This window comes from Halobaculum roseum (assembly GCF_019880245.1).
GTDB lineage: Archaea > Halobacteriota > Halobacteria > Halobacteriales > Haloferacaceae > Halobaculum > Halobaculum roseum.
This window is the reverse complement of sequence record NZ_CP082286.1, coordinates 2,673,710-2,727,997: the sequence shown is the minus strand read 5'-3', so window position 1 is coordinate 2,727,997 and position 54,288 is coordinate 2,673,710. Positions and strand designations below refer to the sequence as shown.

59 protein-coding genes and 1 tRNA gene (2 of these 60 only partly in view) are annotated in these 54,288 nt (G+C 70.6%); 29 read left to right on the top strand and 31 right to left on the bottom strand.

All coding sequences use genetic code 11. The annotated features are described in order from the left end of the window. Positions 1–314 carry the 5' end (the start) of an isocitrate dehydrogenase (NADP(+)) gene (gene icd, locus K6T36_RS13905; protein WP_222921798.1) on the bottom strand. 949 nt of this gene lie to the left of the window's left edge, so only the first 314 of its 1,263 coding nucleotides appear in the window; the start codon lies at positions 312–314; its stop codon lies off the left edge, out of view. Between the two features lie 237 nt (positions 315–551). On the opposite strand from icd, the gene K6T36_RS13900 reads away from it, so the two are divergent. The 3 genes from K6T36_RS13900 to K6T36_RS13890 all read left to right on the top strand — a co-directional run bounded on the left by K6T36_RS13900 (position 552) and on the right by K6T36_RS13890 (position 4,521). Further along, a complete protein-coding gene (locus K6T36_RS13900) occupies positions 552–2,612 on the top strand; it encodes an aldo/keto reductase (RefSeq protein ID WP_222921797.1) in 2,061 nt (686 codons plus the stop codon). Further along, positions 2,609–3,517, top strand: coding sequence for a CDP-alcohol phosphatidyltransferase family protein (locus K6T36_RS13895; protein ID WP_222921796.1), 909 nt, complete (start codon positions 2,609–2,611; stop codon positions 3,515–3,517). The genes K6T36_RS13900 and K6T36_RS13895 overlap by 4 nt, the downstream gene beginning before the upstream one ends. Before the next feature lie 89 nt (positions 3,518–3,606). Next, positions 3,607–4,521, top strand: coding sequence for an isoaspartyl peptidase/L-asparaginase (locus K6T36_RS13890; protein WP_222921795.1), 915 nt, complete (start codon positions 3,607–3,609; stop codon positions 4,519–4,521). Positions 4,522–4,574: 53 nt separating this feature from the next. On the opposite strand, the gene K6T36_RS13885 is transcribed toward K6T36_RS13890, so the two are convergent. Both K6T36_RS13885 and K6T36_RS13880 read right to left on the bottom strand, forming a co-directional pair. Then, positions 4,575–5,165, bottom strand: a complete 591-nt coding sequence (locus K6T36_RS13885; RefSeq protein ID WP_222921794.1) for a GNAT family N-acetyltransferase — start codon at positions 5,163–5,165, stop codon at positions 4,575–4,577. 67 nt (positions 5,166–5,232) lie between these two features. Then, positions 5,233–6,099 (bottom strand): DUF63 family protein, encoded by an 867-nt coding sequence (locus K6T36_RS13880; RefSeq protein WP_222921793.1) that lies wholly within the window; start codon positions 6,097–6,099, stop codon positions 5,233–5,235. 158 nt (positions 6,100–6,257) lie between these two features. Here K6T36_RS13880 and K6T36_RS13875 point away from each other — a divergent pair, with 158 nt between their 5' ends. After that, positions 6,258–6,431 carry a hypothetical protein gene (locus K6T36_RS13875; protein WP_222921792.1) on the top strand — a complete coding sequence of 58 codons (174 nt, stop codon included), beginning with the start codon at positions 6,258–6,260 and terminating at the stop codon, positions 6,429–6,431. 168 nt (positions 6,432–6,599) lie between these two features. Continuing rightward, positions 6,600–7,238 carry a deoxyribose-phosphate aldolase gene (gene deoC / locus K6T36_RS13870; protein ID WP_225935232.1) on the top strand — a complete coding sequence of 213 codons (639 nt, stop codon included), beginning with the start codon at positions 6,600–6,602 and terminating at the stop codon, positions 7,236–7,238. A 46-nt stretch (positions 7,239–7,284) separates the two neighbouring features. Here deoC and K6T36_RS13865 read toward each other — a convergent pair whose 3' ends face one another. Continuing rightward, the gene (locus tag K6T36_RS13865) at positions 7,285–8,472 is read right to left on the bottom strand and encodes an outer membrane protein assembly factor BamB family protein (RefSeq protein WP_222921790.1); all 1,188 of its coding nucleotides are present in this window, start codon (positions 8,470–8,472) and stop codon (positions 7,285–7,287) included. A 121-nt stretch (positions 8,473–8,593) separates the two neighbouring features. On the opposite strand from K6T36_RS13865, the gene K6T36_RS13860 reads away from it, so the two are divergent. The 3 genes from K6T36_RS13860 (at position 8,594) to K6T36_RS13850 (ending at position 11,069) form a co-directional block, all read left to right on the top strand. Continuing rightward, the gene (locus K6T36_RS13860) at positions 8,594–9,844 is read left to right on the top strand and encodes a tRNA (N(6)-L-threonylcarbamoyladenosine(37)-C(2))-methylthiotransferase (protein WP_222921789.1); all 1,251 of its coding nucleotides are present in this window, start codon (positions 8,594–8,596) and stop codon (positions 9,842–9,844) included. Between the two features lie 77 nt (positions 9,845–9,921). After that, positions 9,922–10,497 (top strand): S26 family signal peptidase, encoded by a 576-nt coding sequence (locus K6T36_RS13855; RefSeq protein ID WP_225935135.1) that lies wholly within the window; start codon positions 9,922–9,924, stop codon positions 10,495–10,497. A 110-nt stretch (positions 10,498–10,607) separates the two neighbouring features. Beyond that, positions 10,608–11,069 carry a hypothetical protein gene (locus tag K6T36_RS13850; RefSeq protein WP_222921788.1) on the top strand — a complete coding sequence of 154 codons (462 nt, stop codon included), beginning with the start codon at positions 10,608–10,610 and terminating at the stop codon, positions 11,067–11,069. Here K6T36_RS13850 and K6T36_RS13845 read toward each other — a convergent pair. The 8 genes from K6T36_RS13845 to K6T36_RS13810 form a co-directional block, all read right to left on the bottom strand. Then, positions 11,063–12,028 (bottom strand): cation diffusion facilitator family transporter, encoded by a 966-nt coding sequence (locus tag K6T36_RS13845; protein ID WP_222607166.1) that lies wholly within the window; start codon positions 12,026–12,028, stop codon positions 11,063–11,065. The genes K6T36_RS13850 and K6T36_RS13845 overlap by 7 nt on opposite strands. Positions 12,029–12,128: 100 nt before the next feature. Continuing rightward, complete coding sequence (locus K6T36_RS13840; protein WP_222607165.1) at positions 12,129–12,392, bottom strand: DUF7314 family protein; 264 nt, start codon at positions 12,390–12,392, stop codon at positions 12,129–12,131. Positions 12,393–12,396: 4 nt separating this feature from the next. After that, positions 12,397–12,861 carry a DUF7315 family membrane protein gene (locus tag K6T36_RS13835; protein ID WP_225935134.1) on the bottom strand — a complete coding sequence of 155 codons (465 nt, stop codon included), beginning with the start codon at positions 12,859–12,861 and terminating at the stop codon, positions 12,397–12,399. 192 nt (positions 12,862–13,053) lie between these two features. Further along, positions 13,054–13,827, bottom strand: coding sequence for a cytochrome b family protein (locus tag K6T36_RS13830; RefSeq protein WP_222921787.1), 774 nt, complete (start codon positions 13,825–13,827; stop codon positions 13,054–13,056). 4 nt (positions 13,828–13,831) lie between these two features. Continuing rightward, a complete protein-coding gene (locus tag K6T36_RS13825; RefSeq protein WP_222607163.1) occupies positions 13,832–14,638 on the bottom strand; it encodes a cytochrome b in 807 nt (268 codons plus the stop codon). Between the two features lie 4 nt (positions 14,639–14,642). After that, a complete protein-coding gene (locus tag K6T36_RS13820) occupies positions 14,643–15,029 on the bottom strand; it encodes a DUF7318 family protein (protein WP_222921786.1) in 387 nt (128 codons plus the stop codon). A gap of 6 nt (positions 15,030–15,035) precedes the next feature. Further along, positions 15,036–15,659: a plastocyanin/azurin family copper-binding protein gene (locus K6T36_RS13815; RefSeq protein WP_222921785.1), complete on the bottom strand. Its 624-nt coding sequence runs from the start codon at positions 15,657–15,659 to the stop codon at positions 15,036–15,038. Between the two features lie 77 nt (positions 15,660–15,736). Then, positions 15,737–16,699 (bottom strand): DUF7319 domain-containing protein, encoded by a 963-nt coding sequence (locus K6T36_RS13810; RefSeq protein WP_222921784.1) that lies wholly within the window; start codon positions 16,697–16,699, stop codon positions 15,737–15,739. A gap of 334 nt (positions 16,700–17,033) precedes the next feature. Here K6T36_RS13810 and K6T36_RS13805 point away from each other — a divergent pair, with 334 nt between their 5' ends. Together K6T36_RS13805 and K6T36_RS13800 are read left to right on the top strand one after the other, a co-directional pair. Then, the gene (locus K6T36_RS13805; protein ID WP_222921783.1) at positions 17,034–17,918 is read left to right on the top strand and encodes a cupredoxin domain-containing protein; all 885 of its coding nucleotides are present in this window, start codon (positions 17,034–17,036) and stop codon (positions 17,916–17,918) included. A gap of 77 nt (positions 17,919–17,995) precedes the next feature. Then, positions 17,996–18,481: a DUF7321 family protein gene (locus K6T36_RS13800; RefSeq protein WP_222923466.1), complete on the top strand. Its 486-nt coding sequence runs from the start codon at positions 17,996–17,998 to the stop codon at positions 18,479–18,481. Between the two features lie 34 nt (positions 18,482–18,515). Here K6T36_RS13800 and K6T36_RS13795 read toward each other — a convergent pair whose 3' ends face one another. Together K6T36_RS13795 and nth are read right to left on the bottom strand one after the other, a co-directional pair. Continuing rightward, entirely contained in the window at positions 18,516–18,734 is a 219-nt protein-coding gene (locus tag K6T36_RS13795; protein WP_222921782.1) for a hypothetical protein, read from the bottom strand. Positions 18,735–18,798: 64 nt separating this feature from the next. Beyond that, positions 18,799–19,482 (bottom strand): endonuclease III, encoded by a 684-nt coding sequence (gene nth / locus K6T36_RS13790; RefSeq protein ID WP_222921781.1) that lies wholly within the window; start codon positions 19,480–19,482, stop codon positions 18,799–18,801. Positions 19,483–19,636: 154 nt separating this feature from the next. On the opposite strand from nth, the gene K6T36_RS19085 reads away from it, so the two are divergent. After that, complete coding sequence (locus K6T36_RS19085) at positions 19,637–19,765, top strand: hypothetical protein (protein ID WP_264083993.1); 129 nt, start codon at positions 19,637–19,639, stop codon at positions 19,763–19,765. Between the two features lie 158 nt (positions 19,766–19,923). On the opposite strand, the gene K6T36_RS13785 is transcribed toward K6T36_RS19085, so the two are convergent. The 6 genes from K6T36_RS13785 to K6T36_RS13760 all read right to left on the bottom strand — a co-directional run bounded on the left by K6T36_RS13785 (position 19,924) and on the right by K6T36_RS13760 (position 22,164). After that, positions 19,924–20,226 (bottom strand): hypothetical protein, encoded by a 303-nt coding sequence (locus K6T36_RS13785; protein WP_222921780.1) that lies wholly within the window; start codon positions 20,224–20,226, stop codon positions 19,924–19,926. A 210-nt stretch (positions 20,227–20,436) separates the two neighbouring features. Continuing rightward, a tRNA-Gln gene (locus K6T36_RS13780) sits at positions 20,437–20,510 on the bottom strand. Then, positions 20,482–20,913 (bottom strand): group I intron-associated PD-(D/E)XK endonuclease, encoded by a 432-nt coding sequence (locus K6T36_RS13775; RefSeq protein WP_225935133.1) that lies wholly within the window; start codon positions 20,911–20,913, stop codon positions 20,482–20,484. The genes K6T36_RS13780 and K6T36_RS13775 overlap by 29 nt, the downstream gene beginning before the upstream one ends. A gap of 88 nt (positions 20,914–21,001) precedes the next feature. Further along, positions 21,002–21,151 (bottom strand): FmdB family zinc ribbon protein, encoded by a 150-nt coding sequence (locus tag K6T36_RS13770; protein WP_222921778.1) that lies wholly within the window; start codon positions 21,149–21,151, stop codon positions 21,002–21,004. An 87-nt stretch (positions 21,152–21,238) separates the two neighbouring features. Continuing rightward, positions 21,239–21,676: a metal-dependent transcriptional regulator gene (locus tag K6T36_RS13765; RefSeq protein WP_222607153.1), complete on the bottom strand. Its 438-nt coding sequence runs from the start codon at positions 21,674–21,676 to the stop codon at positions 21,239–21,241. Between the two features lie 2 nt (positions 21,677–21,678). Next, complete coding sequence (locus K6T36_RS13760) at positions 21,679–22,164, bottom strand: ferritin-like domain-containing protein (protein WP_222607152.1); 486 nt, start codon at positions 22,162–22,164, stop codon at positions 21,679–21,681. A gap of 236 nt (positions 22,165–22,400) precedes the next feature. Here K6T36_RS13760 and K6T36_RS13755 point away from each other — a divergent pair, with 236 nt between their 5' ends. Beyond that, positions 22,401–23,687, top strand: a complete 1,287-nt coding sequence (locus K6T36_RS13755) for an MFS transporter (protein WP_222921777.1) — start codon at positions 22,401–22,403, stop codon at positions 23,685–23,687. Between the two features lie 101 nt (positions 23,688–23,788). Here K6T36_RS13755 and sufD read toward each other — a convergent pair whose 3' ends face one another. The 4 genes from sufD to K6T36_RS13735 all read right to left on the bottom strand — a co-directional run bounded on the left by sufD (position 23,789) and on the right by K6T36_RS13735 (position 30,336). Further along, positions 23,789–24,997, bottom strand: coding sequence for a Fe-S cluster assembly protein SufD (gene sufD, locus K6T36_RS13750; RefSeq protein WP_222921776.1), 1,209 nt, complete (start codon positions 24,995–24,997; stop codon positions 23,789–23,791). A 37-nt stretch (positions 24,998–25,034) separates the two neighbouring features. Then, the gene (gene sufB, locus K6T36_RS13745) at positions 25,035–26,465 is read right to left on the bottom strand and encodes a Fe-S cluster assembly protein SufB (protein WP_222921775.1); all 1,431 of its coding nucleotides are present in this window, start codon (positions 26,463–26,465) and stop codon (positions 25,035–25,037) included. A 56-nt stretch (positions 26,466–26,521) separates the two neighbouring features. Continuing rightward, positions 26,522–27,439, bottom strand: a complete 918-nt coding sequence (locus tag K6T36_RS13740) for an ABC transporter ATP-binding protein (protein ID WP_222921774.1) — start codon at positions 27,437–27,439, stop codon at positions 26,522–26,524. Between the two features lie 137 nt (positions 27,440–27,576). After that, positions 27,577–30,336, bottom strand: a complete 2,760-nt coding sequence (locus K6T36_RS13735; protein WP_222921773.1) for a DNA-directed DNA polymerase — start codon at positions 30,334–30,336, stop codon at positions 27,577–27,579. A gap of 240 nt (positions 30,337–30,576) precedes the next feature. Between K6T36_RS13735 and K6T36_RS13730 the strand changes: the two genes are divergently transcribed. From K6T36_RS13730 to K6T36_RS13720, 3 genes are all read left to right on the top strand, one after another. Beyond that, positions 30,577–30,747 (top strand): DUF7331 family protein, encoded by a 171-nt coding sequence (locus K6T36_RS13730; protein WP_222921772.1) that lies wholly within the window; start codon positions 30,577–30,579, stop codon positions 30,745–30,747. An 81-nt stretch (positions 30,748–30,828) separates the two neighbouring features. Continuing rightward, on the top strand, positions 30,829–31,323 hold the full coding sequence (locus K6T36_RS13725) for a DUF7322 domain-containing protein (RefSeq protein WP_222921771.1): 495 nt from the start codon (positions 30,829–30,831) through the stop codon (positions 31,321–31,323). A gap of 47 nt (positions 31,324–31,370) precedes the next feature. Beyond that, positions 31,371–31,790 (top strand): DUF7346 family protein, encoded by a 420-nt coding sequence (locus K6T36_RS13720; protein ID WP_222921770.1) that lies wholly within the window; start codon positions 31,371–31,373, stop codon positions 31,788–31,790. Positions 31,791–31,826: 36 nt separating this feature from the next. Here the strand turns inward: K6T36_RS13720 and rad50 are convergent, their stop codons facing one another. The 3 genes from rad50 to K6T36_RS13705 are packed head-to-tail and all read right to left on the bottom strand — an operon-like array spanning position 31,827 to position 36,204. Continuing rightward, entirely contained in the window at positions 31,827–34,535 is a 2,709-nt protein-coding gene (gene rad50 / locus K6T36_RS13715; protein WP_222921769.1) for a DNA double-strand break repair ATPase Rad50, read from the bottom strand. Then, positions 34,532–35,773, bottom strand: a complete 1,242-nt coding sequence (gene mre11 / locus K6T36_RS13710) for a DNA double-strand break repair protein Mre11 (RefSeq protein ID WP_222921768.1) — start codon at positions 35,771–35,773, stop codon at positions 34,532–34,534. The genes rad50 and mre11 overlap by 4 nt, the downstream gene beginning before the upstream one ends. After that, positions 35,773–36,204, bottom strand: coding sequence for a DUF7966 family protein (locus tag K6T36_RS13705; protein WP_222921767.1), 432 nt, complete (start codon positions 36,202–36,204; stop codon positions 35,773–35,775). Before K6T36_RS13705 ends, mre11 begins: the two co-directional genes overlap by 1 nt. Before the next feature lie 76 nt (positions 36,205–36,280). On the opposite strand from K6T36_RS13705, the gene K6T36_RS13700 reads away from it, so the two are divergent. Further along, a complete protein-coding gene (locus K6T36_RS13700) occupies positions 36,281–36,856 on the top strand; it encodes a DUF84 family protein (RefSeq protein ID WP_222921766.1) in 576 nt (191 codons plus the stop codon). Between the two features lie 30 nt (positions 36,857–36,886). Here the strand turns inward: K6T36_RS13700 and K6T36_RS13695 are convergent, their stop codons facing one another. Next, a complete protein-coding gene (locus K6T36_RS13695) occupies positions 36,887–38,818 on the bottom strand; it encodes a flippase-like domain-containing protein (RefSeq protein ID WP_222921765.1) in 1,932 nt (643 codons plus the stop codon). Between the two features lie 194 nt (positions 38,819–39,012). Between K6T36_RS13695 and K6T36_RS13690 the strand changes: the two genes are divergently transcribed. The 6 genes from K6T36_RS13690 to K6T36_RS13665 all read left to right on the top strand — a co-directional run bounded on the left by K6T36_RS13690 (position 39,013) and on the right by K6T36_RS13665 (position 44,176). Beyond that, entirely contained in the window at positions 39,013–39,291 is a 279-nt protein-coding gene (locus K6T36_RS13690; RefSeq protein ID WP_222607138.1) for a DUF7123 family protein, read from the top strand. An 87-nt stretch (positions 39,292–39,378) separates the two neighbouring features. Next, entirely contained in the window at positions 39,379–41,136 is a 1,758-nt protein-coding gene (gene pyk, locus K6T36_RS13685) for a pyruvate kinase (protein WP_222921764.1), read from the top strand. A gap of 107 nt (positions 41,137–41,243) precedes the next feature. Beyond that, positions 41,244–41,480, top strand: coding sequence for a DUF7312 domain-containing protein (locus K6T36_RS13680; protein ID WP_222921763.1), 237 nt, complete (start codon positions 41,244–41,246; stop codon positions 41,478–41,480). 24 nt (positions 41,481–41,504) lie between these two features. Then, positions 41,505–42,149, top strand: coding sequence for an NfeD family protein (locus K6T36_RS13675; protein ID WP_222921762.1), 645 nt, complete (start codon positions 41,505–41,507; stop codon positions 42,147–42,149). Between the two features lie 68 nt (positions 42,150–42,217). Continuing rightward, positions 42,218–43,399, top strand: coding sequence for an SPFH domain-containing protein (locus tag K6T36_RS13670; RefSeq protein ID WP_222607134.1), 1,182 nt, complete (start codon positions 42,218–42,220; stop codon positions 43,397–43,399). A 159-nt stretch (positions 43,400–43,558) separates the two neighbouring features. After that, positions 43,559–44,176 carry a winged helix-turn-helix transcriptional regulator gene (locus K6T36_RS13665; RefSeq protein WP_222921761.1) on the top strand — a complete coding sequence of 206 codons (618 nt, stop codon included), beginning with the start codon at positions 43,559–43,561 and terminating at the stop codon, positions 44,174–44,176. A gap of 22 nt (positions 44,177–44,198) precedes the next feature. Here the strand turns inward: K6T36_RS13665 and K6T36_RS13660 are convergent, their stop codons facing one another. Together K6T36_RS13660 and K6T36_RS13655 are read right to left on the bottom strand one after the other, a co-directional pair. Further along, complete coding sequence (locus K6T36_RS13660; RefSeq protein WP_222921760.1) at positions 44,199–44,762, bottom strand: cysteine hydrolase family protein; 564 nt, start codon at positions 44,760–44,762, stop codon at positions 44,199–44,201. Continuing rightward, complete coding sequence (locus tag K6T36_RS13655) at positions 44,762–45,601, bottom strand: YqcI/YcgG family protein (RefSeq protein ID WP_222921759.1); 840 nt, start codon at positions 45,599–45,601, stop codon at positions 44,762–44,764. The genes K6T36_RS13660 and K6T36_RS13655 overlap by 1 nt, the downstream gene beginning before the upstream one ends. Before the next feature lie 258 nt (positions 45,602–45,859). Here K6T36_RS13655 and dnaG point away from each other — a divergent pair, with 258 nt between their 5' ends. Further along, positions 45,860–47,326, top strand: a complete 1,467-nt coding sequence (dnaG, locus tag K6T36_RS13650; RefSeq protein WP_222921758.1) for a DNA primase DnaG — start codon at positions 45,860–45,862, stop codon at positions 47,324–47,326. 34 nt (positions 47,327–47,360) lie between these two features. On the opposite strand, the gene gpmI is transcribed toward dnaG, so the two are convergent. Continuing rightward, positions 47,361–48,914 carry a 2,3-bisphosphoglycerate-independent phosphoglycerate mutase gene (gene gpmI / locus K6T36_RS13645; protein WP_222921757.1) on the bottom strand — a complete coding sequence of 518 codons (1,554 nt, stop codon included), beginning with the start codon at positions 48,912–48,914 and terminating at the stop codon, positions 47,361–47,363. 729 nt (positions 48,915–49,643) lie between these two features. Here gpmI and K6T36_RS13640 point away from each other — a divergent pair. The 6 genes from K6T36_RS13640 to K6T36_RS13615 all read left to right on the top strand — a co-directional run. Next, positions 49,644–50,807 carry a DUF373 family protein gene (locus K6T36_RS13640; protein WP_222921756.1) on the top strand — a complete coding sequence of 388 codons (1,164 nt, stop codon included), beginning with the start codon at positions 49,644–49,646 and terminating at the stop codon, positions 50,805–50,807. A 122-nt stretch (positions 50,808–50,929) separates the two neighbouring features. Next, entirely contained in the window at positions 50,930–52,306 is a 1,377-nt protein-coding gene (locus K6T36_RS13635) for a geranylgeranyl reductase family protein (RefSeq protein ID WP_222921755.1), read from the top strand. Between the two features lie 206 nt (positions 52,307–52,512). Further along, positions 52,513–52,794 (top strand): 50S ribosomal protein L44e, encoded by a 282-nt coding sequence (locus K6T36_RS13630; RefSeq protein ID WP_073306840.1) that lies wholly within the window; start codon positions 52,513–52,515, stop codon positions 52,792–52,794. Positions 52,795–52,796: 2 nt separating this feature from the next. Beyond that, complete coding sequence (locus K6T36_RS13625) at positions 52,797–52,970, top strand: 30S ribosomal protein S27e (protein ID WP_222607126.1); 174 nt, start codon at positions 52,797–52,799, stop codon at positions 52,968–52,970. Positions 52,971–53,148: 178 nt separating this feature from the next. After that, positions 53,149–53,787: a hypothetical protein gene (locus tag K6T36_RS13620; protein WP_222921754.1), complete on the top strand. Its 639-nt coding sequence runs from the start codon at positions 53,149–53,151 to the stop codon at positions 53,785–53,787. Between the two features lie 317 nt (positions 53,788–54,104). Then, a protein-coding gene (locus K6T36_RS13615) for a translation initiation factor IF-2 subunit alpha (RefSeq protein WP_222921753.1) crosses the window boundary here: on the top strand, positions 54,105–54,288 show its 5' portion. It continues 617 nt past the right edge of the window; the window shows 184 of its 801 coding nt (coding positions 1–184); the start codon lies at positions 54,105–54,107; its stop codon lies beyond the right edge, outside the window.

The following is a 54,288-nucleotide window of genomic DNA, read 5'->3' as shown; positions in this document are numbered from 1 at the left end:
GGCGTCGTCAGCGGTCCCTTGATGCCGACGCGGAACTCGCGGAACGCCTCGACGGTCTCGTCGGGGAGGTTCTCGTCGTATTTCTCGCGGGCGGACTCGCCGGCGTATACGCGCATCCACGCGATGGAGCGGCCGGTGGCCTCGGCCGCGGCGTCGAGCACCTTCTGGGCCGCGGGGCCCACGTCGGTGCCGATGCCGTCGCCGTGGATGATCGGGATGATCGGGTTCTCGGGAACGTCGAGTTCGCCCGTCTCCTCGTCGGCGAGGGTGATGACCTCGCCCTCCTCGGGGCGTTCGGCGATGTCGTAGCTCATAGGCTACCAGCGGCTTCCGACGGCGAGCGAAAAAGCCTGCCGTTCTCCGTCTCCCGGGACCGAACGGCGGGAACGAGCCGCACACTGACGGTCGGCCGCGACCTGTGAAACCGCGGCCGGGAAAATCGTCAGCCGGGCGACCATCGGCCGGGCGGACCGCCGACCAGGTTTTCCTCCCCTCGTCCGCCCCGGGGTCGCGCCCTCCAGTTATTTGGTCGATCGGTCCGTGGATCGGGTGTGGATTGTCTGTTCGTCGGCGCCGGCGCGGTCGCCCGCCAGTACGCGGTCGGGCTCGACGCCTCGCCGCTGTCGCTCGCGGCCGTCTGCGACCTCGACCGGGAACGGGCGGAGTCGTTCGCCGCCGATGTCGCCGACGAGCGCCCGTTCGGCGCCGACGGGGACGCGGGCGGGGGCGACGCCGACACCCCCGCCGTCTACGCCGACCTCGACGCGATGCTCGTCGCGGAGTCGGCCCCCCTCGTCGTCAACCTCACGAGCCACGCCGCCCACGCGGCGGTGACTCGGACGTGTCTGGAGGCCGACCGCCACGTTTTCTCCGAGAAGCCGCTCGCGCTCGACCCGGCGGAGGCGGGCGGCCTCCTGGCGCTCGCCCGGGACCGCGATCTCGCGCTCGGCTGCGCGCCGATCGCCCCCGACTGCGACGCCCAGCGCCACGCCCGGACGCTCCTGTCGGACGGCCGCCTCGGCGACGTGGGGCTCGTCTACGCGACGGCCCACGTCGGCCGGGTGACCGAGTGGCACGATCGACCCGACTCCTTCCTGTCGGTCGGCCCGCTGTACGACGGCGCGGTGTACCCGCTGTCGGTGCTGGTCGACTGGTTCGGCCCCGTCACGCGGGTTCGCTCGGCCGATGCCGTCGACGCGTGGCCCGAGCGGGAGCCCCGCCGACCGGAGGCGCCCGCGCACGTCGAGGCGACCGTCGAGTTCGCCGACGGGCCGGTCGTCTCCCTGCGAGCGAGCCTGTACGCCGACCACCGCAGCCGGGAGTTCTACTCGCTGGAATGCCACGGCGACGACGGTACCCTCTACCTCGCGGACGCCGGCGCGATGGCCGCCGACTGTGACGCGGTGCGCGTCCGCGGCGGCGACCGCGAGTCCGTCCCCGCGCCGCATCCGCGCCCGCGACGCGAGCGCTCGCACCTCGACGGCCCCGAACGCCTCGCCCGGGCGGTCGGTCGCGGCGACCGCCCGCGGGCGTCCGCGCGGCGCGCGGCACACGTCGTCGCCGTCTGCGCCGCGATCGAGGCTGAGGCGACCGACCCGGACGGGACCGGGCGGGCGGTCGGCGCCGTCCGCGGCGACGGCGGCGACGCCGGCGCCGCCGGCGAGCTTGCGGCCGCCGTCGGCGCCCGGTCAGCTCCGGCGGTCCGGCCGCCGGCGTGGGGGCGCGACGCCGGGTCCGCGCTTCGTCTCCCGCCGGTCGGGTTCGGCTGCTCGCGCTATCGGGGCGACGAGTACGTCGACCGGATCGACTCGATCGCGACGGCGCTGGATGCGGGCTACCGCCTGCTCGACTCGGCGGAGCTGTACGGCAACGAGTCGCGGATCGGCGACCTCCTCGCGTCGCCCGGGACTCCCGACCGCGAGGGGCTGTTCCTGCTCGGGAAGGCGTGGAACACGAACCACGGCCGCCTCCGGGAGGCCTGCGAGGGGTCGCTGGCTGAGTTGGGGATCGACTCCTTCGACTGCTACGCGCTCCACTGGCCCGACGCGTGGGCGTACACCGAACCCCTCCGCGAGCTGGCCGAGCGCCCGGTCGAGGAGCGGGAGCGGCTCACGTTCCCGGAGGACGACGACGGCGAGCGCGCGACCGCCGACCGCGATCTGGCGGACACGTGGCGCGACCTCGCCGCGCTCCGCGAGGAGGGGCTGACGCGGACGATCGGTGTCTGCAACGTCGACCTCGACCGCCTGCGCGACCTCGTCGCCGAGACGGGCATCGAGCCGGCGCTGGTGCAGGTGGAGCGTCACCCGTACACCCCGCGGAGCGAGTTGGTCGAGTGGTGTCACGACCGGGGGATCCGGGTGATCGCACACTCCCCGCTGTCGGCGCCGGGGCTGCTCGACGACCCGGTCGTGGGCGCGGTCGCCGAGGAGGCTGACGCGACGCCCGCCGGGGTCGTCCTCGCGTGGAACGTCGCCGCCGGCGTCGTCCCGATCCCGGCCAGCAACGACCCCGAGCACGTCGTCGACAACCTCGCGGCCGCGCGGATCGAGCTCTCGACGGAGCAGCGCCGACGGCTGGGCGGCCTCGCGGACCCGGAGTTCGAGCGATGAGCGACGCCGATGCCGACGCGGACCCCGTCGCGGTCGACCCGGCGTCGCCGGGTGCGAGCGCCCCGGTCTGGGTCGGGGTGGCGCTGCTGTCGGTCGGGGTCGGCGCCGGCGCGCTCGCCGCGGTCGCTGACCCGAACACGGGCGGCGCGTGGCTGGTCCCGGCGGCCGTCGTCGTCGCCTGGGAGTGCGTATTCCTGCTCCGGCGACGGGGGCTGAACCACCCGCCCGGCGAGCCCGCGGCCGTCGCCGGCGGCGTCGGCGTCGCCAACGCGGTGACGATGGCCCGGGGGCTGCTGTACGCCGGCGTCGCGGGGTTCCTCCTGACCGGGCCGCTCGCCGGCGCGCTCGCGTGGGCGCCGGCGCTGCTGTACGGGGCGGGGGCGGTTCTGGACGCCGTCGACGGGGCGCTCGCCCGGAGGCTCGGCCGTCGGACCGTGCTCGGCGAGAAGCTCGACATGGGGATCGACACCCTCGGGTTCCTCGTCGCGCCGCTGGTCGGCGTCGCGTGGGGGCGCCTGCCGGTTTGGTACCTCTCGCTGTCTGCCGCGCGTTACCTGTTCAAGCTGGGTCGCTGGCGGCGCCGCCGCCGGGGCCTCCCCGTGTTCGACCTGCCCGACAGCCGAGTCCGCAGGCCGCTCGCGGCGGTGCAGATGGCGTTCATCGCCGTCGCGCTCGCGCCGGTGTTCCCGCCGTCCCTGGTCGCCGGGGTCGCGGTCGCGGTGCTCGTCCCCTCGCTGGCGGTGTTCGCGCGCGACTACCTCGTCGTCGCGGGGCACCTCGACGGCGGGCGCGCCGAGGGCAACGGCGACGCCGAGGGCGACACCGACGCGGACGCGACGAGCGATGCGGAGGTACCGGGCGACGCGGACGCGACGGGCGACGCGACGGACCCGGCTGACGACTGACGCCAGGTGCGTCCGCGCTGGGCCGTCGTCCGCACCCCTCGCCGACCGGTTTCCGTGGATTGATGCGGGCCGCCGCCGCCGGAACTCCCATGCGAGTAATCTGCCACGGCGGCGCGGGCGGCGTCCCCGAGGAACCGGAGCCCAGGCAGGCGGTCCTCGACGAGGCCGCCGAGACCGGCGCGGCCGAGTCCGACGCGGTCGACGCCGTCGTCTCCGCCGTCGAGGTGCTGGAGGAGTCCCCCCGGTTCAACGCCGGCTACGGCGGCGCGGTCCAGTCGGACGGCGTCGTCCGCACGGACGCGGGGATCATGACCGACGAGCGCGAGGCCGGCGCCGTCGCGTCGATGCCGGGCGTGGCGAACGCCGCCGCGGTCGCGCGCGTCGTCATGGCGGAGACGCCACACGTGTTCGTATCGGGGGTACACGCGGTCGACCTCGCCGACGACTTCGGGGTCGAGGTCGAGCGCGACCTGTTGACCGACGACGGGCGTCAGTCCTACGAGGACGCCGATCCGCCGGACCACGACGCCGGACCGAAGGCGCACCTGGAGTGGCTGGACGAGAAGTTCGGGGGGAGCGCGTCGCGGAGCGACGCGGATCAGTCGAGCGGCCTCGGGCCGCGAGACCACGACACCGTCGGCGCCGTGGCGCACGACCCCGAGACGGACGCCTTCGCCGCCTGCACGTCCACCGGCGGGCGCAAATTCGCGCTCGCTGGACGCGTCGGCGACGTGCCCCAGATCGGCTCGGGGTTCTTCTGTGCGCCCGCCGGGGGCGCGAGCGCCACCGGCGCCGGCGAGGACATCGCGAAGGCGACGCTGACGCGCCGGGCGGTGCGACACCTGGAGAACGGCCTCGACGCGCAGGCGGCCGCGGATCGAGCGATCGAGGAGTTCGGCGAGTTGACCGGCTCGTCGGCGGGCGTCATCGTCCTCGACGAGGGCGGCGCGGGGTCGGCGTTCAACTCCGAGGGGATGCAAACGAGCGTCGCGACCTCGGAGTAACTGCGCGGTCCGTTCCGGCGCCCGTCGGGTCGCTGACTCCCGTATCGGCCGGCTCAGCCGTCCTCGATCCGTTTCCACAGCTCGACGACCGTGCCGGTCACCTCGCAGTCGTCGCCGCCGAACTCGTGGGTGACCGCCCGGACCCTGGTGTAGCCGTGCCGCTCGTAGAAGCCGACGGCGTTCAGCGACGCGTGCATGCCGAGCGCTCCGAGACCGCGGTCGCCGGCCGCCCGTTCGAGGTCGGCCAGCAGCGCCGTACCGACGCCCTCGCCCGCCCGGTCCGGGTGAACGTACACCGCCTCGACGGTCCCCGGCGGCCCCGCGCCGGGTCCGTCCGCGAGGTAGTCGCGTCGGGACGGGATCAGCGTCCCGAAACCCACCACGCGCCCCCCGTCGTCGGTGTCACGGCCGCTCGGTTCGCCGTCGCCCGCCCCGGCGTCGACCGCGCCGCTATCGACCGCGACCGTGTCGTACCGGGGGGCGTCGTTCCCGAGGTGGTCGTAGTCGGCGGGCGAGCGGTCGCCCGCCCACGCCTCCACCTGCTCGGCGTCGTACCCGCGGGTGCCGAGCCCGCGGATCGACGCCTCGTGTACCCGGCAGACCGCGGCCGCGTCGTCGCCGGTCGCCTCCCTGACGGTGACCACGGCGGGGGAACACGGTCGGACGGAAAGGAACTTTCGACGGTGTGCGAGCGCGTGTGCTCGTCCCGGCTCAGGCGACCTCGACCGCGAACAGCAGCGCGTTGTGCACGCCGGGTCCGAGCCCGACTGCCGTCACGAGCGCGAGCAGCGCGTACCCGTAGCGCGGCTCCTCGCGCACCGTCGGCGCGACAGCGAGGACGACGACCGCGGCGACGGCGAGCTTCACGAGCACGAACAGCCAGCCGGCGCCCAGCGCCTCCGCCGTGGGGAGCCCGGCCGCGAACTCCAGGATCAGCCGCGAGGCGGGCGTGCGCTCGCCGAACCCGAGCAGGTCGACCCCGACGGCGGTCGTCACGCCGTCGACGCCGTGGGCGGCGACCGCGAGCAGCCCCGCGCGGCCCGCGACCGCGGCGTCCTCGCGCAGGCGGTACAGCAGCGCCCCGACGGCGACCCCGAGGGCGGCGCCGCCGACCAGCCCGGCGGCGGGGAGCACGGGAGAGAGCGTGCCGTTCGCGACGCCGTGGGCGACGACGCCGCCGACCGCCGGGAGGAGCGCGACCGCGCCGGCGACCCCGAGCGCGCGGGCGTCGTCGGCGTCGATCCGGAGGGTCGCGAGCCAGACGGCCCCGGCGACGCCCGCGGTCGTGAGGTACGCGCTCGGCGTGCCGAACAGCGGCGCGAGCGCGGGCGGGAGCGCGCCGAGGCCGTACAGGACGTGGCCGGCGGCGCCGACGCACATCCACGGCACCAGCGCGAGCACGTGCCGGCCGCCGAAGTCGGGGTCGCGCCGCCGGACGCCGACGGCGACGCCCACGAGCGCGGCCGCGAGCGCGAGGAGGTACGGCAGCGGCGGCAGGCCGAAGCCGGCCGGGAGCACCTGCCACGGGGTCGCTTGCCCCGGAAGCGCGGCCGACCGCGCGAAGGCGAGGGAAGTCATGTTCGTGCGGGCGGCCCGCCGGATGAAAGCGTTGGGGGAATCGTCGCCGCCGCGGGCGACGAGCGGGCCGACACCGCCGGCTGGTCGCCTGCGAGCCCGCTCGACCCCACCCGCCCGCACCGACACCGTTAGGCGGCGCGCCCCCGTCCGGCGGACCCGTGCACCCGCTCGTTCGCGCCCTCCTCGCGCTCGGTGTGGCACCGATGCTCCTGGCGCTGTCGTTCGTCCTCGTACCGGACCCGACCGGGACGGCCCCGATCCTCGTCGGACTCGGGGGATCGCTCGTCGCCGTTCCGGTCGCGTACCTCGCGATCGGTCGCGCCGAGGCGTGAGCGGCGATACTCGGTAGCTTTTCCGGGCGTCCCGCCGGAGAGGCACGTATGACCGACGACGCGCACGATGCGACCGACGCCGATGACGCGCACGACGCCGACGACGCGCGCGATGCCGACCGCGCACACGACGCCGGGCGCCCGTCCGCGATCGACGACCCCGCGTCGCTGTCGCCGACGGCGTTCGCCGCGACGATCGACCACACGGTACTCGGCCCGGAGACGACGCTCGCCGACGTGGAAACGCTCCTCGACGAGGCGGCCGAGCACGGCTTGAACGCCTGCATTCCGCCGTGTTACGTCGCCGAGGCGGCGGAGTACGCTCCCGACGTGACGCTCGCGACCGTGATCGGCTTCCCCCACGGCCAGCACACGCCCGGGACGAAGCGCGCCGAGGCCGAGGACGCCTGGCGCGCGGGCGCCGACGAGCTCGATCTGGTGATCAACGTCGGCCGCCTGCGGGCGGGCGAGGACGACGCCGTCCGCGAGGAGATCGCCGAGGTCGTCGCCGCCGTCCCCGTCCCGGTGAAGGTGATCATCGAGACGGCGCTGCTGTCGGACGAGGAGAAGCGCCGGGCGTGTGCGGCCGCCCGCGACGCCGACGCCGCGATGGTGAAGACGTCCACCGGGTTCGCCGAGGGCGGCGCGACCGTCGCCGACGTGGAGCTGATGAGCGAGTACCTCCCCGTGAAGGCCAGCGGCGGCGTCGGCAGCTACGCGGAGGCGATCGCGATGCTGGAGGCGGGCGCCGTCCGTATCGGCGCCTCCTCGGGCGTCGCGATCGTCGAGGGACATCCGGACGCCTGAGCCCGAGCTACTGGGTCGCGTCCGACCGCCCCCGAGTCCCGTCGCCTCACTCCAACACGACGACGCCGGAGGACCCGTCGAGGTCGTCGGAGGCGACGACCAGCGCGCCGTCGGCGATCGCGAGGTTCCTGACCGACAGGCTGCGACGCCAGCGCTCCACGTCGACGCGGTAGGGGCCGACGCCGACGCCGCCGCCGAGCGCGTACGCCCGGAGCGCGCCGCCGACGCCGGCGTACAGCGTGTCGCCCGCGGCGACCGCCGGCGACACGGGAGCGATCCGGTCGACGGCGACGCGCCAGCGCCGGTCCCCGTCGCCGCCGTCGAACGCCGAGACGCCCTCCGAGCCCGCGCCCGCGACGAGCCCGCCGGCGTGCACGAGCGCGTCGGTCACCGTCGGCGCCGACGGCGCGTGCCACTCCGTGCGCCCGGCGGCCGCGCCCGTGGCGAGCCGGAGGACGCCGCCGCCGAAGGTCGCCGCGTACACCGACCCGGGCGCCGCCGTCAGCGCGCGGACCGTGCCGGGGAGCTTGCGCCGCCACAGCGGGACGCCGCGCGGCTCCTCGTCCTCGTTTTCGACGACGTGTAGCTCGTAGGTCTCGCCGCCGGTAGTCCCGACGTAGATCCGGTCCTCCCGGGCGGCCAGCGAGTAGACGCCGGTGAACGCCTCGAACGTCCAGCGTGGCTCCCCGGTGCGCGGCGCCAGCGCCGCGACCCGCCCGTCCGTGTCGCCGACGATCACCGCGTCGCCGTCCGGCGCGGGCAGCGGCGCGGCCGCGAAGTCCCCGGCCGTCTCGACGCGCCAACGCTCCTCGCCGGAGTCGACCTCCAGGGCGTACACCGCCGGCTCCTCCCGGCTGGAGACGTAGGCGACGCCGTCGGCGACGGAGACGCCGTACGGGCGGATCGAGGCCCGCCACCGCTCGTCGCCGTCGCGCAGCCGGAGCGCGTACAGGCCGTCCTCGGCCGGGACGAACGCCGTCCCGTCGGCGACGACGATCCTCCCGACCGCCGGTCCCGTCTCCGCGCGCCAGCGCTCGGTCGGCGGCGTGCGCGGCGCGACGGCGTCGGCCACGTAGCCGCTCGCTCGCGGGCCGTACCCCGGGAGCGGCCACTCCGTGTCCGACTCCCGCCCGGGCGAGAACGTCGTCGCGTTCGGTCCGTTCCCCGAGCAGCCCGCAAGCCCCGCGGCTCCGGCGGCGGCGATCCCGGAGAGCAGCCGGCGACGCGAGGGCATCGGTTCGACCGATCCTTCGACGGACGGCGTATATCCGTTTCCCATCCGCGGGACCGAACGCCGCGGGTCGCCCCGGACCGTACCCCTTAACCTCGCGCGCGGGCAGGATCGTGACAAGCGAATGGCGACGTACCACATCGAGACCTACGGCTGCACGTCCAACCGGGGTGAGAGCCGCGAGATCGAGCGCCGGCTCCGCGACGGCGGCCACCGCCCCGTGGACGGACCCGCCGAGGCGGACGTGGCCATCCTCAACACCTGCACGGTCGTCGAGAAGACCGAGCGCAACATGCTCCGGCGCGCCGAGGAGCTGTCCGAGGAAACGGCCGACCTCATCGTCACCGGCTGCATGGCGCTGGCGCAGGGCGAGCAGTTCGCCGAGGCCGACGTGGACGCGCAGGTGCTCCACTGGGAAGACGTGCCGACCGCGGTGATGAACGGCGAGTGCCCGACCCCGACCGAGGGCACCGCGCCCGTCCTCGACGGGGAGGTCGGCATCCTCCCGATCGCGCGGGGCTGCATGAGCAACTGCTCGTACTGCATCACGAAGTTCGCGACCGGCCGCATCGACTCCCCGCCGGTCGAGGAGAACGTCGAGAAGGCGCGCGCGCTCGTCCACGCGGGCGCCAGCGAGATCCGCGTCACCGGCCAGGACACCGGCGTCTACGGCTGGGACGAGGGCGAGCGGAAGCTCCCCGAGCTGCTCGACCGGGTCTGCGATATCGACGGCGAGTTCCGCGTGCGCGTGGGGATGGCCAACCCCGGCGGCATCCACGGCATCCGCGAGGAACTGGCGGACGTGTTCGCCGAGAACGAGAAGCTGTACGACTTCATCCACCTGCCGGTGCAGTCCGGCAGCGACGACGTGCTCGAGGACATGCGCCGCCAGCACCGCGTCGACGAGTTCCTCGAGATCGTCGAGACGTTCGACGAGCGCCTCGACGAGTGGACGCTCTCGACGGACTTCATCGTCGGCTTCCCCACGGAGACCGACCACGACCACGAGCAGTCGATGGCGCTGCTGCGGGAGGTCCGCCCCGAGAAGGTGAACGTCACGCGCTTCTCCAAGCGCCCCGGCACCGAGGCGGCCGACATGAAGGGGCTGGGCGGACAGACGAAGAAGGACCGCTCGAAGGAGATGAGCGCGGCCAAGCGGGAGATCGTCGGCGAGGCGTACGAGTCGATGGTCGGCAGCCGGCGCCGCGTCCTCGTCGTCGAGGAGGGCACCGGCGACTCCGTGAAGTGCCGCGACGGCGCCTACCGGCAGGTGATCGTCCAGGGGGCCGACGAGCGCGGCGTCGAACCCGGCGACTTCCTCGACGTGGAGATCACCGGCCAGAACACGATGTACGCCTTCGGCGACCCGGTCTGACCGGTACTGACGACGGACCGAGTTGGAACCCAGAGCCGGACCCGAAGGCTGATTCTCGCGCGACCGCAGGTTCCGCCGTGATCCGCGCGCTCCGACAGGCCGCCCGCGACGCCGCGAGCACGGCGCTCGGGGTGGCCCTCGTCGCGGCGCTGTTGTTCGCCGTCGTCGGCGTGTGGCCGCCGATGGTCGCCGTCGAGTCCGGCAGCATGGAGCCGCACATGGAGCGCGGCGACCTGATCGTCGTCTCCGAGCCCGCGCGCTTCGGCGGCGACGGCGTCGCCGGCGTCCGAACCGCCCACGAGGCGCCGGCCGAGCACCGGACCTTCGGCGCGCGCGGCGACGTGATCGTGTTCTCCTCGCCCGCGCTGCCGGGGACGCCGATCATCCACCGGGCGCACTTCCACGTCGAGGCGGGCGAGAACTGGTACGACGAGGCGAACCCGGAGTACCTCCCGCCGGGCGTCGACTCGTGTGCGGAGCTAACCGACTGTCCGGCGCCCCGATCGGGGTTCATCACCAAGGGCGACGCGAACGCGCGCTACGACCAGGTGAACGGGAACTCCCCCATCGTCACCCGCGACCGGATCCGGTCGGAGGCGCGCGTCAGGATCCCCATGCTCGGCCACATCCGGCTCACGCTCGCCGGGGAGTGACCGCGGGCGGCGGACGGGGCCCTCGGGGGGACCGGGGAACGCTCTCGCCTCGTCGTGAGCGCGCCATCGGGGCCGTCGGATTGATAGCGGACGGCAACGTATTGACACCAATGACCCGGCCTCGCGGCGGCGACCGCGCGGGCGACCTGAGCGCGACCCGCACCGAGCACACGCTCCGGGACACGCTCCACGAGCTTCCGGTCGACGCGCTCGTCCCCGCGGGGTGGCGGGTCGGCACCGAGGTGGTGCAGTTCGAGGACCGCCTCCCGGCCGACGGCGTCACGCTCGGCCACGCCGACTACCCCCGCGACCTCGTGATCACCGACGCCGGCGCCGCCGATGACGAGGCGCTGGCGGTCCACGAGCGCGACCGCGTCGCCGGCCGGCGGACCGTCGTCGCCGGCGTCCCGGCGACCGGCGACGGGCGGGCGGAGTTGGAGGCCGCGCTCCGTGCGGCGGGCCGCGCGGCCGCGCGCATCGAGACGGGCGCGTCGGGCGAGGCGACCGTCGACCGGGGGGACCCGTCGGTGTCGCTGTCGGGGGACGACGACCGCCGGGTGAACTTCTACTGATCGGCGGCGTCCGGGGGAGGAACGTCCGCCTCGGTCCCGTCGGCCTCCTCGGCGGCGATGCGCGCGTCGTCGGCCTCCTTCCACTCGCCCAGTTCCTTCGGGTCGACGTGGACGAACACGTCGTCGACGGCCGGGAGCGCGCGGATCGACTCGACCACCTCGGTCTCGATGTCGTGGGCCTCGAACAGCGACCGCTCGCCCTCCACCTCGATGTGAAGGCTCACGTCGACCTCGGGGCCGACGTAGTGGGCGACCACGTCGTGGGCGCCACGGACCTCGGGATGTGAGAGCGCCCGGTCGAGGATCTCCCCGCGGAGGTCCTCCGGCGGCGCCGCGCCCACGAGGTAGCCGACGTTGTCGCGGACGATCTCGTAGCCCGTGTAGAGAATACCGACGGAGACGGCCACGGCCGCCAGCGCGTCGAGGGCGGGGTAGCCGGCGGCGACCCCGAGCACGCCGACCAACGCCGCCGCCGCGGTGAGCGTGTCGTTGCGGTTGTCCAGCGCGGTCGCCACCAGCGCCGGCGAGTCCCGCCGGCGACCCACCCGCAGGCAGTATCGGTACAGGAGAAGCTTCACAGCGCCGGTGGCGACGAGCACCCCCACCGCCAGGGGACCGCCGGTGATCGTCCGCGGCGGCCCCGCCGACAGCAGCGCAGTGGCCCCGGAGTAGGCGACGCCGATCCCGGCGACGAACACCCCCGCGGCGACGAACAGCGAGACGAACGGCTCGATGCGCTCGTGGCCGTGCGGGTGCTCGAAGTCCGGCGGCTGCGTGGTGAGATACAGTCCGGCGACCACGACCGCGGAGTAGGCGACGTCCGCGACGGAGTTCACCGCCTCCGACCCGACGGCCAGGCTCCCGGTCGCCTGCCAGACGAGCGCCTTCGCGACCGCCAACGCCAGGTTGACGCCGAGAATGACCACGCCGACGCGGCGGACGGTCGCCCTGCGATCCATACGGGGAGTGGGACTGCGGGCGATGAAAAGCGCTCCGCCGTGGACCGGCGGGGACGGTGAGTCGAAACCGGCGGGGGAGCCGTCGGCGGCGACGGGCCCGTTACGCGCCCGACGCCGAGCCGCGGAACTGGTTGATCGCCGGGATCACCACCCAGAACGTCAGCGCGCCGATGATCGCCGTCCAGAAGAACACGTCGTTGAGGAAGATGCCGATCGCGTCGAAGACGGTGTTCGGCTCCGGCGGTGCCGCGATCAGCTGCCGGGGGCTCTCGAACGAGGGCGTCCGGTACCAGCCCGCGAGCACCATCCACGCGAGGCCCGCGCCGCAGAACAGCCCGAGGCCCTTGATGAACTCGTCTGCCATTGTCCTACACTTCGGCGTCGTCGTCTTGAGAGTTTCCGTTCCCGCCGGTCATCCCCGGCGCCCGAAACCGCGATCCCAACACGTACACGCCGGCGCCGAACGCGATGAGGCCCAGGCCCGCGAGCGAGAACAGCGCGGTCAGGAGCGTCTCCGAGGGACCGATCCCGACGGCGCCGAACACGCCCACCACGAGCTGCCGCGTCAGCGATACGTTCAGCGTCGCCGCATCGAGCATGACGAACCCGAGCACGACCGTCACCACCGCCGCCAGCGTCGAGTACGCCGTCACCCGCTTGTACAACGCGATCGGCACGACCACGTCGCGGGCGCGGCCCTCGCCGCTCGCGACCGGCGCGTCGGGCTCGGACGACGATCGGTCCGCGTTCGCGCCGTCGGCGCTCGCCGTCGTCCCCGGCGGACCGTCGTCGGACGCGGCCGCGGCATCCCCCTCGCGGGGCGTATCGCTCATGCCTCCCGGCAGGGGCTCGACGGTACTATGTCCTGCGGCATCGGTCGCCGCGGGCGACCGTGTGGAGCCGTTCCGGGTCGGCACCGGGGGCCACGCTCGCCGGAGGCTCGGGGACGATAGCGGCGAGAACGGCGGAAGCGGCGAGAAACGAGAACCGAACCGATGAGTCCGGACCGGCGCGGCCGGGGGCGCCTACTTCGGGGGGCGCAGCCGGTAGTACCGGCGGTTCAGGTCGTACATGTACCCCTCGCGCATCGTCTTCAACACCGCGTAGGTGATGACCCCGACGATCGGCGGGAGGAGGAACGTCAGGTCGAACAGCAGGTCGACGTTCATCGGCATGAGGTTCTTCACCGACAGCATCGACAGCGTGAACGCCAGCGTCACGCCGAACATGCCGACGGCCGCCCAGAACGGCTGCTCGACGGGGCGCCGGGCCGAGCCCTTGTTGATGAAGGGGACGATCGCGATGGCGCCGACGACGATGCCGTTCGCGAGGACGCCGTACGTCCGGTCGGCCATCAGCTTCTGGCCGCCGAGGATGGCGAGCTCGGGGTTGAGCGGGCCGAGCTTGAGCAGACCGAACGACCAGTAGAGGTACCAGTCGGGCAGGATGATCGCCGGCGTCGAGTTCGGGTTCGCGGGGCTGCCGATGTGGGGCGGCAGCGTCGCCGACAGGAAGATGATCATCCCGACGAAGAAGCTGGTGAGCGCGAGGTTTCGAACCGTCTCGTGGGGCCACGTCGGGAAGGCGAGCACGTCGCGCTCGACGTAGTCCGACTCCCTGCGGAGATCCTCGTCCTCGCTGCGCGCGCGCTCGAAGTACTCGTACGTCAGCCGGGAGAGCCCCTCGGTGCGCTCCTTGCGCTCGCGCCACGTCGGGGTCTCGTCGTCCGGCGCGACGATGCCGGTGCCGCCGCCGTCCGTCCGCGGTTCGTCGTCCGTGTTGGTGGGTTCGTCGCTCATTGTCTTAGTGCGGCTCCGCGATGCCCTGCACCCACACGATGCCGATGTGGATCGCGATGAGGGCGGTCACCACGAACGGGAGCAGGAACACGTGGATGATGTACATGCGCATCAGCGTCGCCTGGCTCAGCGAGAAGCCGCCGAACATCAGCTGGGCGACCCACTCGCCGATGAGCGGGATCGACAGCGCCATCTCGACGCCGATCTGGCCGGCCCAGAAGGCCAGCTGGTCCCACGGCAGGAGGTATCCGGTGTAGCCGAACACCATCGTCAGCGAGATGAGCACGATGCCGAGCAGCCAGTTCAGCTCGCGCGGCTCCTTGTACGCGCCGGTGAAGTAGACGCGCAGCATGTGCAGGAACACCGCTGCGGTCATCACCTGCGCCGACCACCGGTGGATGGAGCGCAACATGAAGCCGAACTGGAGGTCCCGCATGATGAACGCGATCTGGCTGTAGGCGATCGACGCCTCTCCCGGGCCCGCAGAGCCGACCGCGGGAACGTAGTAGAATCCCAGTAAGGCCCCGGAGATGGCCGCCACGACGTACGCGAGTGTACTGAAGAAGCCCAGCGTGTACAGCGCGTACCAGTACCAGAACTTGTTGTCCAGGTCGTACTGCTCCGTGTGCGACTTCGGCATCTGGAGGTTCGACCGGTAGTACAGCGACTCCAGCAGTTCGAGGTAATCGACGATGCGGAGGCGCTTGTCGACCCAGATGAGCGCGGTGAGGAACGTCGCCTCCACCGGCGTGAGGTCCTTGCTCTCGAGCCAGTTCTCGTGGTCGTACTCGTCTTTCTTTTCCAGACTCATCGTCTCACCGTTTGTAATAGGGGTAGACGGCGCGTTTCACCTGCTCCCAGGCGTCGGTTCCGAGGGTCTCGCCGTCGACGTCCTCCTCGCGGATGTAGAGGTCCTCCCACTTGCGACGCCGCTTCTTGACGATCACGACGTCGGGGAGGAACTCCTTGCGGTACAGCGCCAGGATGAACGCGAGGTCGATGAAGATCACCGCGAGAATGCCGCCGAGGAACATGTTCCCCGTGTCCGAGAGGCCCCAGCCGTTGACGAGGCCGTAGGTGAACATGAACACGAACACGACCTCGATGACCGTCAGCAGGACGATCGCGATGGCCGCGGCCGTGCTCTCGCGCGCCGGTTCGTAGCGGTGGATGTCGCCGTAGGTCGATCCGGTACTGGACATCTCAGGTCACCTCCCGGTCCCCGTGTGTGCGGACTCGCCGTACTTCACCAGGTAGAACGTGAAGATCACGCTCATGATGATGCCGAGGATGGTGGCCGCGCCGACCCAGTGGGCCTGGATTGCGACCCCGAGGTCGTGCAGTTCCTTCCGGCCGCCGCCCCCGGTCGACACCGTCGGCACGTCCTCGCCGACGGCGATCCCGCCGAGCATCCCGAGCGACCGGTGGGGGTCACAGTAGTACGTGTAGATCCCGCCGGACTCGAACGTCACTTCGAACGAGAACCCCTCGTCCTCCAGCGGTTCGTGGCCGGAGACGTCGCCGGGGTTGTCGTCGAACAGGACGTTGTGTCCGTCGGAGACCCAGTCGAACACCACGGTCGTTCCCGTGTCGATCCACAGCTCGGTCGGCAGGAACGCGAGGCCCCCGCCGCCGCCGACCTCGACGGTCACCTCGGACTCGCCGCGGGCGTCGAGGTACTCGCCGCCCTCGGCACCGTCGGTGTAGCCGCCGAAGTCGGGCTGTTGGCCGCCGCCCTCCTGGGCCGCGGCGGTGCCGGCCGTCGCGGTCGCGCCCGCCCCGATGGCGGCCGTCGCACCGCCGGCCTGTCGCATAAAGTCCCGCCTCTTCATGGGTGTTTCAGGGTCGGGGTTGGGCGCGCATAAACCCACCGACCTCCCGGCCGGCGTGTAGCCGGGACAACGGCCCGCTATCCGTCGGTTTCGTCTTCGGTCGTCCCGGTCGACGGGTCGGTACCGGCCCCGTCGGAGGACGCCTCGACGGACGCCCCGGCGTCGTTCCCCGGCGGGACGGTCGTATCGGGCGGATCCGGCTCCTCCCCGCGGGCGGCCGCGAGCGCCTCCTCGGCGACCTCCTCGAACGGGACGAACTCCGCGTCGTCGCCGGGATCGGTGATACCGGCCGCCCGGAGCCGGTCGCGGTACTCCTCGGCGCGGAACCGGTCCGACAGCCGGGCGTTCGCGACCAGCCCGAACAGCAACACCCCCACGAGGAGGAAGAACCCGCCCATGACGGGCGCGACGAGCGTCTCGACGCCCAGGAACAGCCACGCGACGAACAGCCCCAACCCGCCGAGGATCTGCATCGCCGCGACCACCTGGATCATCAGGTTCCCGAACTCGCCGGTGCCGGACTCGACTTCCTCGGGAGTCGGGAGCTCGTACTCCGCGGGCGGGTCTCGGACCTCGTAGGAGTCCATCGAGCACAGCGCCACGGTCGGCTTCACGTCCCTGAGGACGGTCCCTTCCCCCTCGACGCTCCCGTCCTCGTAGACGACGGCCCAGCCCTCGTCGGAGTAGGCGACGACGGACAGAGGGTCGTTCCGGCGTTCGAGCACCGCGAACACCTCCCGGGACGCGATCTGGCTTCGGAGGTCCCGCTCGACGCGGTCGAGCAGGTCCCGACCGGTGATCCACGCGTCGGGATCGAACGCCGCGTCCCACTCGGCCGCGGTCATCTCCGCCATGTCGGCCGGGCCGAAGTCGTCGAAGTCGTACTTCTCCTCGACTTCCGCGCGCAGCGCCTCGATGGAGTCGTCGGACGCGTCCCCGCCGGCCGCCCCACCGACGGCTGCCTCGTCGCCGGACGCCTCGTCGACCGACCCGGTGTCGACAGCGCGGGCACTCTCGGGCTCGTCCGCGGCGTCGGTCATCCCCTCCACCTCCGGGCCGTAGGCGCATAAGCGCCGCGACGTTCGACGGCGCGGGCCGGCCTCGACGACGACACCTTGGTCGACCGTACCCGAACGTGATCCGGGTATGTTCTCGTTTCGCGACAGCTCGAAACCGGAACCGGTCGCGTCCGCTCCGGGTGACGAACCAGCGCGCCGAGACGCCGGATCGACGAGCGATCGGGTTCGGGTGACCGTCGGTCGACAGGGTCGGCTTGCGGGACCGCACTCGGCGAGTAACGAACTCGTCGGCCGTCGATGAACTCCTATGGGTAACAGCAACGACCCAACGCACGGACAGTCGCGACGTGACGTGATGAAGGCGCTCGGCGTCGGAGCGGGCCTGTCGGTTGCCGGAGGGACCGCGGCCGCCCGGACCGGCGACACCGGGGTCCGAGCCCAAACTGACGACGAGGAACCGGGTACCGTCCCCGGCGGGTCAGGTACCGGTACGGTACACGAAGTCCGAACCGTGATCGGCGGGCCGCCGACGAATCCCGACCGTCCGGCGGACTTCTACTACGAGCCGACGGGGCTCCACGTGGATCCGGGGGACGTGATCAGGTTCGTCTTCGCGACCCCGGATCACAACGTCGTCGGGTACCATCCAGCGTACGGAATGCGCCGCCGCGTGCCGATCGGGGTCGAGGCGTTCTCCTCGCCGCTGCTGGGCTGGGCGCCGTCTTCCATCCCGGGCGACATGGTCGATCCGCCCGTGGAGACGATGGGCCCGGGCGAGGGCGACGACGGCGGCGACGACGACACCGACGATGACGGCGGGGACGGGCCGGTCCCCGACACGTGGCTGCACAGCTTCGACACGCCGGGCGTGTACGACCTCCTCTGTTCGCCCCACGAGGGGTTCGGCATGGCGATGCGCGTCGTCGTCGGGGACGATCCGGAGGCCCCGTTCGAGACCGAGGACCCGTCCGCGCTCCCGGAGCCGAGGGCGGGACCGGTCGGACTCGCGCGCGTGACGCTTACCGACCCCGCGCTACAGCCGTCGGCGATCGTCGAGGCCGGAACGGTCGAGTGGCAGTCGCTCGACTCGGTGCAGTCGGGGGCCGGTTCCGATGACGGCGAGGGCGGCGAGGGAAGCGGCGGTACCGGGGACGACGGCAGCGGGGACGACGATGGCGGCGGAGACGACGACGGCGGAGACGGCGGCACCGGGAACGACGACGGCGAAGGCGACGAGTAAGCACTCGGCCGTCGTCGACGCGACCGACCGACCGCCGTCGGAGGGCTTAGGGGTTCCCCGGTCCGATGGGCGGACGGATGGTCTCGGAGGCGACGACGGCGACGGTGGCCGCGGCGATGGTGACGGCGAGCCTGCCCTTCTACCTCTACGGGGCGTGGATCATGGTCGGACGCGACCGGGATCACGTCACTTGGGACCGGCTGATGCGCCACCTCCGCGTCATCGTTCCGGGGCTGGTGCTCAACACGGTCCCCGTCGCGCTCTGGATGGCGCCGCGGCTGTTCGACCAGTTCGGCGGCGCCGCCGCGATCCACGCCTTCCTCGGGCTCCAGGCGTACGCCCTGCTCGCGTTCGGCCTGACCGGCATCGTCCGCATCTTCCAGGTGAAACGCGGCGCGGACCTCTACGAGATCGAGGACCCCGACACGAGCCTCAACGACCTCCACGAGAACATGGCCGCGTGGCGCGGTCGCCTCCGGATCGGCGTGTTCGGCTACGTGCTGTTCTGGTGTTTCGCGTACGTCGTCGGGCTGTACCGCTACTACGGGCTGTACATCGCGTGACCGGCGAAGAAGTGTCCGGCGGGGACCTGGATCGCTACTGGTACGGTTCCTCGTCGCGGTGGGCGTCGGGGTTCTCCTGTTCGGCGGCCTCCTCCTCGCGCGCCTCGCCGTCCGTGTCGTCGCGCCCCGGCTCCTGATCAGGCATCGCGTCCTCGGGAGCGTCGTCGTCCTCGTCCCTCGACGACGTGGCGTCCTCGGCCGTTTCGAGGTCGGTGTCCTCCTCGACGTCCGTGCCGTGTCCGTCGTCGGACATGGCTACAGGTTGACCGTTCCGACGGGTAAGCTCGGTGGCCGAACGCCGTTCGACTGCCCCCTCGTTACCACGCCTCGCCGCTGGCGAGGTCCACGGCCGCGCTCCCCCGCTCGGACGGACAGACGTCCGCGAGCACACACTCGTCGCAGTCGGGGTTCCGCGCCGTACACGTCGCCCGCCCGTGGCTGATCAACAGGTGGGTGAACATCCGCCAGTCGTCCTCGGGGACCACGCCCATCAGGTCCGTCTCGATCGCCCCGGGGCGCTCCTCCTCGGTGATCCCGAGGCGTCGGGAGATGCGCTGGACGTGCGTGTCGACGACGATCCCCTCGGTCACGTCGTGGGCGTGCTGGAGCACGACGTTCGCGGTCTTGCGCCCGACGCCGGGGAGGTCGGTCAGCTCGCTCATCGTGTCCGGCACCTCGCCGCCGTGTTCCTCGACGAGGATCTCGCCGATCCCCTTCAGGTAGCCGGCCTTGTTGTTGTGGAAGGTGATGCCGTAGATGTCGTCGGCGAGTTCCTCCTCGCTGGCCTCGGCGTAGTCCTCCGGCGTGCGGTACTTCTCGAAGAGGTCCTCGCAGACCTCGTTGACCCGCTCGTCGGTGCACTGCGCCGAGAGGACGACCGCGACGAGCAGCTCCAACTCGGTCGAGAAGTTCAGCGAGATGTCCGTGTCGGGGTACTCCTCGTAGAGGCGGTCGAGCACCTCGCCGACCTGCGCCTCCCGGGAGTCCAGCGGCGTTCCCATACGCGATCCACCGACCCCGGCCGCTTCAACGGTTCGAAGCCGGACGATTCCGAGGCGGACGACCGCGGCGGACGGAGCACGGAGGCCAGAGCACGGAAGGCGGTGAATCGAACGAAGGGGGAACGGTTTTATCGCCGCCGCGGAAGCCGTCTGTATGGACCTCGGCCACCTCGATCACGAGTCGTTCCGCGCGGCCGTCGGGACCGCCCTCGGCTACGGCGCGATCCTCGCCGTCATGACGGCGTTGCTGTTCGGCGTTCCGTACCTCCTGTTCAGTCTGTGAACGTCACCGTTTTGTCGGTCCCGCCGAATTCGATGCCATGGACCGCCAGCAGGTGCTCGCGCTGGTTCTCGTCGGCTTGATGGTGTTCTCGTCGCTCGCGTACGCCGTCTCGTTCATCTGACGCGATCCGACGCGACGCGAGAACTCCGCCCCCCGACTCAATACAGCGGCTCCGGCTCGTCGCCCTCGACGGGGTCGACGCCGAGGGCGTCGGCGATCGACAACAGTTCCGGCTTCGAGAAGCTCCCCGTGTCGGCCTCCTCGGTCGTCTCAGCCAGCCCGACGGCCACCCTGACGGCAGCACGGGTCGACTCGTTCGTCGACCGGTCGCCCGCGGGAACGTCGAGCGCGTCGGCCAGCGCCGCCAGCTCCTCCTTCGTGAACGTCGCGGTCGCCTCGCGCTTGAACCGACCGACGCCGCCCCGGATGCCGTTGCGGATGTCGTGAACGGTGAGCGTCACGGTCGATCGCAGGGAGCGGGGAGTGAAAACGTCGCCGGCGGCGGACGCGACGGCGACGCGACGGGTCGTCGAACGGTCGGCGTGTCGATGCGAGCGCGGGATGACTTAAGATAGTCCCGGGCGGATTCGAACCGCGGTCACTCCGCCTCGCTCCGTTCTCTGCTTCGAATCCGCGGTGCGACTGTTCGTGCTCACTTCGTTCGCACAGAATAGTCCCGGGCGGATTCGAACCGCCGTCGAGGGCTCCAAAGGCCCTCATGATTGGCCAGCTACACCACGGGACTTCAGCTTGCGACCGAGCGTATGTTCTACGAGGGAATTATACTTTCTTCTTAGCTCCGTCGCGGGGGCCTCCTCGAACCAGAGCCAATACACCGTGTCGTTGATCGGGTCGTAAATCGCGAACGCGTCGATATCGTCCGCAGTGTACTGTACGCTCTCGTATTCGGTAGCCCCCTTGTGCACTGAGCCGAGTAGGTTGACTCGAAGCGTCTCGTCTCGGCTGTCCTCGAACCCGCGTTTCACCTGAGTGCGAACGAGGTCACCATCGAGATCGACGACCAGATCATATCGACAGGGGATCTCCGGCCTCGCGACGTTGAATCCTGCCCTGATCAGTCGCGTAGAAACGATCGTTTCAGCCACAGCACCGGCGCGGTTTGCAGAGAGACGTGACTGTGGTTCCATCCCGTGTTCGATACTGCGCTTTGGTATTTAGACTCTGAGAAGGGGTCACGAATCTGACGAGACAACAGCATCCGTGTATCCGAGAGAGTCACACACGCCGAATGTCGAAGCCGTCACAGTCGGGACACTGCTGTCTGTTCGCGTCGAACCCTCGCCCACAGCCGGCACACTCGAAGTCGTGATCGTCGTCGTCCGCCCCCACGAACGACCTGATCCGATCGGTCACCCCGCTACCCATGGACCCGCTCTACCGGAGGCCCCCACTTAATCCCGCCGGGTCGCCGCGGACCGACACGGTCGGACGACGGGGCGGCGGCGACGCGGGTCAGTCGGCCGGGTTCTCCGACTCGACTTCCGCGATGTACTTGCAGGCGTCCGTCTCGGCGTCGAAACAGTCGGGGCACTCCGAGGAGCGGTCGATGATGGTGTCGAGGCGCTCGGCGACGGTGTCGTCGATGACCGCCTCCAGCGAGCGCGCCTCCGCGCGGAACTCCTCGACCTCGAGGACGTTCGCGAGGAACCGCTCGATGATGCAGTAGTTCGACAGCGCCTCGCGGGCCCTGACGATCCCCTCGTCGCTGAGGGAGACGCCCTTGTACTTCTCGTGTTCGGCGAGGCCGCGCTCCTCGAGTTTCCCGATCATCTCGTTGGCGGAGGCGGGACTCACGTCGAGCGCGTCGGCGACCGCGCCCGTCGAGGCGGGGCCGTCCTCCGTCTCCTGCACGAGGTAAATCGCCTTCAGATACTGGTCTGCCGTGTTCATCGTTATCGCCGCTCCATGATCTCCGTTACCTCCTCGACGCCCTCCTCCTCCTCCGCGCGGATCCCCCGGAGCGTGTCGAGCACCCGGTCGCGGTCGACGGAGAACGACGAGTCGCTCCCCTCGATCGCCTCGATGAGGTCGTCGTAGAACTTGTAGGCGGTCTCCTCGTTACACAACTGGTCGTACAACACGCCGTCGAAGTCCTCCGGCTTCGTCTTCCCGTACTGCGCCTCGACCAGCGCCTCGATCTCCTCGTAGGAGACGGACTCGGCGTCGAGCTCGTCGATGAGCCCCTCGAGTCGGTCGCGGTGGTCTGCCGACTCCTCGGCCGCGTGTCGCAGCAACGCCTCGACCTCGTCGTCGAAGTCGCCGTCCATCTCGCGGTGGTGCTGGGTGGAGCGCGCCTCCACGACCTCCTCGAGCACCACGCCGATCTGGAGGAGCCGGGCCAGCTGGTGGTCGGACGTGACCCGCTGTCCCACGCTCACGGGCGACCACCCGTCCGCCCGACGGCGAGGGGTCGGTCGTCGACCTGTTCCACGGTCATCGCTTGGGCGTCGGTGGACGGCGACCGTAAGCCTTCCCCTCCCGTCGGCCTGCTCCCCGTGGACGACGGCGGTGACGACGACAGCGGCGGCGGGGACCGTCGCTGCGGCGGAGACCGCTACGGTGACCGCGGCGCCGACGCCGAACGCTCAAGCCGGCGGGGATCCAACGCCCCCCGATGGCAGGCCCCGGCGACGCGTCACCCGCGAGGACGACCCCCGACAGCGACCGCAGCGACCGGGTCGCGCTCGCGCTCGTCGTGTACGCCGTGTTGCTCGCGCAGACGCTCGTGTACCCCGGCGTCGACCTGCTCACCGCCGAGTTCGGCGGGGCCGGCGTCGCCGGGCCGACGCTGTTTCTCGCCGTCGAGTTCGCCGCCTTCGCGCTGTTCGCCGGGCCGTGGGGGACGCTGTCGGACCGGCTCGGCGAGCGCCGGCGGCTCGTCGCGCTGTCGGCCGGCGGCGGCGCGGCCGGCTACCTCGCGCTCGCGGTCGTCGCCGGCGGCGAACTCCCCTTCCTCGCGGCGCTGGTCCTCCGGGGGCTCCAGGGCGCGATGACGGTCGGCGCGCTCTCGCTCGCGATCTCGGCGCTCGCGGACCGCTCGGGCGGCAACGGGCGAAACATGGGCGTCGCCGGCATCGCGATCGGCCTCGGGACCGCGAGCGGCGCGCCGCTGGGCGGCCAGCTGTTCGAGGTCGGCGCCACCGTCCCGCTGTACGCCGCCGCCGGACTGCTCGGCGTCGCCGCGGCGGGGTCGCTCACGATCCCGGACCGACCGCCGGAGCCGACGGGGTCGGCGGGGGTCGCTTCCGACTCCGGGGCCGACAGCGAGGGCAGCCACGGCGGGCTCGGGGCGCTGCTCGCGGGGGTTCGCGACCGGCGCGAGCTCGCGATCCCGTACGCGTTCGCGTTCGCCGACCGCCTCGTCGCGGGCTTCTTCGCGCTCGTCGGGACGTTGTACTTCCGGGAGGCGTTCGGGCTGGGACCGGGCGCGACGGGCCTGTTGCTGGCGGCGTTCTTCGCGCCGTTCGCGCTGCTGCAGTACCCGTTCGGTCTCCTCTCGGACCGGATCGGCCGGGTGATCCCCGTCGCCGCCGGGTCGGCCGTCTTCGGCCTCGTCGTGATCGCGGTCGGCTTCGCGCCGACGGTTCAGGCGGTCGCCGCGACGATGGTCCTCGTGGGCGTGCTCGGCGCGCTGATGGCGCCGGCGACGCTCGCGCTCGTCGTGGATCTCGCGGGCGACGACGAACGCGGCGCCGCGGTCGCGGGGTTCAACGCCGCCGGCAGCCTCGGCTTCCTCGGTGGGTCGCTCGTCGGCGGCGCCGTCGCCGCCGAGTTCTGCTTCCGGGCCGCGTTCGTCGTCGCCGGCGGCAGCGAGTTCCTCCTCGCGGTGGCGACGCTCCCGGCGCTGGTGCGACTGGGTCGACGGAGCGGGCGGACGGCGGTGTTCAGCGGCGGCGACTGATCCGACGGCGCCGTCGCTGTGAGCTCAGGAACGGACGCCGAAAAAACCGCGGCAGTGAGTTCCGAACGCGGGTGTCGCGAATGCCGCGAACGTCGCGGGCCTCAGTCGAGGCGCGCGACGATCAGGTCGTCGATGTCCTCGCGCAGTTCGTCGACCTCGACCTCCTCGAGGACGGGCACGAAGAAGCCCTCGACGAGCATGTTGCGCGCGGTGTTCTCAGGGATGGACCGGGAGGTCATGTAGAACAGGTCCTCCGCGTCAACCTGCCCGACGGTCGCCGAGTGCGACGCCTCGGTGTCGTGGTTGTGGATGATGAGCTTCGGCGAGGCGTCGGCCTCGGAGTCGTCGCTCAACATCAGCGTGTTCTCGCGCTGGTAGGAGCTGGTGTCCCACGCGTCGCGGCCCACGTCCTGGACGCCCTCGTACACCGAGCGCGCCTCGTCGTCGAGGACGCCGCGCGTGACCAGGTCGGCGGTCGTGTGCTCGCCGTTGTGCCACACGCGGGCGTTGATGTCGAAGTGCTGGTCGTCGTGGCCGAAGAACGCGCCGACGATCTTCGTCTCCGAGGAGTCGCCGTTCAGCTCCGTCTCGATGTCGGAGCGGGTGAGCCGGGAGCCGATGTTCCCCTCGATCCAGTCGATCGTCGCGTACCTGTTCGCGTCGCCGCGCTTCAGCGTGAAGTCGTACACGTCCTCGTCGAGGTTCTGCAGCGAGCCGTACTGGACGTACGCGTTCTCGCCGGTGACGATCTCCACGAGGTTGCTGAAGTAGCGGTCGCCGTCGACCGCGGAGCCGTTCGAGATGCGCTCGAGGATCGTCGCGGACGCGTTGTCCTCGGCGACGACGAGCGTGTGGCTGAACAGCGAGGTGCTGTTCATCTCTGCGCGCACCTTCACGTCCTCGGCGTCGACGCCCTCGGGGACGTAGATGACCGTCCCCGTCGTGAACAGCGCCGTCGACAGCGCGGTGAGGTAGTTCGTCTGCGGGTCGGTGACCGAGCCGAAGTGCTCCTCGACGAGTTCGGGGTGCTCCTCGAGGGCGGTCTCGAAGTCGAGGACCTTCGCGCCCTCCGCCGAGACGCGCTCGGTCTCGTCGCGCTGGTCGAGGGGGTCGACGATCGACTCGTAGTCGAGGTCCTCGAGGTTCGTCCAGCGGCGGCCGGGCGTCTCGATGACGCTCGGCATCTCTAACTCCTCCAACGCGGCCAGCGCGTCCAGGCGCGTCCGGCGGAGCCAGTCCGGTTCGTCGCGCTCCGCGGAGATCTCGTTGACGGTCTCCTCGGAGATGCTTGCGGGTAGCTGTGTGCTCATTGTGTGTGGTGAGTGGGTGGTGACGGAGCGCCGGGGGTTACCCGAGCGAGCCCTCCATCTCCAGTTCGACGAGCCGGTTGAGCTCGACGGCGTACTCGATGGGCAGTTCCTCCGTGATCGGCTCGATGAAGCCCGAGACGATCATCTGCTTGGCGTCGTCGTCGTCGAGGCCGCGCGACTGCAGGTAGAACACGTCCTCGTCGCCGATCTTCCCGACGGTCGCCTCGTGGGCCACGTCCACCGTCGACTCGTTGATCTCCATGTACGGCATGGTGTCGGAGGTGGACTCGTTGTCGAACATCAGCGCGTCACACTCGACGGCCGTCGAGGAGCCCTCGGCGCCGTCGGCGATGTGAACGAGGCCGCGGTAGTTCGTGCGGCCGCCGTCCTTCGAGATGGACTTCGACTCGATGGTCGACTTCGTGTTCGGCGCGTTGTGGTACACCTTCGCGCCGGTGTCGATGTTCTGGCCCTCGCCGGCGAAGGCGATGGTGATGTGGTTGTCGGAGGCGCCGCGGCCCTTGAGGATCGAGGAGGGGTACAGCATCGTCGCCTTCGACCCCATCGACCCGGAGATCCACTCCATCCGGCCGTTCTTCTCGACCAGCGCGCGCTTGGTGTTGAGGTTGTACGTGTTCTTCGACCAGTTCTGCACGGTCGAGTACTGCACGTGGGCGTCCTCGCCGACGAACACCTCGACGCCGCCGGAGTGGAGGTTGATCGCCGAGTACTTCGGCGCGGAACAGCCCTCGATGTAGTGGACCTCCGAGCCCTCCTCGGCGACGATGAGCGTGTGCTCGAACTGGCCCATCCCCTCGGAGTTCATGCGGAAGTACGCCTGCACGGGCATTTCCACCGTTACGTCCTCGGGGACGTACACGAACGAGCCGCCCGACCAGACGGCGCCGTGGAGCGCGGCGAACTTGTTGTCGCTCGGGGGGACGCACGTCGTCATGAAGTGCTCGCGGACGATCTCCTCGTGCTCCTGGACCGCCTGGTCCATGTTGCAGAAGATGACGCCCTTCTCCTCCCAGCGCTCCTGCATGTTCTGGTAGACGACCTCCGACTCGTACTGGGCGCCGACGCCCGAGAGGGCGTTCTTCTCCGCCTCCGGGATGCCCAGCTTGTCGAAGGTGTCCTTGATCTCGTCGGGCAGCTCCGTCCAGTCGTCCACGCCCGCGCGGACGTCCACGTCGGGGCGGATGTACGGGACGATCTCGTCGACGTCGACCTCGCTCAGGTCCGGCTGGCCGGGCCAGTCGGTCGGCATCGGCATCGCCTGGAACTGTTCGAGGGCGCGCAGGCGCCGCTCCAGCATCCACTCGGGCTCGTCCTTGTCCTCGGAGATCGCGTGGATGGTCTCCTCGGTGAGTCCCTTCTCCGCCGCGAACGCCGCCTTCGAGTCCTTCTTGAAGTCGAAGCGCTCCTCGGTGTCGGTCTGCTTCAGATGGTCCTGATCGGAACTCATGTGTTGATCGTGTTTACGGCTGTGTACGCATTAGGCTGTTCAGTAACCATTGTCAGTTACGCCGCCTCGTAGACTTCCTCGCGGACCCAGTCGTACCCCTTGTCCTCGAGTTCCTCGGCGAGCTCGGCGCCGCCGGACTTGGCGATCTTCCCGTCGATCATCACGTGGACGTGGTCGGGTTCGACGTAGTCGAGGATCCGCTGGTAGTGGGTGATCTGGAGGATGCCGGTGTCCTGCTCGTCGCGGAGGGCGTTGATGCCCTTCGAGACGTCCTGCAGGCGGTCGATGTCCAGCCCGGAGTCGATCTCGTCGAGCACGGCGATCGAGGGCTCCAGGATCGCGGCCTGCAGCACCTCGTTCTGCTTCTTCTCGCCGCCGGAGAAGCCGGCGTTGAGGTAGCGCTCGGCGAACTTCTCGTCCATGTCGAGCAGCTCCATCTTCTCCTTCAGGAGCTGCTGGAACTCGGCGACGCCCACGTCGCCGTCGTCGGCGGGACCCTCCATCGGGGAGGTGTCGTACCCCGAGTCGTCCTCGGCGTCGGCCTCCTCCTCGGCGTCCTCGTCCTCGAAGAGCTCCTCGCGCTCGTCGAGCTTGGCGTTGAGCGCCTGCCGGAGGAAGTTCACCATCGTCACGCCCTCGATCTCGGCGGGGTACTGGAACCCGAGGAAGATGCCGAGCGCCGCGCGCTCGTTGGGTTCGAGATCGAGCAGTTCCCAGGTGAGATCCTCCTCGTCGATGTTCGCGTCGATGTCCTCGACGTCTGCCTCCGAGAGGGTGAGGGTCACCGAGCCGCCGGTGACCTCGTAGGCCGGGTGGCCCGCGATGACCTTCGCGGTCGTCGACTTCCCGGAGCCGTTCGGTCCCATCAGGGCGTGGATCTCGCCGTTGTTCACTTCGAGGTCGACGCCCCGGAGGATCTCTTCGCCCGTCTCTGCGACCTCCGCCTGGAGATTTTCGAGTTCGAGTGTTGCCATGTTCGTGAGTACGCCTCTACACGTCGATGGGGTCGTTTCACGCATCAAGGTTTCGCATCAGCCACTATGCGATTCCTTCGCACAGAAATTCGTTTTTCGGATCGGAAAACAGTGTTCGGGGTGGGACAATCGCCCGACTACATGAAGCTGCCGAGGCCGGTCTGTTCTTGCCCGCTCTTGACCTCCTCCCAGGACATCCCGAGCGCCTCGATGATCCGGGCGATCGGTCCCTTCAGCGTCTTGTCCAGCATCTTGTCCCAGTCGACCTCGAACTCCTCGGGGACCTCGTCGGCGTACTCGAAGCAGATCACGTCGGGGTCGCGCTTGAACTCGCCGTACAGGGGGTCGGTCTGCGGGTCGAGCCCGTGCTCGTTCTCCATGCGGGCCCAGAAGTCCGGATGTACCTTCTCCAGGTAGAGGCGTTTTGGCTTCGATCCGCGCTGGAAGTTCGTGCCCAGCATGAGGTTCGCGTACTTCGCCCCGCGGACCTGGGCTGTGTCGGTGTCGTAGCTCTCCAGGCGCTTGCCGATTCCCCCGGGGATCCCCACCTCGTCGAGGTCGGCGTCGCCGTCGAGGAAGCTCTGGGTCTCCGCGTGCAGGTAGTCGGCGATGTCCTCGGTGTCCTCCCCGTGGACGATCATCTCGATGACGCGCTTCTGGACGCGCTTGGTGACGGGCGCGATGTCCGAGCGCTTGTACTCGAACCCGGTGATGTCGATGTCGTCGACGTCCTTGCCCTCCTTCCAGACGATGTGGCCGGCGTAGCGCTTCTTCTTGCCCGCCTGGAAGAACCTCCGGTACAGCTTCTCGAACTCGATCTCGAAGCGGTGCTCCTGGGCGTCGAGTTCCTCGCGCGCGAAGTCGTCGTAGCGGCCGTTGATGTGCTCCTCGATCTCGAAGGACTGCTCGATCGCCTCCTCCGTCGAGATGTCGCTCCCGAGCGCGAGCATGATACTGTCAGTGTCCCCGTACGTCACTTCGTGATCGATTTCACGAGCCGCCTCCTCGGTGAACTCGATCACGCGGCGCCCCATCGCCGTGATCGCGGCGGCGTTGTCCTTGTCGTAGAGGCGGAACCGATCCCAGCCCGACACCCCGTAGAGGCTGTTCATGATGACCTTCACCGACGCCTGCTGGCGGTCGTACTGCTCGTAGGCGTCGGAGCCGGGTTCGTGCTCGTCGCGCTCGCCCTTCAGGCGCTCGCGCTCGGTGAGCAGCTCGTCGACCATCTCGCGCATCATCCCGTCGGGCTCCTTGCGGAACCGGGTGCCGTTGGGCGCGCGGTACGTCTCCCCGTCGAAGGCGTCGGGATCGTCGACGATGGTCTCGGGGCTGGCGTTGATCGTCACCATGCACATCGGGTACAGCGACTTGAGGTCGAGCACCGACACCATCTCCTCGACGCCGGAGATCGGCTCGAAGACGGCGCCGCCCTCGAAGTCCTCGCCCTCCTGTTGGCCCTTCGTCGGCAGGACGAAGTCGCCGAAGGCGTTGTGCAGGACGTACATGTCGACCGCGTCGCCGGGCGTCGGGGCGTCCTCCAGTTGGCAGCCGACGAACTTGCGCGCGTCGTCCCAGAAGGCGACGATCTTCTGCTTGCGGTCGATCTCGACGCACAGCTCCACGTCGCGGACGTTGTACTCCAGCAGGCGCTCGGGCTCCTGCTCCCACAGGTCGCCGATGTCGCCCGTGTAGCGCTCCTTGCCCACGTCGAGTTCGAGTTCGCCGACCGCGTCGAGCCGGTACGACTCCAGCTCGGAGAACTGGGTGCGCTGGTAGGCGTACAGCAGGTCGAAGACGACGCGGCCCTTCACGTCCGGACCGCCCCAGCCCGAGCGCCACGTCTCGTTCACGCGCGAGAGGCGGTCCGGCGAGAGGTCGTGGTCGCTCCGCGGGTCGAGTTCCTCACAGCGGTCCATGAAGTACGGCGCGTCGAAGTCCTCGAAGTTCCACCCCGTGAGCACGTCCGGGTCGGTCTCCTCGACGTACGAGATGAACGCGTCGAGCATCGCGTCCTCCTCGGCGAACGTGCGCACCTCGATGTCGCTGTCGCGGTCGCCGATCTGCTCGTAGTCGTCGAGGACCGCGGGCGCGTCGACCCCGCCGACAGGCGCGTCGTACAGCCACGCGATGTACTCGTCCTCGTAGGAGTCGTGGGAGGTGAGACAGACGATCGGCTCCTCGCCGTCCTCCGGGAAGCCGTTGCGGTCGTCGACCTCGATGTCGAAGGTGTTCACGCGGATGTCCGCGTCAACGTCGCACGGCTCGACGTGATCGGGCGTTACCTGCAGCCGACCCCGGTTCTCGCCGTCGCGCGCGTCGAGCCGCCGCTCCTCGACGCGCAGTCCCGAGGTGACGCCGTGGTCGATGAGGAACCGGTTCGGGAACAGGATGTCCGCCTCGTAGGTGCGCTCGAAGTCGTCGCGGATCTGGCCCACGTCGCGGGGCGTGCGGGCGACGACCTTCGTCACCGGTTCCCCCCGGATCGACTCGAAGCGCTCGCCGTCGGGTCCCTCCTCGCGGGTGTCGAGGATCACGTCGTACTCCTCGACGAGCTCCCGGCCCTCGATGTCGACCGTCGGGACGTAGAAGTACGGCTCGGTCCCGAGCACGCGGACGTGCTCGGGCTCGTTGTCGGCGGTGCGGCCGAACACGTGGACGACCGGGTACTCCTCGGCGCCGGTCCCCTCGACGGTGTAGTCGACGGCGGTGACCATGAACTCGACCGTCCCCGTAGAATCCGGCACGACGATGTCCTCGCGGTCGACGACCGCGCTCACTCGCCCCTGTCCCGCGCCGGCGACGTGCGCCGCCTCCGCGGCGGGACGGTCGCCGCTCCCGTCGTCGGCGTCCCCGCCGCCGGCGAACTGGTCGAGGCCCGCCTGCGAATCGCTCATTGACGGCTCTTTGCCGTTCGCCGGTAAAAACCTCCCTTTCGTGCACGGGTCCTCGCCGTCGAACGGCCGGCGTCGGCGGGATCGGCCGAATACGTCGACCGTTCGACGCGGTAGTCCCGCCGTACTCGGTCGCCGGTAACATCCCCGATCTCGTGTTCGATCCACCCGCCGGGGCGGCGATGGCGAGGAACACCGCCACGGAAAGGCATTTACCGTGCCATTACATACCACGGTTCGGAGATGACCCACGCATCCGACACCCCGTTGGAGCGCTCGGGCGCGAGCCCGGACGAGGCCGTCGAGACGGTCGAGGCGTACGAGGACGACGGGCGAACGGTGCTGTACGACGCGGAGAACCCGCTCGCGTGGGTGGAGGCGAGCGAGTCGGTCACGCTCGCGGACGCGGCGTAACGCCGTCGAAACCCCCTCCGAGACACCCGTGAACCGCACGGTCTGACAACCCTTTTCACCGGCGATCGCCAATCGAGCGACGTGCTCGGCGAGGACGACGAGGACGGGGAGCTGTTCGACCTCGAACGGCAGGCCGGCGACGCCGAGGAGCACGGCCCCCGCGTCGACATCCCCTCCGTCGACGACCCGTCCGACTCGCTGCCGGACCCGTCGACGGTCGATCCCGCCATCCAGCGAGCGTTCGTCACGGCCGTCGTGTACGCCAACGTCGCGCTTCTCGGCGTCTCGCTGGGACTGATGCTCGTCGGCTTCCGCGGCGACTGGCGACTGGGCGGCGCGTCGATCGCGATCGGCGTGCTCGCCGGCGTCCGCCTCTATCAGACGGTTCGCTCGTTCAAGCAGCGTGACACGGACGAGGACGCTGACGCGGGCACCGACGGGGACGCTCCCGCGGGGACGGACGGGGATGCCACCGCCGCCGCCGACGCCGCCTCCGATATCGACGACGCCACCGGCGGCGACGATGGCGTCGCCGACGCGTCGACGGCCGCGACTCCCGGTTCCGAGGACCGCTGACCGCCGACACCGACACGACTTTTCGCACGCGACCGCTTTCACCGCCCATGCAGTCGGTTCGGGACGCGGACGGAACGCGGTATCTGCTCGTCAAGCGGTCGGCGGAGTCGAGTCTCGTGCGCGACCCGGCGACCGGCGAGGAGCGCTACGTCCCGAACGACGACCTCGAGCCCGACGGCGAGTCGCCGCTGTCGGCGGCCGCCGACGGCTTACCGCCCGAACTTCGCCGGGCGGTGCTGGCGTGTCGCGACGAGCGCGCGCTCGGGCTGCTCGTGGAGTTCGCTGACCGGGGAGCGCTGTCGGTACGAACGCTGTTGGACGCCTACGACCTGTGTGAATCCGACCTCCACGGGCTGCTCGCGGAGTTTCGCGCCGCGGGGCTGCTCGCGGAGACCACCGTCGCCGGCGAGCGCGGCTACGAGCCCACGGAGGCGGCGCTGCGGGTCGTCGAACGGTTCCGCGACTGACCGGCGCCGGCTTCCCGCCTCCGGAGATCCAGCCTCTCAGTCGTCGGCGTGCTCGGCGTCGCCCGGCGGAAGCTCGACCGCCGACAGCGACGGATCGGCCAGCCGCTCGACCGTCGAGCGGTTCGACGTGGGGTTCTTCTCGACGCGCACGAGTTCGTCGGCGGCGCCGACGAGCTCGTCGTCGTGGCTGACGATCAGGATCTGCCTGACACCGAAGCCGCGCATCTCGTCGATCAGGTCCGCCAGCCGCGAGACGTGCCCCGAGTCGAGGAACACCGTCGGCTCGTCGAGGATGAGCGGCGGCGTCGGCGCCGCGCCCTCGATGCCCTCGGCGAGTAACCGGTAGATCGCACAGCGCAGCGAGAGGTTGAACAGCGCGCGCTCCCCGCCCGAGAGCTGCTCGGGGTCCAGCGGCTCGCCGTCCTTCTGGTAGACGGTGAGCTCGTACTCGCCGTCCAGCTCGATGTGCGAGTAGGCGTCGTTGCCGTACACCAGCTCGAACGTCTCGTTCAGCATCCGTTCGAGGCTCTCGACGTTCGCCCTGCGAAGCTCCGCCCGGAGGTCGCCGTACATCGTCTCCAGCTCCTCGGTCTCGTCGTGGAGCGCGTCCAACTCGGCGACCCGCTCGGCCAGCTCGTCGCGTCGCTCGCGCAGCGCCTCCAGCTCGTCGAGTTCGTTCTCGACGGCGCCGATCCGGCTCGTGAGGTCGTCGCGTCGCTCGCGCAGGTCCGCCAGCGCGTCGTCAACGTTCTCGATGTACTCCTCGGCGTTCTCGAGGCGCTCCTTGGCCGACTCCACGCGCTCGTCGTCGAACGCGTCGCGGAGGTCGTCGCGCCGGTCGCGCTTCGTCGCGAGGAACTCCCGGCGCTCGTCGTTGCGGTCGGCGATGTCCGCGCGCTTCTCGGTTAACCGCTCGATCTCGGACTCGGCGTCCGCGACCTCCTCGCGCGCCGCCTCGACGGCGTCGATCCGGTCGCGGGCGGTCTCGACCGCCTCGAGGTCCGCCTTGAGGTCCTCCACGTCCGCTCGCGCCTCCTCGGCCTCCTCGGCCTTCCGTTCGCTGACCTCGCGCTTCTCCTCGGCCTGCGACTCCAGATCGTCGGCGTCCTCGCGCAGCTCGGCGGCGCGCTCGCGCGCCTGCTCGATCTCCGCCTCCTTCTCGGCGATGCCGTCCTCGATCAGCTCGCGTGTGTCCGCGATCTGCCCGAGCCGGTTCTCCGCCTCGACGAGCTCCTCGGCCCGGTCGAGCGCCTCCTCCAGGTCCGTCTCGCGCTCGGTCAGGTCGTCGAGTTCCGCCTCCAGCTCGTCGACGCGTTCGCGCTCGTCGTCGAGGCCGTCGACGTGCGGCGAGCCGTCGACCGGCTGGCCGCACTCGGGACACTTCCCCTCCTCCAACAGCCGCTCGGCCTCCTCGACGCTCGACCGCGCGGCGCTCGCCTCGTTGCTCGTCTCCCGGATCTCCGCGCGCACCGCCTCGAGGTCCTCGCGGATCGACTCGCGGTGGGCGGACGCCCCGCTAACCGAGACGGGCACGTTATCGAACTTCGCCCGGAGCTGCTCGCGTTCGGTCTCCAGCTCCGCGAGCGACTCCTCGCGCTCGGCGAGCGTCTCCGCGGCCGCCTCCGCCTCCTCGTCGAGTTCCGCCGCACGATCGCGCTTCTCGTCGGCGCGCTCGGCGGCTTCCGCGGCCTTCTCCGCGAGGTTCTCCGACTGGTTCGTGAGGGCGTTCACCCGCGAGCGCGTCTCGCGAAGCTCCTCGCGGAGGTCGTCCTCGCGGTCGTCGAGTTCCTCGCGGCGCGCGTCGAGCGTCTCGGGTTCCGCGTCGTCGACATCGACGGCCGAGAGCCGCTCCTTCAGGGTCGCCTCGCTCTCCTCGACGCGGTCGCGGAGGTCGGCGACCCGGTCGCCGAGCCGTTCGCGCTCCGCCTCGTCCTCGCGGATCGTCGCCTCCAGGTCATCGATCTCCGACTCCAGCTCCGACAGCTCCTCGCGACGCTCCTCGTACTCGTCGAGGACCTCCCGAGCCCCGTCGCGGGTGGACGCCGCCTTCTCGCGCTGCTGCTCGTAGTTCTCGATCTTCTCGTCCACGTCCGCGAGCGTCGACTCCAGCGAGTTGAGCCGTCCGTGCAGGTCGCGGTCCTCCTTCTCGGCCACCTGCTCCTCGACGCTCTCGAGCGCGCCCCGCGTCGTCGAGCGTACGTCCTCGACGCCGAGGCGCGCGTCGCCGGCGCGCTCGCGGTACTCCTCCAGCGTGCCCAGCTGGAGGAGGTCGTCGATCATGTCCTGGCGCTCGGTCGGCGTGGCGTTGATGAGCTTGTTCACCTCGCCCTGCCGGACGTACGCGCAGTTGACGAACGCCTCCGCGTCCATGCGCAGCAGGTCGGCGACGAACGACCGTACGTCGGTCGCACCGTCGCGGTGGACCGTCTCGTCTTCGGATTCGAGCGTGCAGGTGGTCGTCTGGATCTGCTCGCCGTAGCGCTTCAGCTCCCGGCGCACGTGGTACGACCGGCCGTCGTGAGTGAACCACAGCTCCACCTCGCACTCCTCTGCGCCGTTGGTAACCACGTCCTCCAAGGTACCGTCGAGCGCCTTCGAGCCGTACAGCGCGAAGAAGCACGCCTCGAGCAGCGACGACTTCCCGCTGCCGTTGAGCCCGTGGATGACCGTCACGCCGTCCGAGAGGCGGAGGTCGGTGTCGGCGTAGGGCTTGAAGTTCCGCAGCCGCAGGCGGTCGAACCTCACCGTGAATCACCCAACGTGAGCTGCCCGTCGCCGTCCGGGTCGGCCGACGGGGATCCCTCCTCCGGGGTATCGCCGTCCCCGCCGGGCGCCTCGTCCACGGCCGCGCCGTCGTCCACGGAACCGGCCGCGTCGTCGCCGTCCAGTCGGTTCTCGATCCGCCGTTTCGCCTCCTCACGGACGTTCGAGTCGGGGAGGTCGCCGCGGACCACGTCGTCTACCTCGCGGGCGCCCTCCGACAGGTCGAGCTCGCCGATGCGCTCGCGAACCGCCTCGTCCGGGTCGGCGAAATTCACCGACAGCTCCGTCTCCGCCTCGACCTCGCGACGGTCGGTGACGCGGGCGATGAGCGCGCCGCGCTCGGCGGCGAACTCCTCGACGGCCGCGGGCGCGATCGGCTCGCCGTCGCCGGTGACCCGGACGATGACGACCGCGTCCGCGACATCGCGCTCGCGGACGCGGTCGCGGACGCGGTCAAGCCCCTCGCCGTCACCGAGTTCCACGTCGACGAAAACGAACGGGCGCGTCTCCAGCGCGCGACGGCGGATGTCGACCGCGTCGTCGCCGGCCTCGGCGTCGGCGCCGAGGCGGACGAGGTTGTAGCCGCGGGGGTCGCGCTCGCTGGCGGACGCGCGCTCGGTCGACCCGCAGTAGGTCACCCACGTGCCCGACACCTGCGCGGTGTCGGGCGTGTGGTTGTCCCCCAACAGCATCGCGTCGAAGTCGACGGTCGACTGCTCCAGCAGCTCCTCGGTGTCCCAGTCGGCGTACGCGAACGGCTCGAACAGGCCGTGGCTCACCAGAGCGGCGGCGTCGGCGTCGTGGGGCGCGAACTCGTAGTCGAGCTCGTCGCGCCTGCTCTCCGGGACGTGATCGAGCCCGTAGAACGCCGTGTCGCCGATCACGGTGGGCTCGTCGTCCAGCCGGGTCGCCAGCCCCATCGACTCGAACAGGTCGAGCCACTGCCCGCCGCGCGTGGACTCGTGGTTGCCGACGACCGCGAGGAACGGGATGTCGGCGTCGTCCAGCGTCCGGAGGGCCGAGAGCACGCCGAGCAGGTCGGGGAGGTCGGGCCGGCGGTCGTGGAACAGGTCGCCGGCGTGGATCACCGCGGCCACGTCATCGTCGACCGCGTCGGCGACGACCCGCTCGAAGGCGTCGAGGAAGTCCGCTCGCCGCTCGGGCGAGTGGTACTGGCGGTACCCGATGTGGGTGTCGCCGGTGTGGATAACCCGCGTCATCAGTTGTCGGCGGGTTGTTCCGCCGTCGGGATATGCCTATCGCGACCGGAGTGAAAGTGGTCCGCTGCGTCCGCGGAAGTCGCCCGACCTCCGGGAACCGCGTCCCGGTACGCCGCCCGGTAGCGTTCGATCGTCTCGGTGACCGCACGGGCCCGGCGAACCAGTGCCGGGTCGGCGGCCGCCTCCCCGACCGTCGCCGTCCGGCGGAACCCGTCGTCGCCCGCGAACGCCGCAGCGGCCTCGACGGTCGCCAGCGCCCGCTCGGCCTCGCTGACGAGGTCGCGCTGTTCGGCGGTCGCCTCCCCGGTCGCGCTGTCGCCGCGGGCGTCCCCAGTGTGCTCTGGCGGGTCCACCGCCAGCGCTCGAAGCGTCTCGCGGACGTACTCGGCGGCGGTCGACTGTCCGGCCATCGCCGGGACTGGTCCCGGCATCGTACATCAACCCTCGCCGGCGTGCGCCGTCGCGGCGGAAGGCAAGACACACGTACCGGGACGCGAACCCGCGGGTATGCGGATCGGCGTCGGCTCCGGCAACCCGGTGAAACGCGAGGCGACAGAACGGGCGGTAGCGGGCGCGGGCGGCCCGGGCGGGAACGGAGACGGGTTCGACGGCGACGCGGACGGCCTCGGCGACGACACGGTCGTCGAGGCATGTCCGGTTCCCTCGGGCGTCTCCGAGCAGCCGGTCGGCCACGTCGAGACCCGGACGGGCGCGGTTAACCGGGCGAACGCGGTGCTCGATGAGAACGGGGAGACGTACGACCTCGGCGTCGGGATCGAGGGCGGCGTCGCGGAGTACGCGGGGAGCGACGGGCTCTTTCTCGTGATGTGGGCGGCCGTCGCCGACGGCGAGCGCGTCGGTGTCGGTACCGGCCCGAGCCTCGCGCTGCCGGGGTCCATCGCGGCGCGCGTCCGGGACGGCGAGGAGCTCGGGCCGGTGATGGACGACGTACTGGGGGAGTCGGACGTTGCGAGAAACCAGGGCGCCGCGGGCGCGCTCACCGGCGGCCGCGTCGACCGGACCGACGCCCTCCGGACCGCCGTGGCGGGCGCGCTCGGCCCGTTCGTGACGGATCTGTACTGAGCACCCCTCGAAGAGTTCCGCCCTGAAGGCTCAATCGTCGTCGCTCGGGTACTCGCTCCCCTCGCGCTCGGCCTCCTCGTCCAGCTCGGCCGTCTCGTCGACGGCGTCGGTGAGCGAGACGTTGAACCCGATCATCGAGGCGACGCCGCCGGCGACCGTGACGGCGTTCTTCACCGCGTGGTCCAGCACCGCCGCCGCGAACGCGACGGCCGCGGGGACGCCGCCGAGCCCGACCACGAGCGCGGTGAAGGCGGCCTCGTACAGCCCGATGCCGCCGGGCGACAGCGGCAGCACCTTCGCGAGGTTGCCGACGGAGACGGCGAAGAAGCCGACGACGACCAGCTGGGTGACCGTCATGGCGTCGATGGCGGCGGGGAACGCCGCCAGCACGAGCAGCGCCGTCACCACGTCGAGCGTCCACACGACCACGGAGACGCCGCCGACGCGGGCGAACGAGGCGCGCGTTCCGGCCACCGTCTGGACGCCGGCGGCGAACTCCTCGATCACGCCGGCGACGTAGTCGACGTACGAGTCCGAGGAGAAGCGGGAGACCACGTCACGGACGTAGTTGCGGTCGCTACGGGCGGTCGCGACGATGACGAAAAGGCTGGCGACCGCGACGACGCCGATGCCGGCGGCGACCTGGATCGCCCGCGAGACGGCCGCCGGCGGGACGCCCGGGACGTTCGCCGACACCGCCGCGGCGACCACGCTCGTCCCGTCGGTGACGAGCAGCCCCGCGAGCACCGCGCCGGCCATCGCGGTGATGGTGAGCAGGTCGAACACGCGCTCGGCCGCCAGCGAGGCGAAGCCCGTCGGGTACGGGATCCCGCGGCGCGCCTTCACGACGTACGCGCGAACCGCGTCGCCGGCGCGAGCCGGGAACACGAGGTTGCCGGTCTGGCTGATGAACACCGCCCCGGTGAGGAACCCGAGCTTCTCTCGGTAGCCCAGTTCCGTGAGGATGTCGCGGTACCGCAGCCCCCGCAGCGGCCACGAGAGGAGGTACACGAGCGTCGCGGCGGCGACCGGGACCGGGTCGGCGCCCTCGAACGCCGAAAGGACCGCCGACGGGTCGAGATACACCGTCATCAGCGCCAGCGCGGCGACCGTGAGGACGATGCCGGCGGCGACCGTCCGGGTGCGGGTGATCCGCGGCGACACGGACAGCTGCCACCACAGCCGAACGATCTGGCTCCCCATGCCGAACACGTCGCGAACGAGGTCGACCTTCGAGTCGCCCTGCGGCTCCCACTCGACGGGGAACTCCGCGACCCGGAGCCCCCTGCGCTGGGCGCGCACCAGAAGCTCCGTGTCCCAGAACCAGTGGTCGTCCTCGACGGCCTCGTGGAGCTCCTCGAACGCCTCCCGCGAGAGCGCCTTGAAGCCGCACTGGTGGTCGCGCAGCCGGGACCGGAGGACGGTCCGAACGATGACGTTGAACCCGCGCGAGGGGACGCCGCGCTTGGCCGGGCGGTCCGCCTCGTCGCCGGGGATCCACCGCGACCCCGTCGCCACGTCGTAGCCCTCGCGGTCGATCTTCGCCACCAGCTCCTCCAGGTGGCCCATGTCCGTCGCGAGGTCCGTGTCGAAGTACACGAGCGTGTCGCCGGCCGCGCGCTCGAACGCGAACTCCAGGGCGCCGCCGCGACCCAGCCGCCGGTCGCTGTGGAAGTGGAGCACCCGGTCGTCCTCGCGGGCGAGCCGGTCGGCGATTTCGGGCGTGTCGTCGTCGCAGCCGTCCTCGGCGACGATCACCTCGAAGGCGTCGTTCGGGAGGAATTCCTCCAGCGTCCCGACGGTCGTCCGGACGGTCCCCTCGATGGTCGCCGCCTCGTTGAACGCGGGGAGCACGACGCTGACGCGGATCCCGTCGGTAGCGGCGTCGCCGGCGGCGGTGCCGATGCCGGCGCCGTCCACGCCGTCGGGGGCGGTATCTGGGCACCCGTCCGGACTACTCATTACCCTCTCGGTGGCCGTCGACCGGGTAAGAACCTTCTGTCATTCCGGCGGGGCGCGACCGTGTTAGGCGACCGTACCGACGCGGCCAGTCCGGAGCGTCTATCGCGGTCGCGACTCGCCCACGATCGCACGACTGCGGCGTGTTAACCCCGCGTACCAAACCCCCTATGAGCCGATAGGTCGTTCACGGATCCATGAGCGCGACGAGCACCGTCGAGTCGATCGGGACCGAGGAGACCGCGGCCGTCGAGGCGAGCGCGGATCTCAGCGACAAACAACACCGGATCCTCGCGTACCTCCGCGAGCACGCCGCCGAGCAGACGTACTTCAAGTCGCGGCTCATCGCCGAGGAGCTCGGCCTCTCGGCGAAGGAGGTCGGCGCGAACATGTCGGCGGTCGTCGACGCCGCCGTCGACATCGACGTGGAGAAGTGGGGCTACTCCTCGGGTACGACCTGGATGGTTACGCAGTAACGGGATCGACGTTCGTCAACTGTTCACTCGAAACCGAGTTTTCTCCGCAGCCCTTTATACTGGCGCGCGTCACCTCCGGGTAAGACTATGCGACGAGCCAAGATCGTCTGTACGCTCGGTCCCGCCTCCGACGACCGAGCGACGATTCGGGCGCTCGCCGACGCCGGGATGTCCGTCGCCCGGCTCAACGCGAGCCACGGCGACACCGACCACCGCGGCGAGGTGATCGACCGCATCCGCGCGGTCGACGACGCGACCGAGGAACCGCTCGCGGCGATGCTCGACCTCCAGGGTCCGGAGGTCCGAACCGCCGAGATCGACGAGCCGATCGAGGTCGCGACCGGCTCGGAGGTGCTGTTCGTCGAGGACGACACGGCGACGCCAGAACGGATCGGTGTGACCCACGCGCTCCTCGAAACCGAGCCCGGCGACCGGGTGCTGCTCGACGACGGCCGGATCGAGGCCACGGTGATCGAGGTGACCGACGACGGCGTGCGCGCCCGGATCGATTCCGGCGGCGAGCTCGGCTCGCGCAAGGGCGTAAACATCCCCGGCGTCGACCTCGACCTCCCGACGATCACCGCGGCCGACGAGCGCGAACTCGACCTCGTCGTCGACCACGACGTGGACTTCGTCGCCGCCTCGTTCATCGGCGACGCCGGCGACGTGTACGAGGTCGCGGACGCCCTCGAGGAGCGCGGCGCCGGCGACGTGCCGGTCGTCGCGAAGATCGAACGGGCCGACGCCGTCGAGAACCTCGACGGGATCGTCGACGCCGCCTACGGCGTGATGGTCGCCCGCGGCGACCTCGGCGTCGAGTGCCCGCTGGAGGACGTCCCGATGGTCCAGAAGCGAATCATCCGCAAGTGCATGGAGACCGGCACCCCCGTCATCACCGCGACGGAGATGCTCGACTCGATGGTTCGCTCGCGACGCCCGACGCGCGCGGAAGCCTCGGACGTTGCGAACGCGGTGCTGGACGGCACCGACGCGGTGATGCTGTCGGGCGAGACGGCGATCGGCGATCACCCGGTTCGCGTCGTCGAGACGATGGACCGGATCGTCAGCCGGATCGAGGCGAGCGACGAGTACGCCGCGACGCGCGAGGACCGCGTCCCGCTGGCGCAGACTGAGTCGCGGACGGAGCCGCTGGCGCGCTCGGCGCGCTTCCTCGCTCGCGACACCGACGCGGCCGCGGTCGTCGCCGCCTCCGAGTCCGGCTACACCGCCCGCAAGACGGCGAAGTTCCGACCGGCGGTTCCCGTCGTCGCGACGACGCCCAGCGACCGCGTTCGCCGACAGCTCGCGCTCTCGTGGGGCGTCCGACCGATCTACGCCGACTACCACAGCAGTATCGAGGAGGTGATGGACTCGGCGGTCTCGGCCGCCCTCGAGACCGGCGCCGCCGAGTCGGGCGACACGATCGTCGTCCTCTCGGGCATGATGACCGAGCTTGAGGGGACGAACACGACGAACACGCTGAAGCTCCACGTCGCGGCCGAGACGATCGCCACCGGGCGCCACGTCGTCGGCGGGCGCGTCTCCGGGCCGCTGCGCCGGCTCCCCGACGGCGACCTCACCGGCGTGCCGGAGGGAACGATCGCGTACCTCCCTGCGGGATTCGACGCCGAGTTCGTCGGCGACACGGGGAAGCTCGGGGGGATCATCGACGCCCGCGCGGGGATGACCGGCTACCCCGCGCTCGTCGCCCGCGAGGTCGGCATCCCGATGGTGTCGGGTGCGCCGCTGGCCGACGACGTGGTCGACGACACGACCGTGACGGTCGACGCCGAGCGCGGCGTCGTCTACGAGGGCGACGTGATCGGGCACGCGCGGCCGCGGTGAGCCGTCGCCGACTGGCGACGACCGCCGACGACCACTGACGACCGTACGCGTCTCGCCCTCCCACCGACCCCGACACCTCTTTACCACCGCGAGGGCTAGTCCTGTCCATGTCGGACGATCCCCGCACCGACGCCGCCGGCCGAGTCGACCCCGACGGCGACTCCGACGACGACGGAGAGCAGTGGCGCTTCGCCATCGACGAGGTCGGACCGGAGGCGGAGGCCGCACGCGAGGCCGCGCGCAACCCGCCGATCGAGCCGGAGTCGATCGACGCCGAGAACGCGTTGTTCGTCGTCGCGGGCGTGCTCGGGACGCTCCTGTTGGTGTTCTCGGTGACGCTTTAACCCCGCCGTCCCCAAGACCCGTCCATGTTGCTCCAGTCGGGCCTCGTCGCCCCGGAGACCCTGCCGCTCGTGTTGATCGCGGCCGGGCTCGTGCTGTCCATCGCGGAGGCGCTGGCTCCCGGTGCGCACTTCGTCGTCATCGGGGTCGCGCTGCTCGCCGCCGGGCTCGTCGGGCTCGCGCTCGGGCCGCTGGCCGGGCCGTTCGTGCTCGGCCTGCTCGTGCTCGTGTTCGGCGCGCTCGCGTTCTACGGCTACCACGAGTTCGACCTCTACGGCGGGAAGGGACAGGCACAGACCTCCGACTCCCGGTCGCTTCGAGGGTCGACCGCCCGGGTCACCGAGACCGTCACGCCCACGGGCGGCGAGGTGAAGCTCGACGAGGGCGGGTTCAACCCGTACTACTCCGCGCGCTCGGTCGACGGCGAGATCGCCGAGGGAACCGAGGTGCTCGTCGTCGATCCCGGCGGCGGCAACGTCCTCACCGTCGAGTCGCTGGCGGGCGGCGTCGACGACATCGACCGGGAACTGGCGAAGGGACGCCGGGAGGCGGAACGCGCGGATGTGGACGGCGTGGACGCAGACGCGAACGATGCGAACGACGTGAACACGAACGCGGACGAAGAGGGGAACGACGAGGCCGAGCGAGAACGGGAATCCGAGCGCGAGTGAGCCGCCGTCGGCCACTCGGAGCGTGACAGCGGGAGAACCCTTAAGCCCCGACGGTCGAAGCGCTAGCCATGGTCCTCCCACTGCAGATCGTCGGGATCGGTCCGGCGATCGTCGGACTGCTGTTCCTGATCGTCGCGATCGTCGCCGTCTATCAGGCGATCGTCATCGTCGACGCCTACGAGAAGAAGGCCCTCACGGTGTTCGGCGAGTACCGAAAGCTGCTCGAACCGGGTATCAACATCGTCCCGCCGTTCGTCTCGCGGACGTACACCTTCGACATGCGGACGCAGACGCTCGACGTGCCCCGCCAGGAGGCGATCACCCGCGACAACTCGCCGGTGACCGCCGACGCCGTCGTCTACATCAAGGTGATGGACGCGAAGAAGGCGTTCCTCGAGGTCGAGGACTACAAGGTCGCCGTCTCCAACCTCGCCCAGACGACCCTCCGCGCCGTGCTGGGCGACATGGAGCTCGACGACACGCTGAACAAGCGACAGGAGATCAACGCGCGGATCCGCAAGGAGCTCGACGAGCCCACCGACGAGTGGGGGATCCGCGTCGAGTCCGTCGAGGTGCGCGAGGTCAACCCCTCGAAGGACGTCCAGCAGGCGATGGAGCAGCAGACCTCCGCCGAGCGCCGTCGCCGCGCCATGATCCTCGAGGCGCAGGGTGAACGCCGCTCCGCCGTCGAGTCCGCCGAGGGTGAGAAGCAGTCGAACATCATCCGCGCGCAGGGGGAAAAGCAGAGCCAGATCCTGGAGGCGCAGGGTGACGCCATCTCGACGGTCCTCCGCGCGAAGTCCGCCGAGTCGATGGGCGAGCGCGCCATCATCGACAAGGGGATGGAGACGCTGGAGCGCATCGGCCAGGGCGACTCCACCACGTTCGTGCTCCCGCAGGAGCTCACGAGCCTCGTCGGCCGCTACGGCAAGCAGCTGACCGGCTCGGACGTGCAGGACTCCGAGGGACTCGACTCGCTCGACTTCGACAGCGAGACCCGCGAGATGCTCGGGCTCGACGACATCGAGGACATCCTCGGCGAGATCGACGAGGCCGCCCAGATGGACACCGAGGCGCTCGAACAGGAGGCCGCCGCGGTGAAGGAGGGCGACATCGGCGGCACGATCAAGTCCGCCGACGAGGTCGTCGCCGAGGCCGACGAGGAGGACACGATGGAGTCCGCGGACGACGTGGTCGCGGAAGCCGACGACGGCGCCGGCGGCGAGGAGCCGGAGACCGAAACGGAGTGATCGACGCGTCGCCGGTCGCCACGCCGGGGCGCGTCGCGGTCGGCTCGGCTGCCGTCGATCGCTGATCCGGTTGTTGCAGGCTCGCTACCGGTCGCTCGTCGGCTTGTCACCGCCTGCCACAACGACACCCTTTTGCCCGGGACCTCGCTACGGTGCGGTGTGACACGCGAGGTCGACGCGGACAAGCGCGCCACCCTTCGGCGCTTCGCCGCGCTGGGGGCCGCGACGCCCCTGGCGGCCGGCGGCCGGGCGCGCGCTGCCGCCGACGGCGACGACGACTCCGCCGCCCGCGACGCCATCCGCGGCTACCTCGCGACGACGCCCGGCGCGCACTTCTCGAAGCTCCGTGACGACCTCTCGCTGGCGACCGGCGAGACCCAACACCACCTCAAGCGACTGGAGTCGGCGGGCGAGGTGATATCGCAAAAGGACGGCGACTACCGTCGGTACTTCCCGGCGGGGCGGTTCTCCGCGTTCGAGCGCCGCGCGCTCGGCTACCTCCGGCGCGAGACGCCGCGAGGGATGGTCCTCGGGCTGCTCCGCGAGCCCGACGCCTCCGGCGCAGACCTGGCGCGCGCGCTCGACGTGTCGCGGCCGACCGTCTCGACGTACGCGGGCGAACTCGCCGAGGCCGGCCTGCTCGACACCGAGGAGGGGTACCGGGTCGCCCGGCCGGAGGCGGTCATCGCGCTCGTCGTCCGCTATGCGGACTCCTTCGGCGCCGACGCGGTCGCCTTCGCCGACGACGCCGCGAGCTACATCAGCTACGACGGCTGAGCGGCCCGGTCGCTGACGACGCTCACTCCGCCGCCAGCGACGCGAGCAGTTCGTCGGTCGTCGACAGCGACGCGAACTCGCCGCGCAGGTGCGCCAGCGCCGTCCGGTGAACCGCCTCGGGGTCGAACCGCTCGCCGTCCGGGCCGGTCCGCGCGTGCGTCGCCGTCGCGTCGGCGACGACCGTGGGCTCGAACCCGAGGTTCTCCGCCATCCGCGTCGTCGTCGACACGCAGTGGTCGGTCGTGAGCCCCGCGACGACCAGTCGCTCGTGGCCGCCCTCGCGGAGCCGAGCTTCGAGGTCGGTGCCGACGAACGCCGCGTTGACGCGCTTGACGAGTTCGGGCTCGCCCTCGCGGGGGCGAAACGATTCCTTGAACGAGAACCCCGGCGCGTCGCCCCGGAGCGGCGAGTCCGGCTCGCTGGAGTCGTGGCGGACGTGGAACACCGGCCCGTCGCGCTCGCGCCATGCGTCGAGCAGTCGTTCGGCGTTCGCCTCCGCGTCGGGGTTGTTGCGCTCGCCGTACCCCGGGTCGTCGAACCCGGTCTGGAGATCGATCAGGAGGAGCGCGGGGAGGTCGGCCCCCATCAGTCGGCCCCGACGCCGCCGGCGTCGCCGGGGTCGGCGTCCAGCGCCGTCACCTCCCGCGTCACCGTGAGCGGGCACTCGTCGGGGAACTGCGACTCGTCGGCCGAGAAGAGGTACTGGCGCCACTCGCGGTCGCCCTCCACGCCGTAGTCGCCCAGATCGGCGTGGGGGCAGACGCCGTCGTAGTCGCCGAGGCGGCCCTGAATGACCTCGCGGGCGCGAGCGCCGGCCTCGGTGTCGTGGGTGAGCCCGTCGAACACGTCCCGCGGCTGGAACGTGATCTCCAGCCCGACCGGGCAGTAGCGGCTCCGGCGGTCGTCGTAGAAGGGCGCCCGCGACGTGGGGAACATTGGCGTGCCGCCGAAGCAGAACTCCCAGTGTGGGTCGTCGGGGTCGGTGGGCACGTCCTCGGGCCACGGCTCGGGGTCGTTGACGTGGAGGAACTGGAGCACGTGCCACAGCGCCTCGTGCCAGTCGGCCTCCGGGACGGCTTCGACCCCCTCGCGGTCCCCGACACCGTCCGGCGGTGCGAAGAACGTCACCAGCGGGGCGAGCTCGGCGTGGTCCCGGTAGGTGTCGAGGTACTCCACGAGCGCGTCCCGGAACCCGAACAGCGCGTCCGGGTCGGTGAGCGACGGCACCGCGGTGTACAGGAGGTCGCCGCGCTCGACGGCGTTGGTCCCGAAGTGACACGGGAACGGGGTCCCGTTTCGCTCGCCCGTGAGCGCGCCGGTGAACGTCTCGACGTGTCGGGCCAACCACTCGGGGGCGTCGTCGGCCCGCGCTCGTTCGATCATCGTCTCCTGATCGCACAGCGACTGGAGGTGTGGTTCGTTCATGGGTTCGGCGCCGGCCGGCGGTCGGATCGGCCGGTTCTGTCGATGCCGGAGGGACGAATCCTCCGCGTATGGCTCTTTCGTCCGGGGGTCCGTCGGTGATCGCTCGTCCAGAACGCCTCGCGTGGGGCGACCGCGACTCCCCGTTCGGGCAGGAGGGCGGGCGTGACGACAGGTATTTCCACCCCGCGGCACTTATATACTCGTCGGCGGTTCCCGCCGCCCTCACATCACCATCACCCCCCATGGAGGGGACATCACATGGACGATTCAGCCAAATACCTCATTCACGCCAGAATCACGGCCGACGGCGTCGTCGAGCGGAGCGACGTGGTCGGCGCCGTGTTCGGACAGACGGAGGGCCTGCTCGGCGACGAGCTGGACCTCCGCGATCTCCAACAGTCGTCGAAGATCGGACGCATCGACGTACAGATAGACAGCGAGAACGGCCAGAGCTTCGGGGAGATCACCATCGCCTCCGGCCTCGACAAGGTCGAGACCTCCATCCTCGCGGCCAGCCTCGAGGCGATCACGCGCGTCGGCCCCTGCGAGGCGCGCGTCGAGGTCTCGGACATCGAGGACATGCGCACGGCCAAGCGCCGCGAGGTCGTCGAGCGCGCCAAGGAGCTGCTCGCCTCCTCGTTCGACGAGTCGGTGATGGACTCCACCGAGATCCTCTCGGAGGTCCGGGAGGCCAATCGCGTCGAGCGCATCGACGAGTACCGGGGGCTCCCCGCCGGCCCGCGGGTCCACGACTCCGACGCGATCGTCGTCGTCGAGGGCCGCGCGGACGTGCTCACGCTGTTGAAGTACGGCATCAAGAACGGCGTCGCCGTCGAGGGGACGAACGTCCCCGACGCCGTCGCCGACCTCACGGCCGAGCGCACCGTCACCGCGTTCCTCGACGGCGACCGCGGCGGCGAGCTCATCCTCAGGGAGCTCGCGCAGGTGGGCGACGTGGACTACGTCGCGTTCGCCCCCGAGGGGCACTCGGTCGAGGACCTCTCCCGCCACGAGCTGATGGCGGCGCTCCGCGAGAAGGTGCCGTTCGACTCCCTCGATCTCGACGCGTCCGCGGACGACCGCGAGGACGCCTCGGGCCTCGGCGTCGCCGCCACCGACGGCAGCGCGGCGCCCGCTCCGGACGCCCCCCCGTCCGCCGCGGGCGAGTCTCCGGAGGGCGTCCCGACGCCCGAGGCGCCGAGCGTTCCCGATGAGCCCGCCGACGGCGACGAACCCGGCGGCGACGAACGCGGCGATGAACTCGACGGCGACGAAGTGAGCGACACCGACGACGGCGCGAACGACGCCGAATCGAACGACATCGGAGCGAGCGAGGGCGAGCCAGCGGACGCCGGGGCCGCGGACGCAGGAGCCGCGGACGCAGGAGCCGAAGACTCCGACGGAGCCGCCGACGAGGCGGATCGTCCCCGGTCCCTGCGGGACCACGTCGCGGCGGTCGTCGGCGAGGGGACGAACCGCGCGCGGCTGCTGGACGCCGACTGCGGCGTCGTCGAGGACGTGCCCGCGGCCGACGTGTTCGACGCCGTCTCCGACGCCGACGGGTCGCCGGTCGCGCTGGTGCTCGACGGGGAACTCTCCCAGCGGGTGCTCGACGTCGCCGCCCAGCGCGGGATCGACCAGATCGTCGCCGAATCGGAGGGCGAGTACGTGAAACGACCCGCGAGCGTCCGCGTCGTCACCGCCGACCGGATGCTGTCGGCGTAGTCGACCGCGATCACGTCGGCGACGCCGAGTCGGCTTACTTCCCGTTGCCGGCCTCGACTGCCTCGACCAGCAGCGACTCGCCCGTCATCGCAGCCGGTTTCTCGACGCCGACGAGCGCGAGCATCGTCGGCGCGATGTCGATCAGCGACCCGCCGTCGCGGACGACCATCCCGCCGTCGTCGCCGCCGGGCGTGATCGAGATGAACGGCACGAGCGCGAACGTGTGTGCCGTGTGCGGATCCTCCGGCGTCCCCATGTCGTCGGCGTTGCCGTGGTCGGCGGTGACGAGCAGGTGACCGCCGGCGTCGCGGACCGCCCCCGCGAGCCGGCCCAGTTCGCGGTCGACCGCCTCCACGGCGGCGACGGCGGCGTCGAAGTCGCCGGTGTGGCCGACCATGTCCGGGTTCGCGTAGTTGAGCACGAGCACGTCGGGGTCCTCGGCCCCGATCAGGTCGATCGCGGCGTCGGTGAGTTCCCCGGCGCTCATCGCCGGCGTCACGTCGTAGGTGGGCACGTCCGGGCTCTCGATGATCCGCCGCACCTCGCCGTCGAACTCCACCTCGCGGCCGCCGTTGAGGAAGTAGGTGACGTGAGCGTACTTCTCGGACTCGGCCATCCGCAGTTGCGTGAGGCCGGCCGCCGACAGCACCTCCCCGAGGGTGTCCGCCGGCTGGGTCGGCGGGAACGCGACCGGCAGCCCGAACTCCTCGTCGTACTCGGTCATCGTCACGAGCTCCACGTCCGGCGGGCTCGTCTCGATCCCCTCGGCCTCCCACAGCTCCGGGTCGATGTCCGCGAGCATCCGCGTGAGTTGGCGCGCGCGGTCCGACCGGAAGTTGAAGAACACGACGCCGTCGCCGTCCTCGACCCCCGGCCCGCCGTCGACCGTCGTGGGCTCGACGAACTCGTCGGTGTCGCCGCGCTCGTAGCTCGCCTCGACGGCGTCGACCGCGGAGGCGGCGCTGTGGTCGGCCTCGCGGTTCACGATCGCGTCGTAGGCGCGCTTCGTGCGCTCCCAGTTGCGGTCGCGGTCCATCGCGTAGTAGCGTCCCGAGACGGTGGCGGCGTCGCCGGTGCCGCGGTCGGCGGCGTGCGCCTCCAGATCCGCGAGGAAGTCGCGGCCGGACTTCGGGGCGGTGTCGCGACCGTCGGTGAACGCGTGGGTGACCGCCTCGACGCCCCTGTCGGCGGCGGCGTCGATCAGCGCGTGGAGGTGCGCCTGATCGCTGTGGACGCCGCCGTCGCTGACGAGCCCGAGGAAGTGAACGCGGCCGTCGTTCGCGTCGGCGTGCTCGAAGGCGCGTTCGATGGCGGTTGCCTCGACGAACTCGCCGGCCTCGATCGCGTCGTTGATCCGGGTGTACTCCTGGTAGACTGTTCGGCCCGCGCCGATGTTCATGTGGCCGACCTCGGAGTTGCCCATCTGGTCGTTCGGGAGCCCCACGTCGCGGCCGTGGGCGGTGAGCGTCCCGAACGCGCCCGCCTCGCGGAGGCGGTCGAAGTTCGGGGTGTCGGCGGCCTTCACCGCGTCGCGTCGGTCGTGGTCGCCGAGGCCCCAGCCGTCGAGGATGACGAGCGCCGCTCTCATGATCGTTGAGCGTTGGTTCTGCCGGAGGCGTGTTGACTGCGTCGGTTCCTGGGATCCGTTCTCTGGATTGTTGCTGTCTCAGTGGTATCCGAGCAGACGACTTCGAAAGCCCCCGTGGCTCTCGGCTCGCGCGCCTCGCTGTGCTCCTCGGCTCGCTCGTCCCTCGCTCGCCTGCGGTGCTTGCTTCGGCGAGCTTCCCCGAGAGCCACGGCCCCTTTCATTCCCGCCCCGGATTCGGACGGACCGAGCGTCGTGGCCCGTCGAACGGTGTGCACGAACCGCACCTGGCGGTGGCGCGCGCCGGCGGGCCTCTGTGCCCGCCGGAAGCGTGCGAGGGATGAGCCGAGCGATGCGCGGTCGAGCGCAGCGAGACCGCGAGAGCGAACGGGGAGCGGAGCGACCCGTGAGCCAGCGAGGCGAGTCGGCTGGGGAGGACGAGGAGCGGTGGGGTTGCGGTCGGGTGGGACTGAAAGGGGCCGCGGCTATGCGGGAAGGCGGCCGAAGCAAGCACCACAGGAGCGAGCGATAGCGAGCGACGAGGCGCGCAGCGAGGCCCCCGACCGCATAGCCGCGGGGGCTTTCGAGGTCGTCTCAAACCGGCTCACGACTTCGACCCGACTCACGACTTCGACCCGACCCACCACCGCGACTCGGTCACTCGAACAGCCGACCGATCGCGACGATCGCCCGAAGGCAGATATACCCGGAGAGTCAATCCGCCGCACGGCAATGATCCTCGTCCTCCCCGTCGACCTCGACGACGACCTCGGCCGCAAGACCGGCGTCCGCACGCCGGTCATCGGCCGGGACGAGGTAGAGGACGCGGCGGTGCAACTCGCGACGGCCGACCCGGAGGACTCCGACGTGAACGTCCTCTTTCAGGCGATCAACGCCTACGAGGACCTCCGCGCCGACCCGACCGTCGACGAGGAGGTCGCGGTCGCGGCCGTCACCGGCGTCAACGAGGGCGACGTGAAGGCCAACCGGGCGGTCGGCGAGGAGATCGACACCGTCCTCGCGGCGCTGTCGACCGGCGAGGAGGTCCGCGCGATCGTCATCACCGACGGCGCACAGGACGAGTCGGTGCTCCCGGTGATCCGGTCGCGGGTCCCGCTGGACGGCGTCCGCCGGGTGGTCGTCCGGCAGGCGCAGGACTTGGAGTCGATCTACTACACCATGAAGCAGGTGCTCTCGGACCCGGAGACCCGCGGGACGATCCTCATCCCGCTGGGCGTTCTCCTGCTCGTGTACCCCTTCTCGGTGATCGCGGGGATGCTGGAGCTGCCCGGGGCCGTCGTGTTCGGCTCGATATCCACGCTCCTGGGGCTGTACTCGCTGTGGCGCGGCCTCGGGCTGGAGGAGACCGTCGACGGGCTCGCGGAGCGCGCGCGCACGGGCCTGTACGCCGGGCGCGTCACGATCGTCACCTACCTCGTCGCCCTGGCGCTGCTGGTCATCGGCGGGGTCCAGGGGCTCGACGCGCTGGCGGTCGCCGAGGCCGCCGAGACGGGCGAGATCCCGATCGCCCAGCGGCTGGCGGTGTTCGTCCACGCGTCCGTGCAGTGGGCCGCGGCCGCGGGCGTCACGTCCTCGCTCGGGCAGGTGACCGACGAGTACCTCGCCGAGCGGTTCCGCTGGCGGTACCTCAACGCCCCGTTCTACGTCGCCGCGATCGCGATCGTGTTGTACGGGCTGTCGGGGTACTTCCTCCCCGACGTGCCGGCCGCCGGGACGGCGCCGCTGTCGCTCGCGCGGCTGGCGCTGGCGCTCACCGCCGGGACGCTGATCGGCGTCCTCTCGACGCTGACGTTCGCGGTGGCGGAGTCGTGGTTCCCGCAGGAGGCCGACGCCGACGGCGACGGCGACCGCGAGGGGGAGACGGGCGCGATCTGAGGTCGAGGAGCCGAACCCGGGACGGGCCGATCCGAACCCGCGGCGGTCCGAGCCGGCCCGAACTGGTTCGGGCCGCGGGCGGATACGCGCCTTTTTTGGGGGCCGATTCGGAAGGGGAGGCTATGTCTGCGGCATCGGACTCGTACGATATCGTCGTCGTCGGCGCGGGCACGGCGGGAGCCTTCGCCGCCTCGACGGCCGCCAGCGAGGGGCTCGACGTCGTCGTCCTGGAGCGAAAGCCGGAGGAGGAGGCGGGCCACATCGCCTGCGGCGACGCGATCAAGGGGAAGTCGACGTTCCCCGACGTTATCGACCTCGACTACCTCCGGGAGGAGTCGTTCACCAACCAGAACATCCGCCGCGCGGTGTTCGAGAACCCCAAGACCGGCGAGGAGCTCGACGTGCCGTTCGGCCAGGCCGGGGCGGTGGTCGACCGCAAGCGCTACGGCGAGGTGATCCTCGAGGAGACCCAGCGCGCCGGCGCCGACATCCACTACGACACCGTCGTTCAGGACGTGGTGCAATCGAATGACGGGAAAGTGACGGGCGTGCGCGCCAAGCGGAACGGCGATCCCGTCACCTACGAGGCGGAGCTCACCGTCGACGCCGCCGGCGCGCTGTCTATCCTCCAGGACAAGGGCGAGTTCGGCGACGCGAGCTTCGACACGAACGTCTCGTACTCGCAGTTCTGTTCGGCCTACCGCGAGGTCGTCGAGGTGCCCGAACCGGTCGACTACGAGGACGCCATCGTGTTCAAGCCCACCGAGGAGCTCGGCTACCTCTGGTACTTCCCGCGCACGGGCACCGAGATCAACGCAGGCCTCGGCTTCCAGATGACCGAGCCCCCGATGAAGCTCGTGGAGGTGCTCAAACGCGACATGAGCCGCCGCCCCGAGTTCGAGGGCGCGACCGTGAAGGACAAGCTCGGCGCCGCGCTCCCCACCCGGCGCCCGTACGACTCGGCGGTCGCGGACGGCTTCGTCGCCGTCGGCGACGCCGCCGGCCACGTCAACCCCACCACCGGCGGCGGCATCCCCGGCGCCGCGAAGTCGGCCCACTGGGCGGTCAAGCGCGCGATCGACGCCGTCGTCGAGGGCGACGCGACCGAGGAGCGCCTCTGGCGGTACAACCACGACGTGATGACCGACTTCGGGAAGCGCTTCGCCGCGATGGACGTGTACAACATCTGGGGGACCGCCCACGAGGTGGACGAGCTCACCGACATCATCACCGCCCTGCCGGGCCAGCAGCTCGTCAATGCCATGACCAAGGGCGAGACCTCGATGAGCCTGCGACTGAAGCTGAAGACGGTGTTCGACACGTACGGGCACTGGGACACGCTGCGGGAGCTGTACAAGGTCCGCGGCATCGCCGGCGACCTGAAGGACCACTACGACCGCTACCCGGAGCGACCGGGCGGGTTCGAGGGTTGGCAGGAGCAGCGCGACTCGCTCATGGACGACCTGTACGCGGTTTCCGGCGCGGATCCGAAGTACTGACGACCGACGCCGCGAGTTCCCGCCCCGCCGCAGGTGTCCCTCGCAGTTCTCCCGCGGTTTCTCTCGCAGCTCGCCTCGCAATTCTCCCGCGGTTTCATCCCGAATCACCCCGGCGGCGACTGTGACGGCCTCCCGCCCGCGGCAACTCCGTACCGTATGGGTTTTAAGCGCCGACACTGAACGGTGTTCCAAGAGGAGATTCCGCTATGGAGATGCCACGCCGGATGAACACGTACTGTCCGCACTGCAACGCCCACCACGAACACGAGGTCGAGAAGGTCCGAACCGGCCGCCAGACCGGCATGAAGTGGACCGACCGCCAGCAGGCCCGCGGCACGTCCGTCATCGGGAACGCCGGCAAGTTCTCGAAGGTGCCCGGCGGCGACAAGCCCACGAAGAAGACACACCTCAAGTACCGCTGCGGCGACTGCGGCAAGGCCCACATGCGCGAGGGATGGCGCGCAGGTCGGCTCACCTTCCAGGAGTAATCATGGCGGGGAGCTTCTTCCGCGTCACGTGCCCGGACTGTGAGAACGAGCAGGTCGTCTTCGGCAAGGCCGCGAGCGAGGTCAACTGCGCCGTCTGCGGGACGACGCTCGCGCGACCCACCGGCGGCGACGCCGAGTTCGCCGGCGAGGTCGTCGAGACCGTCGAAGCGCGGTAACGTCGGGTTCTGCGGTTCGCGGTTTCTCATCGGTGCGGAGTGGCGATGCCTTCGGCTCGGTTGAACCCCCCACAGTGGAGACGAGTCGCGTGCGTATCTATCGGGGGCTCATACCGAACGAACGGGATCACTCTGAAAGCCCCACACCTTTAGTTAAATACCCGCCACAGGTGGCGATATGGCGGCAGTCGAAGTGTGGACGCTTGGGCTGCACATCGCCGCGGGAGCGGTCGCCGTCTTCGCCGGCGTCGGTGCGCTCGTGACGGCCAAGGGGGGGACGCGACATCGCACGGCCGGGAAGGTGTTCCTGCTGGCGATGGGCGTCGTCGTTGCGACCGTGTTCGTCCTGTTGGCGTTCGATCCGACAACCCTCCGGATCGTTCTCACGCTCGTCGCGGTCTTCAGCGGCTACCTCGCGTTCTCGGGGTATCGGGCGCTCTCCCGGAAGCGACCGAGCCACGGGGCACACTCGATCGACTGGATCGCGACGGGGTCGGTCGTTCTCGCCTGTCTCGTGCTGGGCGTGTGGGGCCTCAGTTGGTATCTCGACGGGCGGTCGTTCGGGATCGTGATGACGGTGTTCGGTGCGATCGGGATCGTGTTCGGCGCGATCGATATCCGAGCGTTTCGCAGCGACGGGACGGACGAGTGGATGGTAAGCCACCTTCAGCGGATGATCGCCGCGTTCATCGCGACAGTCAGTGCGGTCTCGGCGGTCAATCTGACGCCACTGATCGGCGTGTCGGCGTGGCTCTGGCCGACCCTCCTCGGTGTCCCACTCATCGCGTACTGGTCTAATGAGTACAGTTCCGAGTAGCCTCCAGTCTGAGAGAACATGGGACAGTCACCGTCACTCATCGCGACCGGCGGTGCCGACCGACCGATAGCCGATTCGCGGAGGAAATTCAGCAGGGCCGCTGAAGCCGTTCCTCGGTCGAGTATCGAGGGCCCGTCTGTTCGAGAAAGGGTCCCCGTCGTGCAGTTCGGCGCTGAGTTCTGTGGTGGTCGGCCTCTGATAGGCCGACAATTCGACAGCCCGACAGTCCAACAACGCGACGGGCCGACAACCCGGACCGCGAGGTATCGGCCCCTCGATTGACAAACGGTATTAGGCTCGGTCGGGAACACTCGCGTATGAAATTCACCGGCTGGCCCGAGCAGGGCGAACTCGTCGTGGGCGAGATCGACGAGATCGCGGACTTCGGCGTGTTCGTCGACCTCGACGAGTACGAGGACAAGCGCGGACTGTGTCACGTCTCGGAGGTCGCCTCCGGGTGGATCAAGAACATCCGCGACCACGTGAACGTCGGCGACCGCG

Coding starts and splice junctions, on each gene's coding strand:
- K6T36_RS13755 (WP_222921777.1), top strand. CDS start 22,401: ATGGCAGGCCCCGGCGACGCGTCACCCGCGAGGACGACCCCCGACAGC.
- K6T36_RS13690 (WP_222607138.1), top strand. CDS start 39,013: ATGAGCGCGACGAGCACCGTCGAGTCGATCGGGACCGAGGAGACCGCG.
- K6T36_RS13820 (WP_222921786.1), bottom strand. CDS start 15,029: ATGTCCAGTACCGGATCGACCTACGGCGACATCCACCGCTACGAACCG.
- K6T36_RS13815 (WP_222921785.1), bottom strand. CDS start 15,659: ATGAAGAGGCGGGACTTTATGCGACAGGCCGGCGGTGCGACGGCCGCC.
- K6T36_RS13835 (WP_225935134.1), bottom strand. CDS start 12,861: ATGAGCGATACGCCCCGCGAGGGGGATGCCGCGGCCGCGTCCGACGAC.
- K6T36_RS13735 (WP_222921773.1), bottom strand. CDS start 30,336: ATGAGCGATTCGCAGGCGGGCCTCGACCAGTTCGCCGGCGGCGGGGAC.
- K6T36_RS19085 (WP_264083993.1), top strand. CDS start 19,637: ATGGACCTCGGCCACCTCGATCACGAGTCGTTCCGCGCGGCCGTCGGG.
- K6T36_RS13880 (WP_222921793.1), bottom strand. CDS start 6,099: ATGACTTCCCTCGCCTTCGCGCGGTCGGCCGCGCTTCCGGGGCAAGCG.
- K6T36_RS13770 (WP_222921778.1), bottom strand. CDS start 21,151: ATGGGTAGCGGGGTGACCGATCGGATCAGGTCGTTCGTGGGGGCGGAC.
- dnaG (WP_222921758.1), top strand. CDS start 45,860: ATGGACGATTCAGCCAAATACCTCATTCACGCCAGAATCACGGCCGAC.
- K6T36_RS13630 (WP_073306840.1), top strand. CDS start 52,513: ATGGAGATGCCACGCCGGATGAACACGTACTGTCCGCACTGCAACGCC.
- K6T36_RS13850 (WP_222921788.1), top strand. CDS start 10,608: ATGACCCGGCCTCGCGGCGGCGACCGCGCGGGCGACCTGAGCGCGACC.
- K6T36_RS13625 (WP_222607126.1), top strand. CDS start 52,797: ATGGCGGGGAGCTTCTTCCGCGTCACGTGCCCGGACTGTGAGAACGAG.
- K6T36_RS13805 (WP_222921783.1), top strand. CDS start 17,034: ATGAAGGCGCTCGGCGTCGGAGCGGGCCTGTCGGTTGCCGGAGGGACC.
- K6T36_RS13840 (WP_222607165.1), bottom strand. CDS start 12,392: ATGGCAGACGAGTTCATCAAGGGCCTCGGGCTGTTCTGCGGCGCGGGC.
- K6T36_RS13660 (WP_222921760.1), bottom strand. CDS start 44,762: ATGGGGGCCGACCTCCCCGCGCTCCTCCTGATCGATCTCCAGACCGGG.
- K6T36_RS13705 (WP_222921767.1), bottom strand. CDS start 36,204: ATGCCGGGACCAGTCCCGGCGATGGCCGGACAGTCGACCGCCGCCGAG.
- K6T36_RS13670 (WP_222607134.1), top strand. CDS start 42,218: ATGGTCCTCCCACTGCAGATCGTCGGGATCGGTCCGGCGATCGTCGGA.
- K6T36_RS13825 (WP_222607163.1), bottom strand. CDS start 14,638: ATGAGTCTGGAAAAGAAAGACGAGTACGACCACGAGAACTGGCTCGAG.
- K6T36_RS13810 (WP_222921784.1), bottom strand. CDS start 16,699: ATGACCGACGCCGCGGACGAGCCCGAGAGTGCCCGCGCTGTCGACACC.
- K6T36_RS13675 (WP_222921762.1), top strand. CDS start 41,505: ATGTTGCTCCAGTCGGGCCTCGTCGCCCCGGAGACCCTGCCGCTCGTG.
- K6T36_RS13730 (WP_222921772.1), top strand. CDS start 30,577: ATGACCCACGCATCCGACACCCCGTTGGAGCGCTCGGGCGCGAGCCCG.
- K6T36_RS13800 (WP_222923466.1), top strand. CDS start 17,996: ATGGTCTCGGAGGCGACGACGGCGACGGTGGCCGCGGCGATGGTGACG.
- K6T36_RS13765 (WP_222607153.1), bottom strand. CDS start 21,676: ATGAACACGGCAGACCAGTATCTGAAGGCGATTTACCTCGTGCAGGAG.
- K6T36_RS13775 (WP_225935133.1), bottom strand. CDS start 20,913: ATGGAACCACAGTCACGTCTCTCTGCAAACCGCGCCGGTGCTGTGGCT.
- K6T36_RS13795 (WP_222921782.1), bottom strand. CDS start 18,734: ATGTCCGACGACGGACACGGCACGGACGTCGAGGAGGACACCGACCTC.
- K6T36_RS13895 (WP_222921796.1), top strand. CDS start 2,609: ATGAGCGACGCCGATGCCGACGCGGACCCCGTCGCGGTCGACCCGGCG.
- K6T36_RS13695 (WP_222921765.1), bottom strand. CDS start 38,818: ATGAGTAGTCCGGACGGGTGCCCAGATACCGCCCCCGACGGCGTGGAC.
- sufD (WP_222921776.1), bottom strand. CDS start 24,997: ATGAGCACACAGCTACCCGCAAGCATCTCCGAGGAGACCGTCAACGAG.
- K6T36_RS13680 (WP_222921763.1), top strand. CDS start 41,244: ATGTCGGACGATCCCCGCACCGACGCCGCCGGCCGAGTCGACCCCGAC.
- K6T36_RS13830 (WP_222921787.1), bottom strand. CDS start 13,827: ATGAGCGACGAACCCACCAACACGGACGACGAACCGCGGACGGACGGC.
- mre11 (WP_222921768.1), bottom strand. CDS start 35,773: ATGACGCGGGTTATCCACACCGGCGACACCCACATCGGGTACCGCCAG.
- K6T36_RS13620 (WP_222921754.1), top strand. CDS start 53,149: ATGGCGGCAGTCGAAGTGTGGACGCTTGGGCTGCACATCGCCGCGGGA.
- K6T36_RS13740 (WP_222921774.1), bottom strand. CDS start 27,439: ATGGCAACACTCGAACTCGAAAATCTCCAGGCGGAGGTCGCAGAGACG.
- K6T36_RS13860 (WP_222921789.1), top strand. CDS start 8,594: ATGGCGACGTACCACATCGAGACCTACGGCTGCACGTCCAACCGGGGT.
- K6T36_RS13890 (WP_222921795.1), top strand. CDS start 3,607: ATGCGAGTAATCTGCCACGGCGGCGCGGGCGGCGTCCCCGAGGAACCG.
- K6T36_RS13845 (WP_222607166.1), bottom strand. CDS start 12,028: ATGGATCGCAGGGCGACCGTCCGCCGCGTCGGCGTGGTCATTCTCGGC.
- K6T36_RS13720 (WP_222921770.1), top strand. CDS start 31,371: ATGCAGTCGGTTCGGGACGCGGACGGAACGCGGTATCTGCTCGTCAAG.
- pyk (WP_222921764.1), top strand. CDS start 39,379: ATGCGACGAGCCAAGATCGTCTGTACGCTCGGTCCCGCCTCCGACGAC.
- K6T36_RS13640 (WP_222921756.1), top strand. CDS start 49,644: ATGATCCTCGTCCTCCCCGTCGACCTCGACGACGACCTCGGCCGCAAG.
- K6T36_RS13700 (WP_222921766.1), top strand. CDS start 36,281: ATGCGGATCGGCGTCGGCTCCGGCAACCCGGTGAAACGCGAGGCGACA.
- K6T36_RS13635 (WP_222921755.1), top strand. CDS start 50,930: ATGTCTGCGGCATCGGACTCGTACGATATCGTCGTCGTCGGCGCGGGC.
- K6T36_RS13865 (WP_222921790.1), bottom strand. CDS start 8,472: ATGCCCTCGCGTCGCCGGCTGCTCTCCGGGATCGCCGCCGCCGGAGCC.
- nth (WP_222921781.1), bottom strand. CDS start 19,482: ATGGGAACGCCGCTGGACTCCCGGGAGGCGCAGGTCGGCGAGGTGCTC.
- sufB (WP_222921775.1), bottom strand. CDS start 26,465: ATGAGTTCCGATCAGGACCATCTGAAGCAGACCGACACCGAGGAGCGC.
- gpmI (WP_222921757.1), bottom strand. CDS start 48,914: ATGAGAGCGGCGCTCGTCATCCTCGACGGCTGGGGCCTCGGCGACCAC.
- K6T36_RS13655 (WP_222921759.1), bottom strand. CDS start 45,601: ATGAACGAACCACACCTCCAGTCGCTGTGCGATCAGGAGACGATGATC.